Source organism: Klebsiella sp. MISC125, from assembly GCF_051131775.1.
GTDB lineage: Bacteria > Pseudomonadota > Gammaproteobacteria > Enterobacterales > Enterobacteriaceae > Klebsiella.
The window spans coordinates 4,758,575-4,815,429 of the sequence record NZ_CP180448.1 but is presented as its reverse complement, the minus strand read 5'-3'; the positions used below and the strand labels follow the sequence as shown (position 1 = coordinate 4,815,429).

General features: G+C 53.9%; 56 protein-coding genes (2 of these 56 running past the window's edge). 30 read left to right on the top strand and 26 right to left on the bottom strand.

Going from position 1 to position 56,855, the window contains the following annotated elements:
- The 4 genes from aroL to ppnP form a co-directional block, all read left to right on the top strand.
- Positions 1–223: the end of a shikimate kinase AroL gene (aroL, locus tag ACMYSL_RS22625; RefSeq protein WP_182236664.1), read on the top strand. Its footprint begins 305 nt before the window's first position; only the last 223 of its 528 coding nucleotides appear in the window; the start codon falls outside the window, past its left edge; it ends in the stop codon at positions 221–223.
- 71 nt (positions 224–294) lie between these two features.
- Positions 295–486: a YaiA family protein gene (locus tag ACMYSL_RS22620; RefSeq protein ID WP_110273805.1), complete on the top strand. Its 192-nt coding sequence runs from the start codon at positions 295–297 to the stop codon at positions 484–486.
- Positions 487–741: 255 nt separating this feature from the next.
- A complete protein-coding gene (locus ACMYSL_RS22615) occupies positions 742–1,422 on the top strand; it encodes an AroM family protein (protein WP_434659995.1) in 681 nt (226 codons plus the stop codon).
- 87 nt (positions 1,423–1,509) lie between these two features.
- Complete coding sequence (gene ppnP / locus ACMYSL_RS22610) at positions 1,510–1,794, top strand: pyrimidine/purine nucleoside phosphorylase (protein WP_004099395.1); 285 nt, start codon at positions 1,510–1,512, stop codon at positions 1,792–1,794.
- A 42-nt stretch (positions 1,795–1,836) separates the two neighbouring features.
- Here the strand turns inward: ppnP and rdgC are convergent, their stop codons facing one another.
- Positions 1,837–2,748, bottom strand: a complete 912-nt coding sequence (rdgC, locus tag ACMYSL_RS22605) for a recombination-associated protein RdgC (protein WP_434659994.1) — start codon at positions 2,746–2,748, stop codon at positions 1,837–1,839.
- Positions 2,749–2,839: 91 nt separating this feature from the next.
- Here rdgC and mak point away from each other — a divergent pair, with 91 nt between their 5' ends.
- Complete coding sequence (gene mak, locus ACMYSL_RS22600; protein WP_434659993.1) at positions 2,840–3,745, top strand: fructokinase; 906 nt, start codon at positions 2,840–2,842, stop codon at positions 3,743–3,745.
- A gap of 48 nt (positions 3,746–3,793) precedes the next feature.
- Here mak and ACMYSL_RS22595 read toward each other — a convergent pair whose 3' ends face one another.
- From ACMYSL_RS22595 to sbcD, 3 genes are all read right to left on the bottom strand, one after another.
- Positions 3,794–4,156: an NUDIX hydrolase gene (locus ACMYSL_RS22595; RefSeq protein WP_182236670.1), complete on the bottom strand. Its 363-nt coding sequence runs from the start codon at positions 4,154–4,156 to the stop codon at positions 3,794–3,796.
- A gap of 269 nt (positions 4,157–4,425) precedes the next feature.
- Complete coding sequence (gene sbcC / locus ACMYSL_RS22590; RefSeq protein ID WP_434659992.1) at positions 4,426–7,560, bottom strand: exonuclease subunit SbcC; 3,135 nt, start codon at positions 7,558–7,560, stop codon at positions 4,426–4,428.
- Complete coding sequence (sbcD, locus tag ACMYSL_RS22585) at positions 7,557–8,759, bottom strand: exonuclease subunit SbcD (protein ID WP_434659991.1); 1,203 nt, start codon at positions 8,757–8,759, stop codon at positions 7,557–7,559. Before sbcD ends, sbcC begins: the two co-directional genes overlap by 4 nt.
- Before the next feature lie 184 nt (positions 8,760–8,943).
- Here sbcD and phoB point away from each other — a divergent pair, with 184 nt between their 5' ends.
- The 5 genes from phoB to malZ all read left to right on the top strand — a co-directional run bounded on the left by phoB (position 8,944) and on the right by malZ (position 16,273).
- Positions 8,944–9,633, top strand: a complete 690-nt coding sequence (gene phoB / locus ACMYSL_RS22580; protein WP_181483373.1) for a phosphate response regulator transcription factor PhoB — start codon at positions 8,944–8,946, stop codon at positions 9,631–9,633.
- A gap of 21 nt (positions 9,634–9,654) precedes the next feature.
- Positions 9,655–10,950: a phosphate regulon sensor histidine kinase PhoR gene (gene phoR, locus ACMYSL_RS22575; protein ID WP_182236677.1), complete on the top strand. Its 1,296-nt coding sequence runs from the start codon at positions 9,655–9,657 to the stop codon at positions 10,948–10,950.
- Positions 10,951–11,362: 412 nt separating this feature from the next.
- On the top strand, positions 11,363–12,682 hold the full coding sequence (gene brnQ / locus ACMYSL_RS22570) for a branched-chain amino acid transporter carrier protein BrnQ (protein WP_182236679.1): 1,320 nt from the start codon (positions 11,363–11,365) through the stop codon (positions 12,680–12,682).
- A gap of 250 nt (positions 12,683–12,932) precedes the next feature.
- Complete coding sequence (gene proY, locus ACMYSL_RS22565) at positions 12,933–14,303, top strand: proline-specific permease ProY (RefSeq protein WP_182236681.1); 1,371 nt, start codon at positions 12,933–12,935, stop codon at positions 14,301–14,303.
- Between the two features lie 152 nt (positions 14,304–14,455).
- On the top strand, positions 14,456–16,273 hold the full coding sequence (gene malZ, locus ACMYSL_RS22560) for a maltodextrin glucosidase (protein WP_304256532.1): 1,818 nt from the start codon (positions 14,456–14,458) through the stop codon (positions 16,271–16,273).
- On the opposite strand, the gene ACMYSL_RS22555 is transcribed toward malZ, so the two are convergent.
- Positions 16,270–17,172, bottom strand: coding sequence for a LysR family transcriptional regulator (locus tag ACMYSL_RS22555; protein ID WP_182236685.1), 903 nt, complete (start codon positions 17,170–17,172; stop codon positions 16,270–16,272). The two genes, malZ and ACMYSL_RS22555, sit on opposite strands and share 4 nt — an antisense overlap.
- A 415-nt stretch (positions 17,173–17,587) precedes the next feature.
- On the opposite strand from ACMYSL_RS22555, the gene ACMYSL_RS22550 reads away from it, so the two are divergent.
- From ACMYSL_RS22550 to ACMYSL_RS22540, 3 genes are all read left to right on the top strand, one after another.
- Positions 17,588–18,229 carry a hydrolase gene (locus ACMYSL_RS22550; RefSeq protein ID WP_112214107.1) on the top strand — a complete coding sequence of 214 codons (642 nt, stop codon included), beginning with the start codon at positions 17,588–17,590 and terminating at the stop codon, positions 18,227–18,229.
- Between the two features lie 185 nt (positions 18,230–18,414).
- The gene (locus ACMYSL_RS22545) at positions 18,415–18,960 is read left to right on the top strand and encodes an antibiotic biosynthesis monooxygenase (protein WP_182236687.1); all 546 of its coding nucleotides are present in this window, start codon (positions 18,415–18,417) and stop codon (positions 18,958–18,960) included.
- A gap of 24 nt (positions 18,961–18,984) precedes the next feature.
- Positions 18,985–20,853 carry an amidohydrolase gene (locus ACMYSL_RS22540; RefSeq protein WP_434659990.1) on the top strand — a complete coding sequence of 623 codons (1,869 nt, stop codon included), beginning with the start codon at positions 18,985–18,987 and terminating at the stop codon, positions 20,851–20,853.
- Between the two features lie 79 nt (positions 20,854–20,932).
- Here ACMYSL_RS22540 and fba read toward each other — a convergent pair whose 3' ends face one another.
- The 7 genes from fba to acpH form a co-directional block, all read right to left on the bottom strand.
- Positions 20,933–21,793 carry a class II fructose-1,6-bisphosphate aldolase gene (gene fba, locus ACMYSL_RS22535; protein WP_142512209.1) on the bottom strand — a complete coding sequence of 287 codons (861 nt, stop codon included), beginning with the start codon at positions 21,791–21,793 and terminating at the stop codon, positions 20,933–20,935.
- Between the two features lie 29 nt (positions 21,794–21,822).
- The gene (locus ACMYSL_RS22530; RefSeq protein WP_434659989.1) at positions 21,823–22,785 is read right to left on the bottom strand and encodes a carbohydrate kinase family protein; all 963 of its coding nucleotides are present in this window, start codon (positions 22,783–22,785) and stop codon (positions 21,823–21,825) included.
- Between the two features lie 66 nt (positions 22,786–22,851).
- Complete coding sequence (locus ACMYSL_RS22525; protein WP_139541289.1) at positions 22,852–24,243, bottom strand: PTS ascorbate transporter subunit IIC; 1,392 nt, start codon at positions 24,241–24,243, stop codon at positions 22,852–22,854.
- A 20-nt stretch (positions 24,244–24,263) separates the two neighbouring features.
- Positions 24,264–24,551, bottom strand: a complete 288-nt coding sequence (locus ACMYSL_RS22520) for a PTS sugar transporter subunit IIB (RefSeq protein WP_110273789.1) — start codon at positions 24,549–24,551, stop codon at positions 24,264–24,266.
- Positions 24,552–24,556: 5 nt separating this feature from the next.
- On the bottom strand, positions 24,557–25,000 hold the full coding sequence (locus ACMYSL_RS22515; protein WP_434664206.1) for a PTS sugar transporter subunit IIA: 444 nt from the start codon (positions 24,998–25,000) through the stop codon (positions 24,557–24,559).
- A 440-nt stretch (positions 25,001–25,440) separates the two neighbouring features.
- Positions 25,441–26,043, bottom strand: a complete 603-nt coding sequence (locus ACMYSL_RS22510) for a peroxiredoxin (RefSeq protein ID WP_004099418.1) — start codon at positions 26,041–26,043, stop codon at positions 25,441–25,443.
- 170 nt (positions 26,044–26,213) lie between these two features.
- Positions 26,214–26,795 carry an ACP phosphodiesterase gene (acpH, locus tag ACMYSL_RS22505; RefSeq protein WP_304256545.1) on the bottom strand — a complete coding sequence of 194 codons (582 nt, stop codon included), beginning with the start codon at positions 26,793–26,795 and terminating at the stop codon, positions 26,214–26,216.
- A 91-nt stretch (positions 26,796–26,886) separates the two neighbouring features.
- On the opposite strand from acpH, the gene queA reads away from it, so the two are divergent.
- The 8 genes from queA to ACMYSL_RS22465 all read left to right on the top strand — a co-directional run bounded on the left by queA (position 26,887) and on the right by ACMYSL_RS22465 (position 34,991).
- Entirely contained in the window at positions 26,887–27,957 is a 1,071-nt protein-coding gene (queA, locus tag ACMYSL_RS22500; protein ID WP_304256546.1) for a tRNA preQ1(34) S-adenosylmethionine ribosyltransferase-isomerase QueA, read from the top strand.
- A 53-nt stretch (positions 27,958–28,010) separates the two neighbouring features.
- The gene (tgt, locus tag ACMYSL_RS22495) at positions 28,011–29,138 is read left to right on the top strand and encodes a tRNA guanosine(34) transglycosylase Tgt (RefSeq protein ID WP_434659988.1); all 1,128 of its coding nucleotides are present in this window, start codon (positions 28,011–28,013) and stop codon (positions 29,136–29,138) included.
- 22 nt (positions 29,139–29,160) lie between these two features.
- A complete protein-coding gene (gene yajC / locus ACMYSL_RS22490) occupies positions 29,161–29,493 on the top strand; it encodes a preprotein translocase subunit YajC (protein ID WP_110273784.1) in 333 nt (110 codons plus the stop codon).
- Between the two features lie 27 nt (positions 29,494–29,520).
- Positions 29,521–31,368 carry a protein translocase subunit SecD gene (gene secD / locus ACMYSL_RS22485; protein ID WP_110273783.1) on the top strand — a complete coding sequence of 616 codons (1,848 nt, stop codon included), beginning with the start codon at positions 29,521–29,523 and terminating at the stop codon, positions 31,366–31,368.
- Positions 31,369–31,378: 10 nt separating this feature from the next.
- Positions 31,379–32,350 (top strand): protein translocase subunit SecF, encoded by a 972-nt coding sequence (gene secF, locus ACMYSL_RS22480; RefSeq protein WP_110273782.1) that lies wholly within the window; start codon positions 31,379–31,381, stop codon positions 32,348–32,350.
- A gap of 115 nt (positions 32,351–32,465) precedes the next feature.
- Positions 32,466–33,857: a M24 family metallopeptidase gene (locus ACMYSL_RS22475; protein ID WP_434659987.1), complete on the top strand. Its 1,392-nt coding sequence runs from the start codon at positions 32,466–32,468 to the stop codon at positions 33,855–33,857.
- A 64-nt stretch (positions 33,858–33,921) separates the two neighbouring features.
- Entirely contained in the window at positions 33,922–34,287 is a 366-nt protein-coding gene (locus ACMYSL_RS22470; RefSeq protein ID WP_112214118.1) for a VOC family protein, read from the top strand.
- 14 nt (positions 34,288–34,301) lie between these two features.
- Complete coding sequence (locus ACMYSL_RS22465; RefSeq protein WP_182236700.1) at positions 34,302–34,991, top strand: helix-turn-helix transcriptional regulator; 690 nt, start codon at positions 34,302–34,304, stop codon at positions 34,989–34,991.
- A 44-nt stretch (positions 34,992–35,035) separates the two neighbouring features.
- On the opposite strand, the gene ACMYSL_RS22460 is transcribed toward ACMYSL_RS22465, so the two are convergent.
- Positions 35,036–35,920 carry a nucleoside-specific channel-forming protein Tsx gene (locus ACMYSL_RS22460; RefSeq protein WP_182236702.1) on the bottom strand — a complete coding sequence of 295 codons (885 nt, stop codon included), beginning with the start codon at positions 35,918–35,920 and terminating at the stop codon, positions 35,036–35,038.
- Positions 35,921–36,215: 295 nt separating this feature from the next.
- Positions 36,216–36,758 carry a DUF3251 domain-containing protein gene (locus ACMYSL_RS22455; RefSeq protein WP_304256555.1) on the bottom strand — a complete coding sequence of 181 codons (543 nt, stop codon included), beginning with the start codon at positions 36,756–36,758 and terminating at the stop codon, positions 36,216–36,218.
- Between the two features lie 147 nt (positions 36,759–36,905).
- On the opposite strand from ACMYSL_RS22455, the gene nrdR reads away from it, so the two are divergent.
- From nrdR to pgpA, 6 genes are all read left to right on the top strand, one after another.
- On the top strand, positions 36,906–37,355 hold the full coding sequence (nrdR, locus tag ACMYSL_RS22450) for a transcriptional regulator NrdR (protein WP_110273776.1): 450 nt from the start codon (positions 36,906–36,908) through the stop codon (positions 37,353–37,355).
- A 3-nt stretch (positions 37,356–37,358) separates the two neighbouring features.
- Positions 37,359–38,462 carry a bifunctional diaminohydroxyphosphoribosylaminopyrimidine deaminase/5-amino-6-(5-phosphoribosylamino)uracil reductase RibD gene (gene ribD, locus ACMYSL_RS22445; RefSeq protein WP_182236706.1) on the top strand — a complete coding sequence of 368 codons (1,104 nt, stop codon included), beginning with the start codon at positions 37,359–37,361 and terminating at the stop codon, positions 38,460–38,462.
- A gap of 88 nt (positions 38,463–38,550) precedes the next feature.
- Complete coding sequence (gene ribH, locus ACMYSL_RS22440) at positions 38,551–39,021, top strand: 6,7-dimethyl-8-ribityllumazine synthase (protein ID WP_110273774.1); 471 nt, start codon at positions 38,551–38,553, stop codon at positions 39,019–39,021.
- A 19-nt stretch (positions 39,022–39,040) separates the two neighbouring features.
- The gene (gene nusB, locus ACMYSL_RS22435; RefSeq protein ID WP_110273773.1) at positions 39,041–39,460 is read left to right on the top strand and encodes a transcription antitermination factor NusB; all 420 of its coding nucleotides are present in this window, start codon (positions 39,041–39,043) and stop codon (positions 39,458–39,460) included.
- A 74-nt stretch (positions 39,461–39,534) separates the two neighbouring features.
- Positions 39,535–40,509: a thiamine-phosphate kinase gene (gene thiL / locus ACMYSL_RS22430; protein ID WP_182236708.1), complete on the top strand. Its 975-nt coding sequence runs from the start codon at positions 39,535–39,537 to the stop codon at positions 40,507–40,509.
- Positions 40,490–41,005, top strand: coding sequence for a phosphatidylglycerophosphatase A (gene pgpA / locus ACMYSL_RS22425; RefSeq protein ID WP_304256564.1), 516 nt, complete (start codon positions 40,490–40,492; stop codon positions 41,003–41,005). Before thiL ends, pgpA begins: the two co-directional genes overlap by 20 nt.
- Before the next feature lie 136 nt (positions 41,006–41,141).
- Here pgpA and ACMYSL_RS22420 read toward each other — a convergent pair whose 3' ends face one another.
- Genes ACMYSL_RS22420 through xseB form a run of 4 tightly spaced genes read right to left on the bottom strand, consistent with a single transcriptional unit; the run spans position 41,142 to position 45,199 of the window.
- Positions 41,142–42,116 carry an aldo/keto reductase gene (locus tag ACMYSL_RS22420; RefSeq protein WP_304256566.1) on the bottom strand — a complete coding sequence of 325 codons (975 nt, stop codon included), beginning with the start codon at positions 42,114–42,116 and terminating at the stop codon, positions 41,142–41,144.
- Positions 42,117–42,175: 59 nt separating this feature from the next.
- Complete coding sequence (dxs, locus tag ACMYSL_RS22415; RefSeq protein ID WP_182236714.1) at positions 42,176–44,038, bottom strand: 1-deoxy-D-xylulose-5-phosphate synthase; 1,863 nt, start codon at positions 44,036–44,038, stop codon at positions 42,176–42,178.
- 18 nt (positions 44,039–44,056) lie between these two features.
- Positions 44,057–44,956 carry a (2E,6E)-farnesyl diphosphate synthase gene (gene ispA / locus ACMYSL_RS22410; RefSeq protein WP_434659986.1) on the bottom strand — a complete coding sequence of 300 codons (900 nt, stop codon included), beginning with the start codon at positions 44,954–44,956 and terminating at the stop codon, positions 44,057–44,059.
- A complete protein-coding gene (xseB, locus tag ACMYSL_RS22405; protein ID WP_110273767.1) occupies positions 44,957–45,199 on the bottom strand; it encodes an exodeoxyribonuclease VII small subunit in 243 nt (80 codons plus the stop codon).
- 199 nt (positions 45,200–45,398) lie between these two features.
- Here xseB and thiI point away from each other — a divergent pair, with 199 nt between their 5' ends.
- A complete protein-coding gene (gene thiI / locus ACMYSL_RS22400; RefSeq protein ID WP_434659985.1) occupies positions 45,399–46,847 on the top strand; it encodes a tRNA uracil 4-sulfurtransferase ThiI in 1,449 nt (482 codons plus the stop codon).
- A 23-nt stretch (positions 46,848–46,870) separates the two neighbouring features.
- Positions 46,871–47,506 carry a hypothetical protein gene (locus ACMYSL_RS22395; protein WP_434659984.1) on the top strand — a complete coding sequence of 212 codons (636 nt, stop codon included), beginning with the start codon at positions 46,871–46,873 and terminating at the stop codon, positions 47,504–47,506.
- Positions 47,507–47,532: 26 nt separating this feature from the next.
- On the opposite strand, the gene yajL is transcribed toward ACMYSL_RS22395, so the two are convergent.
- Positions 47,533–48,126 carry a protein deglycase YajL gene (gene yajL / locus ACMYSL_RS22390; RefSeq protein WP_304256576.1) on the bottom strand — a complete coding sequence of 198 codons (594 nt, stop codon included), beginning with the start codon at positions 48,124–48,126 and terminating at the stop codon, positions 47,533–47,535.
- Positions 48,089–49,000, bottom strand: a complete 912-nt coding sequence (panE, locus tag ACMYSL_RS22385; RefSeq protein ID WP_434659983.1) for a 2-dehydropantoate 2-reductase — start codon at positions 48,998–49,000, stop codon at positions 48,089–48,091. Before panE ends, yajL begins: the two co-directional genes overlap by 38 nt.
- Positions 49,001–49,142: 142 nt before the next feature.
- Between panE and ACMYSL_RS22380 the strand changes: the two genes are divergently transcribed.
- Positions 49,143–49,634, top strand: a complete 492-nt coding sequence (locus ACMYSL_RS22380; protein WP_110273763.1) for a YajQ family cyclic di-GMP-binding protein — start codon at positions 49,143–49,145, stop codon at positions 49,632–49,634.
- A gap of 96 nt (positions 49,635–49,730) precedes the next feature.
- Here the strand turns inward: ACMYSL_RS22380 and ACMYSL_RS22375 are convergent, their stop codons facing one another.
- The 6 genes from ACMYSL_RS22375 to ACMYSL_RS22350 form a co-directional block, all read right to left on the bottom strand.
- Positions 49,731–51,095: an MFS transporter gene (locus tag ACMYSL_RS22375; protein ID WP_434659982.1), complete on the bottom strand. Its 1,365-nt coding sequence runs from the start codon at positions 51,093–51,095 to the stop codon at positions 49,731–49,733.
- Between the two features lie 158 nt (positions 51,096–51,253).
- Positions 51,254–52,432 carry a Gfo/Idh/MocA family protein gene (locus ACMYSL_RS22370; RefSeq protein WP_434659981.1) on the bottom strand — a complete coding sequence of 393 codons (1,179 nt, stop codon included), beginning with the start codon at positions 52,430–52,432 and terminating at the stop codon, positions 51,254–51,256.
- A 98-nt stretch (positions 52,433–52,530) separates the two neighbouring features.
- Positions 52,531–53,931 carry an MFS transporter gene (locus tag ACMYSL_RS22365; RefSeq protein WP_434659980.1) on the bottom strand — a complete coding sequence of 467 codons (1,401 nt, stop codon included), beginning with the start codon at positions 53,929–53,931 and terminating at the stop codon, positions 52,531–52,533.
- A gap of 409 nt (positions 53,932–54,340) precedes the next feature.
- Positions 54,341–55,705: an MFS transporter gene (locus ACMYSL_RS22360; protein WP_434659979.1), complete on the bottom strand. Its 1,365-nt coding sequence runs from the start codon at positions 55,703–55,705 to the stop codon at positions 54,341–54,343.
- A gap of 10 nt (positions 55,706–55,715) precedes the next feature.
- Positions 55,716–56,534 carry a sugar phosphate isomerase/epimerase family protein gene (locus tag ACMYSL_RS22355; protein ID WP_434659978.1) on the bottom strand — a complete coding sequence of 273 codons (819 nt, stop codon included), beginning with the start codon at positions 56,532–56,534 and terminating at the stop codon, positions 55,716–55,718.
- Positions 56,535–56,603: 69 nt separating this feature from the next.
- Positions 56,604–56,855, bottom strand: the end of a protein-coding gene (locus ACMYSL_RS22350; RefSeq protein ID WP_434659977.1) for an FAD-dependent oxidoreductase. Its footprint extends 1,449 nt past the window's final position; the window shows 252 of its 1,701 coding nt (coding positions 1,450–1,701); its start codon lies off the right edge, out of view; the stop codon is at positions 56,604–56,606.

Genomic DNA, 56,855 nt, shown 5'->3' with positions numbered 1-56,855 from the left:
CTCGGTTTCTGCGCTGATTGACCGCCTGGAAGCCTATCCGAAAGCTGAGCAGCGTCCGACGCTGACCGGGAAACCCATCCGCGATGAAGTGGGTGAGGTGTTGGCGCAGAGAGAAGCGCTGTATCGTGCTGCCGCGCATCATATTATTAATGCGACCGTATCGCCGGATGAAGTGGTTGAGCAGATTATGGCGACGGTTTGCGGGGCGACCTACAGCAGTTAAGATTTTGCTTACGGTAAACGGATCGGCAGCGCCTATACTTTAAAATTCTTAAAGTAGAAAAAGGAAGCGTTATGCCGACCAGACCTCCATATCCAAGAGAAGCGCGTATCGTTGCTGTTGAAAAAGGGCCGGAAGGTCAATCGGTGACATGGTATGAACTACGCGCTGATCATCCCACGCCCAATTCGCTTATCAGCGAGCATCCCTCAGAACAAGAAGCGCGAGATGCAAAACAGCGCTACGAAGATCCTGACAAATCATAATTTCCCTATTAATGTCCGGGACTCACTCTGAAAAGGACCGTTACCGGGCATCTATCACATTTTTAATCTATTAACAGTACTAATGATTACCTAAGTTACGGATTTTCAGGAGCGTTTTTAACGCTTCTGGAATCTTTACATTCCATAGCGGCATTAACCTGCTACGCTTCTCGACGGTTGATTTTTAGTCACCATGGGGCAGATGTTGTTAATAGAAGCCTGTTTTTAAACAGCGGTACTGAAAAGGTACATGATATGAGTAGTGCATCGATGGCTATTTTGACCATTGGGGTAGTACCGGTGGCGGAGATGTTGCCGCTTTTAACCGAGCATATCAGGGAAGATCAAATCACCCACATTAGCCTGCTTGGCAAAATGGCGCGTGAAGAGGTTATGCAGGAGTATGCCGTGGAATCCGGCGAAGAGACGTTACTGACCTTGCTGAGCGATAATCAAATTGCGCAGGTCTCTCGGCAAAAGGTAGAGCGGGATTTGCGTAGTGCTATCGCGATGCTCGACAAACAAAATTACGATCTTATTTTACTGATGAGTACCCATCCTTTTCGCGGCTTTGCGGCGAATAATGCGATCCTGCTCGAACCGCAAAGGATCATCCCACTGCTGGTGGCATCCATTGTTGACGGTCACCAGGTTGGGGTGATTGTTCCGGTTGAAGAGATTTTGCCGCTACAGCAGGAGAAATGGCAGGTGTTAGAAAATACACCGCTGTATGCCATCTCCAATCCGGTTAGCGGTAGCAAAGATGATTTACTGGCCGCGGCCAGGGAGTTGATAGCGCAAGGGGCTGATGTACTGATGCTGGATTGTCTGTGCTACCACCAGCAGCATCGTGACGTGTTACAAAAAGCGCTGGATATTCCGGTTCTGTTGTCAAATGTGCTGGTTTCCCGACTGGCGGCAGAACTATTAGTTTAACCTGATGCAACGCGTTAATTTTACGTGACAGGGGCAAGGAGCGCCCCCTATATTGTGCCTTCAACACCAGATCATAAGGGCGAGTTTATGCTTCAAAGCAATGAATACTTTGACGGAAAAGTAAAATCTATTGGCTTCACCAGCAGCAGTACCGGTCGTGCGAGCGTGGGCGTGATGGCGGAAGGGGAATATACCTTTGGTACCGCGCAGCCCGAAGAGATGACCGTGGTTAGCGGCGCGCTGAACGTGCTTCTGCCGGGTGAGACCGAGTGGAAAGTGTATGCCGCCGGTGAAGTATTCAACGTTCCGGGGAATAGCGAGTTTAATTTGCAGGTGGCTGAACCAACTTCCTATCTGTGCCGCTATCTGTAAGACAAATATCCTTCCTGCTCAGGCAGGAAGGAATGAGTGAGGTTAGCGCTGCGCTTCGCCGCCTAATCCTTCCACCAGATTCTGAATGAGCGCGGCCAGTTCGCCGGTCATCAGAATAAAGTCCGCATCAAAGCGCTGAGCGAAATCTTCCCGGTCGATATCTTCATTCTGATCGCGCAACTCATCACAGAACTTCAGGCGTTTAATCGAACCATCATCGCACATCAGGAACTGAATACGCTGCTGCCAGTCGAGAGCCAGCTTGGTGACTACTTTACCGGCTTCAATGTGCACGGCAATTTCGTCGCTGACCAGATCCTGTTTCTTCGCGCGGATCACGCCACCATCTTCCAGCATTGCTTTCAGCTCGGCTTCATCCAGCAACTGGAAGCCCTGAGCCACGGTACCGGAACGAACCCACTCGGTGAGCGTCAGCTCGATCGGGTTTTCCAGCGCCAGCGGGACGACCGGCAGCGAGCCCAGGGTTTTACGCAGCAGCGCCAGCGTATCTTCCGCTTTTTTGGCGCTGGCGCAGTCCACCATGATCAACCCGTTGACGGTATCTATCCACATCATGGTCTGGCTGAAACGGCTGAAAGCGCGCGGCAGCAGAGAGTGCAGCACTTCGTCTTTCAGCGAGTCTTTCTCGGTTTTCTTTAGCTTGCGGCCCTGCTCGGCTTCCAGCTTAAAGATCTTCGCTTCCAGCGCCTGTTTGATCACCGGCGACGGCAGGATCTTTTCTTCTTTACGTGCGCAGATAACTATCTGGCCATTTGCCGTATGCGTCAGCGCATTGCTGTGCGATCCCATCGGCGAAACCCAACCAGTTTTGGCCATATCCTGGCTGCCACACGGGGTAAATGTCAGCTCGGCCAGCTGTTTTTCCATCTCCTCGGCACGCAAGGAAATGTCGCGGCTGAGACGATAAACCATTAAATTTTTGAACCACAGCATGATAATTTCCACGGCTTTGTCGTTAAATCCAGCGGGCATGATAGCGAATTGTCGCTATGCTTGCATTGTTAATCGGGGAGAGGAATTTACAGTGCGCATTGGGATTGATTTAGGCGGGACCAAAACGGAAGTTATCGCGTTGAGCGACCGGGGAGAGCAACTATTTCGCCATCGCCTGCCTACGCCAAGGGATGATTATCATCAGACGATAGAGACAATTGCCTCGCTGGTAGAGATGGCTGAGCGGGCTACGGGGCAGCGCGGCACGGTCGGTATGGGGATCCCCGGCTCGATTTCGCCCTATACCGGCGTGGTCAAAAATGCCAACTCGACCTGGCTCAACGGTCAGCCGTTTGATAAAGATCTCAGTCAGCGCCTGAATCGCGAAGTGCGTCTGGCGAATGATGCCAACTGCCTGGCGGTATCGGAAGCCGTAGACGGCGCGGCGGCCGGGGCGCAAACGGTATTTGCGGTGATTATCGGTACCGGCTGCGGTTCCGGCGTGGCGCTAAATGGGCGTGCCCATATTGGTGGTAACGGTACGGCGGGCGAGTGGGGGCACAATCCGCTGCCGTGGATGGATGAAGACGAATTGCGCTATCGCGCGCAAGTGCCGTGCTACTGCGGCAAGCAGGGCTGTATCGAAACCTTTATTTCCGGTACTGGTTTTGCTACCGATTATCAGCGGCTGAGCGGTAATCCGCTGAAAGGCCGCGAGATTATGCTGCGCGTCGATGAGCAGGATCCGATGGCTGAACTGGCGCTGAGCCGCTATGAAATGCGGCTGGCGAAGTCGTTGGCTCACGTGGTGAATATTCTCGACCCGGACGTCATTGTGCTGGGCGGGGGGATGAGCAATATCGAGCGGTTGTATCAAACGCTGCCGAATCTGCTGAAACTCTGGGTCTTCGGCGGCGAGTGCGAGACGCCGATTCGCCAGGCAATGCACGGTGATTCCAGCGGCGTGCGCGGCGCGGCCTGGTTGTGGCCGCTGTAAATAATGAGCCCGTTGCGCGGTCGGTGCTGCGCAACGGATGTTGGTTGCTTACAGGTCCGGGATCTCTTCCAGAGCATAGTAAATCGTAAGCCCTAGTTTTTCTCCTTCCTGAATATCCAGATCTGCCCCTTTGGATTCGCCCGGCATCCGCAAAATAGCGTTACAACGGCTAATCAAACGGTGCGCGACGGGATAGAGATACTCCTCGCTAATCGCATCGCCAATCTCCTTTGAACCTGCCGCTTTGGCAACAGGTAAAGCTAACCATTCGCCGACCACGGGGATATGACCTTTTTGGTAAACGCTTAGCGCAACCTGCGCCATGTTGTTCAGGTTAGCGTCGATTAATTCCGGACGATTATTGGTGCCGCTGCGTACCGGGCCGGCGATCAAAATAAGAGAGCTTTTCATGTTTAAGACCTTCTTGATGCGTGAAAGGGAGTGCTGTTGAAGGTTTCCTTTCCTGTGGCACTTTCCGTCAGTCAAAACTGTTTATGCACGAATTTGCGCGAAATACATAATTAACAGTCATAATTGAGCTTTAAGATAAACTATCATGCAGATTCGTGCAATATCAAGATTAGTCGTGAATGGAATGGTTGTATGTAATGCGCCGAACGGCAAAATGCGGCCTCTCCCCGAAGGAAGGGGCCTTTTATGAGGATATTGATGGGGGAGAACTAGTCGACGGCGAAGGTTTTATCCAGGCGGCTATAACCCAGCCCATTGATTTTTTTAACTTTAATTTGTACCGGGATGCGCTCTTTCATCGCCTCGACGTGGCTAATCACGCCGATGACCTTGCCGCTGGCGTTAAGCGCATCCAGCGCATCCAGCGCGGTATCAAGGGTTTCGCTATCCAGAGTACCGAATCCCTCATCAAGAAATAGCGAATCAATCCGCGTTTTGTGACTCACCAGGTCGGACAGCGCCAGCGCCAGCGCGAGGCTAACGAGGAAGCTCTCGCCACCGGAAAGGGTTCGCGTGTCGCGCACCGCGTCTGCCTGCCAGGTATCGACCACTTCCAGCTCCAGCGCCTCACTGGCTTTACGTTGCAACAGATAGCGACCATGCAGGCGGTTGAGCTGATGGTTGGCCAGCCACACCAGATTATCCAGCGTCAGCCCCTGGGCGAATTTACGGAATTTATCGCCCTCTTTGGAGCCGATAAGCGAGTTCAGCCACGCCCAGTCCTCCACTTCCTGAGCCGCGCGTTCCATCTCCTGACGCAGCGCCTGCTGACGCTGCTGGTTTTCGCTATTCTGCTTCAGCTGTTGGCGAATCTCGCCCTGACGGGCACTGTTCTCGCGCAGTCGCGACGCCAGTTGCTGGAGTTTTTCCTGTACTTGCTCAAGCGGCTGGCTGATGTCCGTTTCTGCTGGCGGTTGCTGACTGTGGCTATCCAGCGTTTCGCGGGCCCGCAGCGCCAGCGCCTGGTTCTGCTGTAGCGTGCTCTCCAGCATCTGCTTCAGCCGTTCGAGGCGCTGGCGCGTCTCTTCATCCAGCAGTGCGGCAAGGAATGCCTGCTGGTCGGCGAACGGACTGGCGGCCAGCGCGGCGCTGAACTGTTTTTCGGTCTCAGTTAGCTGAGTTTGCTGCTGATTTTCCTGCTGCCCCAGCGTTTGCCACTGGCTCTGAAGCGCCAGGCAGTCGTCGTGCACCTGACGCCAGCCTTCCATCGGCGCGGGCTCGGCCTGTTGCTCGGTTTCCGGTAGCGCTTCCAGTAGCGGCGTCAACTGCTGGAGCTGCTCCTGAAGAGCCGTGGCTTCGTTCTGTTTGTTTTGCCAGCTGCGGGTCTCTTCTTCCCGCAGCGCTAACCAGTTCGTAGCCTGGTCCGGGGCGGGTAAGCTCAGAGCAAACGCGCTCAGCTCAGCCGCCAGTGCGACGCTGCGCTGCTCTTGTTCTTGCTGAAGCTGTTGCAGCTGCTGCTGGCACTCCTGCTGCTGGGCCTGCCAGTTCAAGCGTTGTTGGTGTTGATATAGCCGCTGTTCATGCTCTTGCTGCGCATTCAGCCAGCCGGGAATATCATCCTTTGGCTTCAGGTCGATATTTAATCCGGCGATCGTCTCCTGCCATTGTGATGTGAGCGCTTGCTCCTGTTGAAGAAGGGATGCTTTCTCGGCGGTCTCTTTTTGCTGCTGTTTAAGCAGCGCATCCAGCTCGCCGCGAAGCTGTGCCCCGGCCTCTGCTAGCTGTTTAACTTCATGCTCTAGCGCATCACGACGCGCCTGGTTTACGCCGGGAACCAGCGCCTGATACTCGGCGATAGCCGGATGCTGTTCGGAACCGCAGAGCGGGCACGGCGAGCCGGGCTGGAGACGGGCGCGATCGGCCTCAAGTCCGGCAATCCGCGCCTCCATTTCACACAGGGCTTTCACATCGCTGAACTGCTGATTCTTCTCTTTATAGGCCTGTCGGCGCTGGGCCAGAGTCGCTTCCAGCTTTTCCTGTTCCTGTTTGCTGGCCTGTTCGGCGGCATTTAGCTGTAATAACCGTTGGCTGAGCGGTTGTAGCTGGCTATAGAGAGAAGAAAGCTGCTGACGCAGAGGCCGGGCCTTTGCGTGCTGCGCCAACTCGAGGCCCACTTGTTCGGCATCCAGCGTTAGCGTGGTACAAGGGAGTTCAGCCAGCCTGCCGGTCGTTTCCGTCAGGCGCTGTTGCAGGGTGGATTGCTGCTGCGCATCGCGGGCCTGCTGTTGAAACGCTGCCCGCCAGCCCGCCAGCGCATTTCCCCACTGCTGATAGCGGTCGTGCTCTTTTAGCCATGCGGATAGCGTGTGCTGGTGGGCGCGCAGGCGTTCGGACTGCTGCTTGGCGGCGAGACGAATGCCTGCCCGCAGCCGTAGCCGTTCATGTAAGCGAGTATTTACTTCTTCTCTCTGGTGGCGGGTTTGCGCCAGCGCGGCGGCTTGTTCCTGCTGGCGCGTCCAATGCGGGCGCAAGTGTTCGGCGGGCTGCGCATTGAGCAGTGCGATCAGCTGCGGCTGCGCCTGTTCGAGCGCAGACTGCGCCTCGCGCAGCGTGGCCTGGGCCTTCAGATTTTCTGCCGTCAGCTCTTCACGACGCATCAGCCATTGGCGGGCGTTTTGCAGGCAGGTTTGCTCGCTAACCTGCTGTTTTTCTTCATCAGTAAGTACTTGCAAACTTTGCTGGAGAACCAGCTGCTGCTCGTCACTCAGCAGCAGGACGCCGGAAGCCTGGGCCTGAAGTTTTTCCAGCTCGATGCGGGCAAGCTTATGCTTTTCAAAGACCTGTGCTGAAATCTGGCCGTAAATTTCGGTACCGGTTAGCTCTTCCAACAGCTCGGCGCGCTCTTTGGGTTTGGCGTTGAGGAAGGCGGCGAACTGCCCCTGCGACAGCAGCATTGAGCGGGTGAAGCGACCATAATCCAGCCCGGTGAGGGTGGCGGTCATTTCCAGTTTATCTTTGACTTTATCGGCGAGGATTTTGCCGTCGTCGCAGCGCGCCAGTTCGACGCGCGGGGCCTGTAGATTACCATCCGGCTGGTTTCTTGCCCGGTTCTGGCTCCAGAAGGCGCGGTAGGCGATACCTTTGACCTCGAACTCCACTTCTGCCAGACATTCTGCGGTGTCGCGGGTCATTAGATCGTTTTGTGATTGTGACACGCTGCTCAGACGCGGGGTTTCGTGGTACAGCGCGAGACAGATGGCGTCGAGCAGGGTGGTTTTTCCGGCACCGGTCGGCCCGGTAATGGCAAACAGCCCGTTGCTGGCGAACGGCTCGGCGGTGAAATCGATTTTCCACTCGCCTTTTAGCGAGTTGAGGTTTTTCAGACGTAAGCTCAGGATTTTCACAGACGATCCTCATCGTTCAGGCTATGCAGCGTCTCGTTAAACAGCTGCTCCAGGCGCTGTTGCTGCGACTCTTCCAGGGTTTCCAGCGCCAGGCGACGGGCAAACACATCTTCGACCTGCAGTTCGCTGAGCGTTTCCCGGCGCTCGCCCGCCAGAATGCGCTCGCGCTGGGCGCGGCTGCGGCGCACCAGCAGCACTTCTACCGGTAGCGTTTCGGTCTGTGCCTGAATTTTGCGTTGAATATCATGCAAATATTCGTCGCTGGTGATCTCAATATCCAGCCAGACGGCGGGTTGCTGGCTATTATCTTGCCACTGATTCAACTGCTCGCTGATGCTGGCGAAATCGCCCTTTAATACCGCCAGCGGCTGGGTAATGGGGACGATGAGCGGCGTGACGTCTGTTAGACATCCGTTGGTGAAGGTCACCAGGTTGACGCTTTTGTTTTTCCCGGTTTCGTCAAAGCTCAGCGGGATGGGCGATCCGCTGTAGCGAATATGCTCGCAGCCGCCCACCACTTGCGCCCGGTGAATATGGCCAAGCGCGATGTAATCGGCAGGGGGAAAGTGGCTTGCCGGAAAGGCATCGAGGGTGCCGATATAGATTTCGCGAACCGCGTCGCTTTTGCTGGCGCCGACGGTGGTCAAATGACCGCTGGCGATAATCGGCAGCGGTCGGTCGCCGCGCAGTTCGCAGGCCTGCTGATACTGCTGCTGGTAGTAGTCGCTGATGGCGGTGAGGAGCTGCTTCTGCTTTTCACCGCTGGAGTGACCGGCCTGGCTGGTCACTAGCTCGCGCGGGCGCAGGAACGGCACAGGGCAAAAAATCGCCCCCGCTGAACCATCACGCAAGGGCAGAATAAAAGGAGCGTGACCGGCATTGGCGACTACCGTGGTTTTCAGGAAGGCGAGAATATCCCGCGATTCATTGAGGGTCGCCACCGAATCGTGGTTTCCCGCCAGTACCACCAGTTGGCAGCCGGTCTGCTGTAGCTGAACGACAAACCGGTTATACAGCTCACGCGCGTAGCTCGGCGGGGAGCCAGTATCAAAAATATCGCCCGCGACAATAATGGCATCAACCTCATGCTCCTGGGCGCTGGTCAGCAGCCAGTCGAGAAACGCCTGATGCTCAGCGGCGCGGCTTTTGCTATAAAAATTTTGCCCAAGGTGCCAGTCAGAAGTGTGAAGGATGCGCATAGTGGTCCCGTAGCGAAAAAAGCGTAAGCGGCATTATAACACTGGTCTTCAGTGAGATAAGTCCGTGTCACAATTCAAAATCCCTTGTTCATCTGCCCGTCATTTTTTTCATAAATCTGTCATAAATCTGACGCATAATGGCCGCGCACTTCTATACTGATGGCTAAAAAATACAGGGTAAATAATGGCGAGAAGAATTCTGGTCGTTGAAGATGAAGCTCCAATCCGCGAAATGGTCTGCTTTGTTCTGGAGCAAAACGGCTTTCAGCCCATCGAGGCGGAAGATTTTGACAGCGCGGTCAATCAACTCAATGAACCCTGGCCTGATTTGATCCTGCTCGACTGGATGCTACCGGGTGGCTCAGGTTTACAGTTTATTAAACAGCTCAAGCGCGAAGCGATGACCCGCGAGATTCCGGTGGTGATGTTGACCGCCCGTGGTGAAGAGGAAGATCGCGTTCGCGGCCTGGAAACCGGCGCGGATGATTACATCACCAAGCCATTCTCTCCGAAAGAGCTGGTGGCGCGAATTAAAGCCGTGATGCGACGCATTTCGCCGATGGCGGTGGAAGAGGTGATTGAAATGCAGGGACTGAGCCTCGACCCTTCTTCTCATCGCGTCATGACTGGTGAAAACCCGCTGGATATGGGGCCGACCGAGTTTAAATTATTACACTTCTTTATGACCCACCCGGAGCGTGTTTATAGCCGCGAACAGCTGCTCAACCACGTTTGGGGAACTAACGTATATGTAGAAGACAGAACGGTGGATGTACATATTCGCCGCCTGCGTAAAGCGCTGGAACATAGCGGCCATGACCGGATGGTACAAACGGTTCGCGGCACGGGATATCGTTTCTCCGCCCGTTTCTGAATCTCGACAGGAGTGTGAACCGTGCTGGAACGGCTGTCATGGAAAAGGCTGGCGCTTGAGCTTTTCTTGTGTTGTATCCCGGCCCTGATCCTCGGGGCGATTTTTGGTCACCTGCCGTGGTTTTTGCTGGCGGCGGTGACGGGTCTTCTTATTTGGCATTTCTGGAATCTTATGCGTCTGTCGTGGTGGCTGTGGGTTGACCGCAGCATGACGCCACCGCCGGGCAGCGGCAGTTGGGAACCGCTGTTGTACGGCCTGCATCAGATGCAGATGCGTAATAAAAAGCGCCGTCGCGAGCTGGGTAGTCTTATAAAGCGTTTTCGCAGCGGTGCAGAATCTCTCCCTGATGCGGTGGTTTTAACTACCGAAGAGGGCGTGATGTTCTGGTGTAATGGCCTGGCCCAGCAGACGCTTAATCTGCGCTGGCCGGACGATAACGGACAGAACATCCTTAACCTGCTGCGCTACCCGGAATTTGCCAACTACCTGAAATATCGTGATTTCTCGAAGCCGTTGAATCTGGTGTTGAATAATGCCAGGCATCTGGAAATTCGCGTGATGCCCTACAGCGACAAACAGCTGCTGATGGTGGCGCGTGATGTTACGCAGATGCATCAGCTCGAAGGGGCGCGACGTAACTTCTTTGCCAACGTCAGCCACGAGCTGCGAACCCCGCTGACGGTGTTGCAGGGGTATCTGGAGATGATGCAGGAGCAGATACTGGAAGGGGGCACGCGCGAGAAAGCGTTACACACCATGCGTGAGCAAACCCAGCGTATGGAAGGCCTGGTTAAACAACTGCTGACGCTGTCACGAATAGAGGCCGCGCCGGTACTGGCGATGAACGATAGAATCGATGTGCCGATGATGCTGCGGGTGGTGGAGCGCGAGGCGCAAACCCTGAGTCAGCAGAAGCATGTTCTGCATTTTTCCGTCGATGAGTCGCTGAAAGTGTTGGGGAATGAAGAACAACTGCGTAGCGCGATTTCCAACCTGGTGTATAACGCGGTCAATCATACTCCGGCGGGAACGGAAATCACCGTGAGCTGGAAGCGGGCATCTCACGGCGCGTTGTTTAGCGTCGAGGATAACGGGCCGGGAATTTCTCCGGAGCATATTCCGCGCCTGACCGAACGTTTCTACCGTGTTGATAAGGCACGATCGCGGCAAACCGGCGGCAGCGGTTTGGGGCTGGCGATTGTTAAACACGCGATCAGTCATCACGACAGTCGTCTTGAAATTGAAAGCACGCTGGGCAAAGGGACGCGTTTTAGCTTCTTGCTGCCGGAACGTTTAATTGCCAAAAATGAGCCCTAGTTCCTGTCCTGTCAGCATTAGTTGCCAATGACCAGCTTCGGCTGGTCATTTTCATTTGCAGTCAATTTCGTTTTGCGTAATTAACGAACGTTCGCTGCTTTTTTGTTCGCATGATAAGCCACATGTTTTCCATCAGTCAGGTCAATCATTCTGGCTATGAAAATAGAGTTAGCATAATCATCTGCTTTTACGATCCCTCCTTGCTTTAAAACGTTATAAGCGTTTAAATTGCCCCCCTACGGTCGCAGACAGACTGTTTTTGCGTGGTAATTCAAAAAACAATTCTTTTCCACGCCGCTTTGGGAGCATATCCCGCTGAGTTTACTGACAATGGCCGCTGTATCATCCCCTAAGGGAAGGCGCGGTATTTATCCGTTTTTACAACACCACATCCACAGGCAGTAATGAATTTATGACCCATCAGTTAAAATCTCGCGACATCGTTGCGTTGGGCTTTATGACCTTCGCGCTGTTCGTCGGCGCAGGCAATATTATCTTCCCTCCGATGGTTGGCTTACAGGCTGGTGAACACGTCTGGACCGCGGCTATTGGCTTTCTGATTACCGCCGTGGGTTTACCGGTGCTAACGGTCGTGGCATTGGCGAAAGTCGGCGGCGGCGTAGAAAGCCTGAGCACGCCGATTGGTAAAGTCGCCGGTATCCTGCTGGCCGTGGTCTGCTATCTGGCTGTGGGGCCGCTGTTCGCCACTCCGCGTACCGCCACCGTCTCCTTTGAAGTGGGGATTGCTCCGCTGACCGGTGATGGCCCGCTGCCGCTGCTGATTTACAGCGTTATCTATTTTGCACTGGTGATCCTCGTTTCGCTCTACCCGGGCAAACTGCTGGATACGGTGGGGAATTTCCTCGCGCCGCTGAAAATCATTGCGCTGGTTATTCTCTCCGTTGCGGCGATTGTCTGGCCTGCCGGCCCGCTGAGTCACGCGATGGAAGCCTATCGCACCGCACCGTTTTCTAACGGCTTCGTTAACGGTTACCTGACCATGGATACCCTCGGGGCGATGGTCTTTGGTATCGTGATTGTCAACGCCGCGCGTTCCCGTGGCGTGACAGAAGCCCGTCTGTTGACCCGCTACACCGTCTGGGCTGGCCTGATGGCTGGTGTTGGCCTGACGCTGTTGTATCTGGCGCTGTTCCGCCTCGGTTCCGATAGCGGCACGCTGGTCGAGCAATCCGCCAACGGCGCGGCGATTCTGCACGCTTACGTACAGCACACCTTCGGCGGCGCGGGAAGTTTCCTGCTGGCGGCGCTGATCTTTATCGCCTGTCTGGTTACGGCGGTGGGCTTGACCTGCGCCTGCGCGGAGTTTTTCGCCCAGTACCTGCCGTTCTCTTATCGCACGCTGGTGTTTATCCTCGGCCTGTTCTCGATGGCAGTCTCCAATCTGGGGCTGAGCCACCTGATTCAGATTTCAATTCCGGTGCTGACGGCAATCTACCCGCCGTGTATCGCACTGGTTGTATTAAGCTTTACCCGCGGTTGGTGGCATAATTCGTCCCGCGTTATTGCCCCGGCCATGTTTATCAGCCTGATGTTTGGTATTATTGATGGCGTGAAAGCGTCACCGTTTGCCGACTTTATGCCATCCTGGACCGCGCGTCTGCCGCTGGCAGAACAGGGGCTGGCCTGGCTGATGCCGACCGCAGTAATGCTGATTCTGGCGGTTGTTTGGGATCGTGCCGTAGGACGTCAGGTGACATCCGGCGCACACTAAACGACGTCGAAAATTTAAGTGCTTAACCACGGGATTTAACTTCCCGTGGTTTTTTGTTTTTTGGTTCTACCTGTCATACTTCAAGTTGCTTGTGCGTTGGCTACGCTCGCTCCCCCAGTCACATAGTCATCTATGCTCCTGGGGATTCGCTCCCTTGCCGCCTTCAAGCAACTCGAATTATTTAGGGTATATGCTCCTTTTGAACTTTGCCCCCGCAAAGGCCAGAGGGAGACAAACGGCATGGAACACGATGGAAAGTAGTAACAAGCTTAAGCGTGGGCTAAGTACCCGGCATATTCGTTTTATGGCTCTTGGTTCGGCAATCGGTACCGGGCTTTTCTATGGCTCGGCTGACGCGATTAAAATGGCGGGGCCGAGCGTCCTGCTGGCTTATATTATCGGCGGCGTCGCGGCGTACATTATTATGCGCGCGTTGGGCGAGATGTCGGTGCATAACCCTGCCGCCAGCTCGTTCTCACGCTACGCGCAGGACTACCTTGGCCCGCTGGCGGGTTACATCACCGGCTGGACCTACTGTTTTGAAATCCTGATCGTCGCCATCGCCGATGTAACAGCCTTCGGCATCTATATGGGCGTCTGGTTCCCGGCGGTGCCGCACTGGATTTGGGTGCTCAGCGTGGTGTTGATCATCTGCGCCGTCAACCTGATGAGCGTGAAGGTCTTCGGCGAGCTGGAGTTCTGGTTCTCCTTCTTCAAAGTCGCCACTATTATCATCATGATTCTGGCCGGTTTCGGCATCATTATCTGGGGTATTGGTAACGGCGGCCAGCCGACCGGCATCCATAATCTATGGAGCAACGGCGGTTTCTTCAGCAACGGCTGGCTGGGGATGGTGATGTCGTTGCAGATGGTGATGTTCGCCTACGGCGGGATTGAAATCATCGGTATTACCGCCGGTGAAGCGGAAGACCCGGAGAAATCTATTCCTCGGGCCATTAACTCGGTCCCGATGCGTATCCTGGTGTTTTACGTCGGCACGCTGTTCGTGATTATGTCTATCTACCCGTGGAATCAGGTTGGAACGAACGGTAGCCCGTTTGTCTTAACCTTCCAGCATTTGGGTATCACCTTTGCCGCCAGCATCCTGAACTTTGTGGTGCTGACCGCTTCGCTGTCGGCGATTAACTCTGACGTCTTTGGCGTGGGGCGGATGCTGCACGGTATGGCGGAGCAGGGCAGCGCGCCGAAAATGTTCGCCAAAACGTCGCGCCGTGGGGTGCCGTGGGTGACGGTAATGGTGATGACCATTGCGCTGCTGTTTGCGGTCTATCTTAACTACATCATGCCAGAGAACGTCTTCCTGGTGATTGCCTCGTTGGCCACCTTCGCCACGGTGTGGGTGTGGATTATGATCCTACTGTCGCAGATTGCCTTCCGCCGCCGTCTGCCGCCGCAAGAGGCGCAGGCGCTGAAGTTTAAGGTGCCGGGCGGGGTAACGACGACGGTTATTGGGCTGATATTCCTCGTCTTTATTATTGGTCTGATTGGTTATCATCCGGATACCCGCATCTCGCTGTACGTCGGTTTTGCGTGGATTATCCTGCTGCTGGTGGGCTGGCAGTTTAAAACTCGTCGCGACCGTAAGCTGGCGAAGGCGTAGCCATTTTGTTCTCTCCTTGCCGGATACGCTCAGGCTATCCGGCAAGAGATCCCTCCACCCCCGCCATCCTCCCCCAATAATTCTGCCGATGATGAGTCATACGCCTGTACGCTGTGGCAAGGTGTGCCCATTCTGCAAAGAGAGGAATAACGATGTTGAAGGCATGGCACCTCCCGGTTGCTCCGTTTATTAAGGAACAGCAGGAACGACTGTTTATTACATTATGGCTAAGCGGCGACGATCTGCCGCCGCGGGTGACGTTGCGTGCGGAGGAGGACAACGAAGAGCTTTCGCTGCCGATGCACCGTCTGCGGCAGGAGCCGCATCCAGGCGTGGTAGCGTGGCGCGGGGAAATCAACCTCGTCAACGGGCAGCCGCGTCGGCGCTATAGCTTCAAGCTGCTGTGGGCCGACCGTCAGCTTTGGTTCACGCCGCAGGGTTTTAATCGATTCCCACCAGCGCGGCTGGAGCAGTTTGCCGTCGATGTTCCGGACAGCGGACCGCAGTGGGTGGCCGACCAGGTGTTTTACCAGATTTTCCCCGACCGTTTTGCCCGCAGCCAGTCGCGCGAGGCTGAACAGGACAAGGTTTACTATCATCACGCAGCCGGTCACGACATCGTGCGTAAAGAGTGGGATGAACCGCTCACCGGCGAGGCGGGCGGCTCCACCTTTTATGGCGGCGATCTGGATGGTATCAGCGAAAAGCTGCCGTACCTGAAGCAGCTTGGCGTCACGGCTCTGTATTTGAACCCGGTCTTTGTTGCCCCCAGCGTGCATAAATACGACACCGAAGATTACCGGCGCGTTGACCCGCAGTTTGGCGGCGATGCGGCGCTGCTGCGCCTGCGCCACAATACGCAAAAAGAGGGAATGCGTCTGATCCTTGATGGCGTATTCAACCACAGCGGTGATTCGCACGCCTGGTTTGATCGCCATCAGCGCGGTAGCGGTGGTGCCTGCCATAATGCCGATTCGCCGTGGCGCGACTGGTATAACTTCTCTCCGGAGGGCGTGGCCCATGATTGGCTGGGATATTCCAGCCTGCCGAAGCTGGATTACCGCTCAGAGACCCTGGTCAATGAAATCTATGCCGGAGAAGATAGCGTAGTGCGCCACTGGCTGAAAGCGCCGTGGAGCATGGACGGCTGGCGGCTGGACGTGGTGCATATGCTGGGGGAAGGCGGCGGGGCGCGTAATAACCTGCGCCATATTGCCGGCATCACCCATGCGGCGAAGCAAGAGCAGCCGGAATCCTTTGTGTTTGGTGAGCATTTCGGCGATGCGCGCCAGTGGCTACAGGCCGACGTTGAAGATTCGGCGATGAACTACCGCGGGTTTACCTTCCCGCTGTGGGGCTTCCTTGCCAATACCGACATTTCCTACGATCCGCAGAAAATCGATGCGCAAACCTGCATGTCGTGGATGGATAACTATCGCGCCGGGCTGTCGCATCAGCAGCAGTTGCGGATGTTCAACCAGCTTGATAGCCATGATACCGCCCGCTTTAAGTCACTTTTGGGCAAGGATGTGGCGCGTCTGCCGCTGGCGGTGGTATGGCTGTTTAGCTGGCCGGGCGTACCGTGCATTTATTACGGTGATGAAGTCGGCGTGGATGGCAATAACGATCCGTTCTGCCGTAAGCCGTTCCCGTGGGATCCGGCATTGCAGGATGGCTGTCTGCTCGGCTTGTATAAGCGTATGAGCAAGCTGCGTAAGGCTAATCAGGCGCTGCGCTACGGCGGCTGCCAGGTGATTTATGCCGAAGAGAACGTGGTAGTGTTCGCGCGTGTCTATAAGCAGCAGCGGGTGCTGGTGGCGATTAACCGCGGCGAAGCCTGCGAGGTTGTTATTGAGGATTCACCGCTGCTTGATGTTAACGGCTGGCAGTTGAAAGAGGGAGTCGGGGCGCTGCACGACGGTGTGCTGACGCTACCCGCTATCTCGGCCAACGTGTGGTTTAGCCGTTAATGATAGAGCTGGCTCAGTCTTTCGTCCTGGAGAATGGCCTCACGCCACCAGCGCTGGGCCAGCCCGTCATTCCCGCTACGCCAGGCCATATAGGTAATATCTTTCTCACGAAACGACGTGACAGGCTTTTCCACCAGCTCGCCGCTTTCCAGCCACTGACGGGCGATATGGCGCGGTAAAAAGCCGCAGCCCAGCCCGGCGCGTAATAATTCCACTTTGCTGGCGAAGCTATCGACGCGAATTTGCGGCTGTTCATCAAGCAGATTGCTGTTAAGTGGATGGCAGTTGCGTGCGCTGTCGCTGATCACCACCGCGCGATGCAGGCTCAGCTGTTTGTTGGTCAGCGGTTGGGTGGTTTGCGCCAGTGGATGCTCCGGCGCAACGACGAAAATATTGTCCATTGTGCCGAGCATTTTCCACGACCATTCGGCAGACGTTGGCGGTTCATTAATCGCCCCGAGAATAATATCCGCCCCGTTGTGGGTGAGTTCTTCCCATGAACCGGCGAGAGTATGATGGGTAAAGTTAAGCCGGGTTTGCGGATGCAGCGAGTAGAACTCGTCGATCAGCGGTAACAGCGCATTAAAAGGGAAAGAGTCATCCAACGCGATGGCCAGATCCCGCTCCCAACCGGCGCTGAGCTGAACCGCCTGCTTTTCCAGATCTTTGGCAGCATTCAGCAACAATCGCCCCTTCTCCAGCATCATTCTGCCAGTATCGGTAAATTTAGCCCGATGTCCGGAGCGATCCAGCAAGGTAATGTTCAGATCGTTCTCCAGTTTTTGGATCATGTAGCTCAGCGCGGCGGGGGTCTTAAAGAGCGACTCGGCGGCGGTGGCAAAAGAGCCATGTCTGTCCAGCGCGTCGAGAATCAGCAGGACATCAAGGTTTAAACGCATGAGTCAAATTCCAACAAAAAATAGTCTCTACGTTTTACCGAAGGCTGATATTCAATTCCAGTGAATAATTTAGAACAGTTAAGCGTAAAATTTTGATATACCCAAAATAATTCGAGTTGCTTAAAGGCGGCAAGGGAGTGAGTCCCCGGGAGCATAGATGACTATGTGACCGGGGTGAGCGAGCGCAGCCAACACATAAGCAGCTTGAAGTATGACGGGTATAAACATAAATTCATTAATATTGTGATGGATAATTTAATAGCCATAACTTTTTCTTCAGAAATAAATTAGAAAAAAAACTTTAATAACTCGTTAGAAATTACTGACTATACTCACCATGCTTTATCAGTCAGGATCCAGACAGCACAACGGCTACGGTAGTATCTTTTTAACTCATTGATTAACAGGATATGTTATGTCTATTCGTGAACTGATCGATCCCTCTAACTCTGCCCTCATTTTTATTGACCACCAGCCGCAAATGTCTTTTGGCGTGGCTAATATTGATCGCCAGACGCTGAAAAATAATACGGTGGCTCTAGCCAAAGCTGGGAAAATTTTTAATGTTCCGGTGATTTATACTTCAGTAGAAACTAAAAGTTTCAGCGGCTATATCTGGCCAGAACTGCTGGCGGTACATCCTGATGTGAAACCCATTGAACGCACGTCGATGAACTCCTGGGAAGATGCGGCCTTTGTGGCGGCGGTAAAAGCGACCGGGCGTAAAAAATTGATTATCTCCGCTTTGTGGACCGAAGTGTGCCTGACCTTCCCGGCGCTGATGGCGCTGGATGAAGGATATGAAGTTTATGTGGTGACCGATACGTCCGGCGGCACCTCGGTTGACGCCCACGAACGCTCAATTGATCGTATGGTTCAGGCCGGTGCGGTGCCGGTGACCTGGCAGCAGGTGCTGCTTGAGTATCAGCGCGACTGGTCACGTAAAGAGACCTATGACGCAGTGATGGACCTGGTGCGTGAGCACAGCGGCGCTTACGGAATGGGCGTGGATTACGCGTATACCATGGTGCATGGCGCGCCGGAGCGTCAAGCTTAAATACACTTCATCCTTCAAGCTGCCTCTTTGTTGGCTTCGTTTGCCCGCCCCGGTCACTGACTTATGTCAGCTCCCGGGGACGTACAACCTTGCTGCCTCGATGCAGCATGAATGATTTTGTGTATTGTCATTTATGGCTGATGGCGGGGTAAATCCCGTCATTACCCTGAAGCAAGGAACTCTTAATGGCGCAGCAGAAATCGGTGACCCTGGTTATCAGTCATGTACTCGACCCCGAACATGGCCAACGTTATGAAGAGTGGCTGGGTAAAATTATGCCGATTGCGGCGGAGTTTCCCGGACATCTTGGCGCCAACGTGATTCGCCCGGCCGCCGGGCAGAATTTATGGAGCGTTATCATTCGCTTTGACACCATTGAGCATCTTTACGCCTGGACGCAGTCAGAAACGCGTCGCGAGCTGGTGGCGGAAATCGCACCACTGCTGAGCGAAGGCGACCGGACCGAAGTTCGCACCGAACCGGCCTTTTGGTTTACGCCACCGACTGCCAACGTGCGCCAGCCGCTGCGCTGGAAGCAATTTTTAATCACCCTGCTGGTGATTTTCCCCAGTACCAATCTGGTGCCCACGGTAACCGGAATGCTATTGCCCTCGCTGAAGGGAAGTCTGTTACTGCATTTGATCAATGATGCCTGTGTGGTCGCGCTGGTGGTCTGGTTCTGGATGCCCATCGTGACCCGTCTGTTTGCTGGCTGGTTAAAGAAAAACTGAGTCAGCCTCCTGAAGGAGAGCGTTATGTCGCAAACTGCCACACTGATCCTGACCCACGGTCGGGTTCATACTCTCGATCGCCAAAACCCGCTTGCCGATGCGGTGGCGATCGCCAACGGTAAAATTCTCGCCGCCGGTAGTCACGATCGGATCATGAGCTTTGCCGCGGAAGGAACGCAAATTATCGATCTCAAAGGCCATACGGTGATCCCCGGCCTGAACGACTCCCACCTGCACCTGATCCGCGGCGGTCTGAACTACAATCTTGAACTGCGCTGGGAAGGCGTACCTTCGCTGGCGGACGCGCTGCGGATGCTTAAAGATCAGGCCGACCGTACGCCGTCGCCGCAGTGGGTGCGGGTGGTGGGTGGCTGGAGCGAATTCCAGTTTGCCGAACGGCGGATGCCAACCCTCGAAGAGCTGAACGACGCCGCGCCGGATACCCCGGTATTCGTTCTGCATCTCTACGATCGCGCGCTGCTTAATCGCGCAGCATTAAAGGCGGTGGGCTATACCAAAGAGACCCCGGATCCTGCTGGCGGCGAGATCGTTCGCGACGCTAAGGGTAACCCGACCGGGATGCTGATCGCCAAACCCAATGCGATGATCCTCTATTCGACGCTGGCGAAAGGGCCGAAGCTGCCGCTGGAGCTGCAGATCAACTCAACGCGTCAGTTTATGCGTGAACTGAATCGCCTGGGGCTGACCAGCGCTATCGACGCCGGAGGCGGTTTTCAGAACTACCCGGAAGATTATGAAATTATTGAGCAGTTACACGCCAAAGAGCAGATGACCGTGCGTATCGCCTATAACCTGTTTACCCAGCGACCAAAGCAGGAGCTGGAAGACTTTGAGCGCTGGACCGACATGCTCAAGCCGGGGCAGGGGACTGATTTTTACCGTGCTAACGGTGCCGGGGAGATGCTGGTCTTCTCGGCGGCGGATTTTGAAGACTTCCTCCAGCCGCGACCGGATCTGCCGCAAGGGATGGAAGACGAGCTGGAAAGGGTGGTGCGCCATCTTGTCGAACACCGCTGGCCCTTCCGCCTGCACGCGACCTATGATGAGTCTATCAGCCGGATGCTCGACGTCTTCGAGAAGGTCAACCGCGATATTCCGTTCAACGGCCTGCACTGGTTCTTTGATCACGCGGAAACCATTACCGAGCGCAATATCGAACGCGTGAAAGCGCTGGGTGGCGGTATTGCGGTGCAGCACCGGATGGCTTTCCAGGGCGAATATTTTGTCGACCGCTACGGCAAAGATGCGGTCAAACATACCCCGCCGGTAGCGAAGATGCTTGAGCTGGACGTGTCGGTAGGATTGGGCACAGATGCCACCCGCGTGGCGAGCTACAACCCGTGGACCGCGCTGTACTGGCTGGTTTCTGGGCGGACGGTTGGCGGGATGGCGATGTATGACGAAGGCAACCGCTTGTCGCGCGATGTAGCGCTGGAGTTATGGACCGCGGGAAGCGCGTGGTTCTCCAGCGAACAGGGTAAGAAAGGGCGTATCGAGTCAGATCAGCTTGCCGACCTGGTGGTGCTGTCCAAAGACTACTTCAGCGTCGCGGAAGAGGAAATTAAGGGAATTGAGTCGGTCCTGACGGTCGTTGACGGCAAAGTCGTTTACGCCGCCGGGCACTTCTCGCCGCTGGCTCCGCCGTCAATCCCCGTGCTGCCTGAGTGGTCGCCGGTAGTGAAGGTGCCGGGACATTACCGTTCAGCGCCGCCGACGGCGTCGAAAATTGGCGCGATAGTCCAGATGCACCAGTGCTGCGGCAGCTGTGGAGTACATGGGCATCAGCATGATATTGCGCGCAAATCGTCTATTCCGGTTGCTGATGAGCAGGCATTCTGGGGCGTGCTGGGCTGCTCTTGCTTTGCATTTTAGTTCACGATTAACCCGCCCCGGTGTTGTCCGGCGGCGGGTTTCTCCCTGGGATGACGTCAGTCTATAAAGCCAAAATTTTTTAATAGCGGTTTTGCGAGCCAAAAAGCTCGATACGGCGTGCAATCATTTCTCGTACCGGTTTTAGCCCCTGATTGATCACTTTGCGCGGGTCGTTGACATCGTGGCCGGTATCGGCGGCAAAAATTGCTTTTACTTCCTGACACCAGGCGTACATATTTTCGGTATTGACGTTAATCTTGGCCGTACCGCAGGCGATTGCCTTACGCATGTCTTCATCGGCAATACCCGTACCTCCGTGCAGAACCAGCGGAACATTCACCAGCTCGGAAATGGCCTTCATCTCCGTAAACCCCAGTTTGGCTTTGCCTTTGTACAGCCCGTGGGTTGACCCCAGCGCCGCTGCCAGGCAATCAACCTGGGTCTCTTTGACCAGGGTATAGCACTCCTGCGGGTCAGCATATATTACTTCGGAATTGACGATCCCGTCTTCGCTGCCGGCGATGGTCCCCAACTCTGCCTCAACTGAAACGCCTTTACTGTGCGCCAGTTCGACCAGGTGGCGGGTGATAGCCAGGTTTTCGTTAAACGGCAGGTGCGAACCATCAAACATAATGGAGCTGAATCCTGCTTCGATAGCCGCCTCGCAGGCTTCCCGAGTGGTCCCATGATCCAGGTGCAGCGCTACCGGAGTATCAATATGTAAATAATCCATCGCGTTAACCACGATGTCATGGATACATTTTAATCCCAGCATATGTTTAACCGTACCGCCGGAAACGCCCAAAATAACGGGAGAGCGTAGCTGTTGCCCGGTGCTTAATACAGCACCGACCCATTCCAGATTATTGATATTGAATTGCCCTACGGCATAACCGTCCCGTAGGGCATGCTGAAGCATGTCCTTCATCGAAACTAACATAATCACCTCTGAAGTTTAATTAACAGCAATTATTCGCCAAAATATTGCTTTAAGTTTCTTTCGTAACTATTTAACGAGTTATGAACTACCGCAAGATCCGGCATGGATTCACGTACACCTTTCTTCTCAATAGAGATAGCCGCAGTCAGACTGGCAAATAAAATAATATTATCGATATGCCACGAATAATGGACGCCGTAGGTAAATGCACCGTGAAATACATCCCCTGCGCCAGTGGTATCCACGGCATTACACAGCCAGGTGGGGACAATTTGCAGCATCCCGTTCTTTAAGAACGCACATCCTTTTTCTCCGAGGGTAATAAATGCTTCGCCACGGCAAATTTTATTTAACTCGATAAGCGCTGTTTTAATTTCAACCTCGGTGCTGAGGGCGCGATATCCCATATAGTCTCGGGCAAAGTGTTCACTGACGACAAAATAATCGGTCCAGGCCGCTAATTTAATATTGCTGGCGCGTAATGAACCACCGTCCATAACCACTTTGGCCGCGGGCAGTTTTTTGATTAAATACTCGCTAATTTCTGCTTCATGACCATCAACTAATAGCGTTACCGGTTCTTCTGATGCAATAAGCCGTTCAGCCAAATCATCGAGCTTGAGCTTCTGGTCATAAGTTAGTGAAGGTGGCGTCTGCATTTTACGGGTAATAATCGTCCGCGAGCCCGTCAAGCGATTGACCAGTACTGATGCCAGCGGGGTGATCATTTCATCGGAGAAGACCACATGGCTGGTATCGACGCCCGCTTCGGCAAACTCATCGATAATGCGCTGACCGTAAAGATCTTTATTCAAATGACCGATGTAATAAACATCTTCACCCCATAGTCCCAGCAGCCACGCCGCATTTGCAGCCGGGCCGCCACCGCTCTCGATAAAGTCATGGCAGAAATTTTTGGTATTCTCCTGCGGCCACTCGTTAAGAAAAAAGAACTGATCAAAACATGAAAATCCAATGGACAAGATAGCCATAACAACTCCTGATTATTTTGTCAGCTGCGGGAAGAAATCCCTTCCCGCAGGGAAAAATGAAACCACTTATTCATTTTTCTTATCCGCAGTGAGCTCCTCATAGCTGAGCGTGTCACCGACTACACGAACTGAACGGAAGCAGAATGGCACCAGCAGCGCAACAATAAGCGCCAGGCAAATCAGATAGATAGTTATCTGACCAAACTGGGTGAAAGCATTCCCGATGATGATGCCCCAAACGGCGAAATCGAAGTCGGCAAATGTGCTGTTTTCAAAGCCCAGGTTGCCCAGCGCCGGGAGTAGCATTGCCGGGAGGAAAGCGAGGAATATTCCGCCGATGAACGAGGCAATCACGCAGCCGCGCTTGCCGCCAAGTTTGTCGGCAAAGACACCGGAAGTCCCGCCGCAGAAGAAGTGCGGTACCATGCCAGGAATAATCAGCGCCATACCAAATGCGCCCAGGAACAGCATACCGACCAGACCGCCAATGAACGAGCTGATGAAGCCCACGACCACGGCGGTTGGACTAAAGGTGAAGAACACCGCGCAATCAACGGCCGGGATAGAGTTCGGTATCAGCTTCTGACTGATCCCCTGGAAGGCCGGGACCAGATCGCCGAGGATCAGCCGCACGCCGTTGTAGACGATGGCGACGCCGACGGCAAATTGCAGACCGGTCAGGATGGAGAAGATCAGCATGTTCTGATCCGTTATCGTACGCAGGTACTCTGTGCCTGCGACGGCGCTACACACAAAGTAGATGATGAACATCACGATGCCTGTGGTGACCGTAGTATCGCGCAGAAAGCCCCATTTCTCTGATATTTCGGTATCGGCGAAAGAATTGGCCGGGTTGCCGGTTTTGGTCGCAATCCAGGCTGAGATGTAATAGCCGAGTGAACCGAAGTGCCCCATCGCAATGCCGCCGTCTTCGGTGACCTGCTTGGTATAGCGTTGACCAATGGCTGGAGAAATGGCTGACCATGAGCCCAGCAGGAATCCCCCGATCAGAACCAGCATCCAGCCGCGGAATTCTGCCGCTTGTAGCACCGCCGAGAACAGACAGGCCAGGAAGAAAGAGTGGTGGCCGGTCAGAAAGATATATTTGTACTTGGTGAAACGGGCAATCACCAGGTTGAAAATAAACCCGAGCAGCAAAATACTCATGGTTTCCACACCCAGCACTTTCTGCGCGACGGAAACAATGGCCTCGTTGTTAGGGATAACGCCGCGAATATTAAAACCGGCTTCGATAATGCCGCCAAGCGGGTTCAGGTTGGCAACGATAACCCCTGCACCCGCGCTTAACATCAAATAGCCTAAAATAGGCTTCAAGGTACCGGTGAGTAATTTATTTCCGGGGGATCGCAGCGCCACTAAACCGACAAATGCGATAATCCCCATCAGAAATGCGGGTTGACTAAATATTTCCGATAAGAAACTAAGAATAGCCTGCATGATCGTTCCCTCAATAATGATTAAGAGTGAGTCGCAGCAACTTTGGTGAGTGCTTCAGTAATATCTTCAGCGATTTTCGCTTTATGCACATAGCTGCGAATAATGGCAACGTTACAGTGCGCAGGAAATTGGTTTGCCAGTTCTTTTATCGTGACATAAAGATCGGCTTTTTCACCTACGGCATTGGCAAAGTCAACGGAGGCGACGTCAGCTTTGATACCTAATTCATCACATATTTTTTTGACATTATTAGCAGCCATTAATGAACTGCCAATACCGTTACCACAAACTGTTCTGATAACTAACATAATGACTACTCCATTTGCTTTTGGATGAAATGTAATACTGAATTGATGTCATTCTCCTGTTGGAGAAAACTGGCAATATCTGACTCAATCAGTGAGGCTATAAGTTGGATCATTTTTATATGACTATCGGCATCCGCCCCAGCGATGGCGATGATGACGTTAACCGGATCAAACTCCTCATGACCAAAGGCGATTGGTTGTTGGGTGGTAACTAATGAAAACCCTGTTCGTAATGCGCCTTTTTCTGGTCGTGCATGCGGCATCGCCAGGCCGTAGTCGATAACAATGGCTGGACCAAAATCGCGATAGACTTCGAGCATTTCGCCGATATATTCCACCCGACAAATATTTTTCCGGACAAGCAGCGATCCAGCGAATTCGATAGCCTGCTCGGCGGTTGAAATATTCTGCTTAAGCGCAATCAATGTAGGGTCAAAAATAATTTCCATCATCCGATCCTTAATGCGTTCATATTCCTGAACTAGATCATGGACAAATATATCAACAAAAATGATGGTTCAGATCACATATGGATTTTTAAATATTGAAGTTGATCACACTGGAGTAATGTTTGAATTATTTTTTATGTAAAAAATAGATTTATTATTTTGTTTAATATCAGTTAGTTACAATTATTCTCTTTGTGCGGAAGAAAAAGACAGGACGAATGATTGGTCGAACATCTGAATTTTAAATGAAGAAGTGAGGTGTTTATCACAAATATAGGGGTGTTTTTTTTACAAAGTTTGAACGGAGTATCAAAAAACGTGCAGAGGGACGATTTTAATCATTTGCGATATCAATGTTTGTATTGCGATGAGTTGAAAAGGCGAAATCGGGGCACAAAAAAGGCCCGCATCTGCGAGCCTTTTTCTGAAACGTCTGCCGATTACAGGCTGGAAACGTTCTCGGTCAGGTATTTAGCAACGCCTTCCGGAGAAGCGGCCATACCTTCTTTTCCTTTTTCCCACTGTGCCGGGCAAACTTCGCCGTGCTCTTCGTGGAACTGCAGCGCGTCAACCATGCGCAGCATTTCGTCGATGTTACGGCCCAGCGGCAGGTCGTTAACCACCTGGTGGCGAACAACGCCGTTAGCGTCAATCAGGAAAGAGCCGCGCAGGGCAACGCCTTCGTCCGGATGCTCGATACCGTACGCTTTCTGGATTTCGCGTTTGATGTCAGCAACCATCGCGTATTTAACCGGACCGATACCACCCTGGTCTACCGGGGTGTTACGCCATGCGTTGTGCACGAACTCGGAGTCGAAAGAAACGCCAACCACTTCTACGCCGCGTTTCTGGAATTCTTCATAACGCTTATCAAAAGCGATCAGTTCAGACGGGCAAACGAAGGTGAAGTCCATCGGCCAGAAGAACAGGACGGTAGCTTTACCGCTGGTGTGCTGTTTGAAATTGAATTTCTCAACGATTTCGCCGTTACCTAATACTGCTGCCGCGGTAAAATCCGGAGCCTGACGAGTAACCAGAACCATATGATTCTCCTGTTAATACTAAGGTTAATTGGAACGCAACGCGGGCAAGTATAGGGAGAGGGGCGAATGAACTCAATGGTAAGCTGACAATCGATGAGATAGGTTTTGTCTATCAATCATTATTTAAAAGCGCTTTTCAGAATAGTCTTTTCCAGAAAAAGCGCAATCATTTATAGCTCGCGTTTTTTGGCCTGGGCCATCATCTGCGGATAGAAGCGCCAGAACTGCTGCTCAAGCTGATCATAATGCGTATCCAAATCTTGCCAGGAGTCGCGCAGAGCATCAAGACGCGGGCGACGGCTGGCCATACCGTTGAGTACGTTCTGGATAAAATCCATATCCTTATATCGCTCAAGCCAGCGCTCCGACCAGAGATACTCGTTGAGATTAACAAAGCGCGGCGGAGAATCGGGCAGGATCTGCGCTACCTGAGTATGCGCATAGCGAACGAACTCGGTCAGCGGCATCTCAGGAGAAATGCGTTCCCAGTGGTGCGACAGGAAGTGATCCCACATTACGTCGAGAGTAATCGGCGCGACGCGGCGGGTCTGCGGGCGGAACCACTCGCGGGCTTCTTTCACTTCTGCCAGGTTGTCGGTCATCACATCGATACGCCGATGCATAAAAATGCCGTCAACGATATCGGCGGGGTAATCCTGTTGCGGATTGCCGCGAACAAAGTCGGCAAGCAGGTTGCCGGGTAGCGAACTGTCGGCGAGATGGGCTAAGTGCAGGTGTGCAAGAAAATTCATCGTTTAATCTTTGTCCTGAGGTGGTAACGGTTGCAGGGAGAACGCCCCGGCACTAGACTACCCGCCTCTTTATTAAGTCTGAGTTACCGTCATGCGCGTTGCCGATTTTTCCTTTGAATTACCCGAATCCCTGATTGCCCACTATCCCATGCCTGAGCGCAGTAGCTGCCGCTTGCTGTCATTAGACGGGCCGACGGGCGCGCTGACGCACGGTACTTTCACCGATTTACTCGATAAGCTCAACCCTGGAGATCTGCTGGTCTTTAACAATACCCGCGTGATCCCGGCCCGTCTGTTTGGCCGTAAAGCCAGCGGCGGCAAGATTGAAGTGCTGGTCGAGCGTATGCTCGATGATAAACGTATTCTGGCACATATTCGCGCATCTAAAGCGCCGAAACCCGGTGCCGAGCTGCTGCTCGGTGATGATGAAAGCATTAACGCCACCATGCTGGCGCGTCACGGCGCGCTGTTCGAAGTTGAATTCAATGACGCGCGCCCGGTGCTGGATATCCTCAACGCCATCGGCCATATGCCGCTGCCGCCATATATTGACCGCCCGGATGAAGAGGCAGACCGCGAGCTGTATCAAACGGTCTATAGCACTAAGCCTGGCGCCGTTGCCGCGCCGACCGCGGGTCTGCACTTTGACGACCCACTGCTGGCGGCACTGCGCGAAAAAGGTATCGAAACGGCGTTCGTTACGCTACATGTGGGAGCCGGGACGTTCCAGCCAGTGCGAGTAGATTCAATCGAAGACCACATTATGCATTCCGAATATGCGGAAGTACCGCAGGATGTGGTCGACGCGGTGCTAGCGGCAAAAGCGCGCGGCAACCGGGTGATTGCCGTTGGAACGACGTCGGTTCGTTCGCTGGAAAGCGCGGCCCAGGCGGCAAAAAACGACCTGATTGAGCCTTTCTTCGACGATACGCAGATTTTTATCTATCCTGGTTATCAGTACAAAGTGATAGATGCGTTAGTGACCAACTTCCATCTGCCTGAATCGACACTGATTATGCTGGTTTCTGCCTTTGCTGGTTATCAGCACACCATGAACGCCTATAAGGCTGCGGTAGAACAAAATTATCGCTTTTTTAGCTACGGGGACGCGATGTTTATCACGTACAATCCGCAGGCTATTTTTGAGCGTGTTGGGGAATAAGTCCGCGACACGAGTGTTTAACGTCAGACTGTTTTTCTGACGCAGGAGTAATAATGAAATTTGAGTTAGATACCACCGATGGTCGCGCTCGTCGCGGCCGTCTTGTGTTTGAGCGCGGCGTTGTTGAAACGCCAGCATTTATGCCCGTTGGCACTTACGGCACCGTAAAAGGGATGACGCCGGAGGAAGTGGAAGCGACCGGCGCGCAAATCATCCTCGGCAATACCTTCCACCTGTGGCTGCGCCCAGGCCAGGAGATTATGAAGCTGCACGGCGACCTGCACGACTTCATGCAGTGGAAAGGGCCGATTCTCACCGATTCCGGCGGTTTCCAGGTATTCAGCCTGGGCGATATTCGTAAGATCACCGAGCAGGGCGTGCACTTCCGCAACCCGATCAACGGCGATCCCATTTTCCTCGATCCAGAAAAATCGATGGAGATTCAATACGATCTCGGTTCCGACATTGTGATGATCTTCGACGAATGTACGCCTTACCCGGCGGACTGGGATTACGCTAAGCGCTCGATGGAAATGTCTCTGCGCTGGGCGAAGCGCAGCCGCGATCGTTTCGACGGTCTGGGCAACAAAAACGCGCTATTTGGCATCATTCAGGGAAGCGTTTACGAAGATTTACGTGATATCTCTGTTAAAGGTCTGGTAGATATTGGCTTTGATGGCTACGCTGTCGGCGGTTTGGCTGTTGGCGAGCCGAAGGAAGATATGCACCGTATTCTGGAGCACGTCTGTCCGCAGATCCCGGCTGATAAGCCGCGATACCTGATGGGCGTCGGTAAGCCGGAAGATCTGGTTGAAGGGGTGCGCCGCGGGATCGACATGTTCGACTGCGTCATGCCGACGCGCAACGCGCGCAACGGCCACCTGTTCGTTACCGATGGCGTGGTGAAAATCCGCAACGCGAAGTACAAGAGCGACACTGCGACGCTGGATGCGGAGTGTGATTGCTACACTTGTCGCAATTATTCACGCGCTTACTTGCATCATCTCGACCGTTGCAACGAAATATTGGGTGCGCGCCTCAATACCATTCATAACCTGCGTTATTATCAGCGTTTAATGGCTGGTTTACGCAAGGCTATCGAAGAGGGTAAATTAGAGAGCTTCGTGACCGATTTTTACCAACGTCAAGGTCGAACCGTTCCACCTTTGAACGTTGACTAATTTTAATAATGAGGGAATTTCAATGAGCTTTTTTATTTCTGATGCGGTAGCAGCAACCGGTGGCGCAGCGCAGGGCAGCCCGATGTCTCTGATTCTGATGCTGGTGGTGTTTGGTCTGATTTTTTACTTCATGATCCTGCGTCCACAGCAGAAACGTAGTAAAGAACACAAAAACCTGATGAGCTCCATCGCCAAAGGTGATGAAGTGCTGACGAACGGTGGTCTGGTCGGGCGTGTCACTAAAGTCGCTGAAAGCGGATACATTGCTATCGCGCTGAACGATACCACTGAAGTGGTTATCAAACGTGACTTCGTAGCTGCCGTTCTGCCGAAAGGCACTATGAAGGCGCTGTAATTACCCATTTTCCCTAAGGGAACTGCCGTGTTAAACCGTTATCCTTTGTGGAAGTACGTCATGCTGGTCGTCGTTATTGTCGTCGGCTTAGTGTATGCGCTTCCCAACCTGTATGGTGAGGATCCGGCTGTTCAAATCACTGGCGCGCGCGGAGTCGCCGCCAGTGAGCAAACGCTGATCCAGGTCCAGAAAACACTACAAGAAGAAAAAATTACCGCGAAGTCTGTGGCACTGGAAGAGGGCGCAATTCTTGCGCGCTTCGACACCACCGATATCCAGCTGCGCGCGCGCGAAGTGCTGATGGGCGTGCTGGGTGACAAATACGTCGTGGCGCTTAACCTTGCTCCGGCAACCCCGCGCTGGCTGGCTGCCATGTATGCCGAACCGATGAAGCTGGGCCTCGACCTGCGCGGCGGCGTGCACTTCCTGATGGAAGTCGACATGGACACCGCGTTGGGCAAACTGCAGGAACAGAATATTGACAGCCTGCGCGGTGAGCTGCGTGATAAAGGCATTCCTTACGCGACCGTGCGCAAGGAAGACAACTATGGTCTGAGCATCGCTTTCCGCGACAGCGCGGCGCGTGACCAGGCTATCTCATATCTTAGCCCTCGTCATCGCGATCTGGTTATCTCTACTCAGGGCAGCACTGGCCTGAAAGCGGTGATGACTGACGACCGTCTGAAAGAAGCCCGCGAATATGCCGTTCAGCAGAACATCAATATCCTGCGTAACCGTGTAAACCAGCTGGGCGTTGCCGAACCTCTGGTTCAGCGTCAGGGTTCCGACCGTATTGTGGTTGAGCTGCCTGGTATCCAGGATACCGCGCGTGCGAAAGAGATTCTGGGCGCGACCGCGACGCTGGAGTTCCGTTTGGTTAACACCAACGTTGATAGCTCTGCTGCTGCCTCTGGCCGCGTACCGGGCGACTCTGAAGTGAAAAACACCCGTGAAGGCCAGCCGGTTGTGCTGTACAAACGTGTGATCCTCACCGGTGATCACATCACCGACTCGACGTCGAGCATGGATGAGTACAACCAGGCGCAGGTGAACATCTCGCTGGATAGCGCAGGTGGTAACATCATGTCTAACTTCACTAAGGACAATATCGGTAAACCGATGGCGACCTTGTTCGTGGAGTATAAAGACAGCGGTAAGAAAGATGCCAACGGTCGCGCGATTCTGGCGAAAGAGGAAGAGGTGATTAACATCGCCAACATCCAGTCTCGTCTGGGTAACAGCTTCCGTATCACCGGTATCAGCAACCCGACCGAAGCGCGTCAGCTCTCTTTGCTGCTGCGTGCCGGTGCGTTGATTGCGCCGATTCAGATTGTTGAAGAACGCACCATTGGTCCAACTCTGGGTATGCAGAACATCAAGCAGGGCCTGGAAGCGTGTCTGGCCGGTCTGGTGGTCTCTATCCTGTTCATGATCTTCTTCTACAAGAAGTTCGGCCTGATTGCGACCTCAGCGCTGATTGCTAACCTGGTGCTGATTGTCGGCATTATGTCCCTGATTCCGGGGGCGACGCTGACCATGCCGGGTATTGCGGGGATCGTCTTAACCCTTGCGGTGGCGGTCGATGCGAACGTTCTTATTAACGAACGTATTAAAGAAGAACTGAGTAACGGGCGCTCTATACAGCAGGCGATCCACGAAGGCTATGCTGGTGCTTTCAGTTCCATCTTTGATGCCAACATTACGACGCTAATCAAAGTTCTTATCCTGTACGCGGTCGGTACCGGTGCCATTAAAGGGTTTGCGATCACCACCGGTATCGGTGTTGCAACCTCAATGTTTACCGCTATCGTCGGCACCCGTGCCATCGTGAACCTGCTGTACGGCGGCAAGCGCGTTAAAAAGCTGTCTATCTGAGGAGTGCGTTGTGGCACAGGAATATACTGTTGAACAATTGAACCATGGCCGTAAAGTCTGGGACTTTATGCGCTGGGACTACTGGGCCTTTGGCATTTCAGGTTTTTTGCTGATTTTGTCCATCGCCATTATTGGCGTGCGCGGGTTTAACTGGGGTCTGGATTTCACCGGCGGTACGGTGATTGAGATTACCCTGGAAAAACCCGTCGATATGGATGAGGTGCGTGTGTCGCTGCAAAAAGCGGGCTTTGAAGAGCCGCAGCTGCAGAACTTCGGCAGCAGCCGCGACATCATGGTCCGTATGCCGCCGGTGCATGACGCCAACGGCAGTCAGGAACTGGGTAGCAAGGTCGTTAACGTGATTAACGAATCAACCAGCCAGAGCGCGACGGTCAAACGAATTGAATTCGTCGGGCCAAGCGTCGGGGCCGACCTTGCTCAGACCGGTGCGCTGGCGCTGATAGCGGCGCTGGTGTGTATCCTGATCTACGTCGGTATCCGTTTTGAATGGCGTCTGGCGGCCGGGGTTGTTATCTCATTGGCGCACGACGTGGTGATCACTATGGGCGTGCTGTCGCTGCTGCATATCGAGATTGACCTGACCATCGTGGCATCGTTGATGTCGGTCATCGGTTACTCGCTAAACGATAGCATCGTGGTATCTGACCGTATTCGTGAAAACTTCCGTAAGATTCGCCGCGGTACGCCGTACGAAATCTTCAACGTGTCGTTGACGCAGACGTTGCACCGTACCTTGATCACATCCGGGACCACCTTAATGGTTATCCTGATGCTGTATCTCTTCGGTGGCCCGATTCTGGAAGGCTTCTCGCTGACCATGTTGATTGGTGTCTCCATCGGTACGGCTTCTTCTATCTACGTGGCGTCCGCACTGGCGCTGAAGCTGGGCATGAAGCGCGAGCACATGCTGCAGCAGAAAGTCGAGAAAGAAGGGGCGGATCAGCCGTCAATTCTGCCGTAAGGTAATTGCACGTTGATAAACGAATCCCGGTCGCAAGGCCGGGATTTTTTTATTACAGTTGTCCGGATTTTGGTTACTCTCCAGTATCAGCGTGAAATGACATGGAGAATTGCCAATGGCTGTCGTAACTCTTTCCCCCGTTGCTCAACCTACCCTCTGGCACGATGTGCCTTCTGTTACTCTTAACGATGAGACTTTGCGTCAACGCAGGGCTAAAGTGCTGGCGAATATGCGTCAGCAGGCGTTAGACACGCTTATCGTGTACGCCGATAAAGAGCATGGCGGCAATTTCGAGTATCTCACCGGGTTTATTCCCCGCTTCGAAGAGGCGCTGCTGGTGCTGCATCAGGACGGTGAGGCGGTGCTGGTGTTGGGTAATGAGAACCTCAAGCTAGCAGGATATGCCCGGCTGGATAATCGGGTCATCCACGCCCCGTGGTTTTCATTGCCCAATCAGCCGATGGAAACCACGAAAACGCTGACGCAGTTGCTGCAGGATGCGGGAGTGATAGCGGAAAAGAGGATAGGACTGGCCGGTTGGAAATTATTCACGGGTGTAGCTGACGACCGTTCGCAGATGTTCGATCTGCCTGCTTTTATCGTTGATGCCATTCGCCAGGCCACCGGGCCGCAGGCGAAATTAACCAACGCCACCGGCATTTTTATCAACCCGGAAAGCGGGGCGAGAATCACCAATAATGCCAATGAGCTGGCGCACTATGAGTATGGCGCCAACCTGGCCTCCACGGCTATTATGACTGCCCTTAATGCCATTGCTCCGGGTAAAACGGAAAAGCAAATTGGCGCGCTGCTGGCGGCGGAAGGCCAACCCAATAACGTGGTGATGATTGCTGCGACCGGCGATCGCTTTGCTCACGCGAATCTTTATCCCGGTGACAAGGTTATTCAGCATGGGGATAAATTCTCGCTGACCACCAGCTTCAAAGGCGGGCTAAGCAGCCGTGCTGCCTATGTGGTGGCGGATGAGAGCGAACTTGCGCCCGAAGTAGCGGATTATCTCGAGGTGGTGGCGAAGCCCTATTTTAATGCGGTGGTGACCTGGCTGGAAAATCTGCGTATCGGCATGCGTGGTGGTGATATGTATGCGCTAATCGAGAAAGTGTTGCCGAAGGCGGAGTATCACTGGCATTTGAACCCAGGACACCTGGTCGCTGATGAAGAGTGGCTGTGCTCGCCTATCGGACCCAATTCAACGGCATGCTTACAGAGTGGAATGATACTGCAAATTGACATCATTCCTTCCCGGGCGGGCTATGGTGGCGCAAGCATTGAAGATACCGTGGCGCTTGCTGATGGCGCGCTGTGTCAGGCGCTGGCGCAGAACTACCCCGAGCTTTGGCAACGTGTGGTCGCCCGCCGGAAGTATATTCGCGAGCAATTGGGTATCTTGCTTCCTGAAGAAGTGCTGCCATTTTCCAACACTGTGGGATACCTGCGTCCGTGGCTGTTAAGCCCCGAGCGTGCGCTGATTTGCACACCCTACTGACATAATGCTGTCAGTAGCCCTGTCATACACTCCTCCTGAACCCAAACAATGGACAGGAGGATGTATGAATAACGTGATTAACTGGTTTGAGATTCCGGTTGCGGATATGGATCGTGCCGTGGCGTTTTACGAGCCAGTGATGCAGGTGACGCTGAAGCGGGAGAATATGGACTGTGCTGAAATGGCGGTATTTCCTTATCAGGATCCTGCTCCCGGCGGCGCGCTGGCAAAGTTCGACGGAGTTAAGCCTTCCGATCAGGGATGCATTATCTATCTGCATACTGACAATCTGGCGGCTACGCTCGATCGTGTAAATTCGGCGGGCGGAAGCTGTGTTTTTGGCCCGCTTGAGCTGGCGGATGATATTGGCACTATTGCCCTGTTTATTGATAGCGAGGGTAATCGGATTGGCCTTCACCAACCAGCGTAAATGAGATAACAGAAATGAGCCGACGCGCCGACCGCCTTTTTCAAATCGTCCAGATCCTGCGCGGTAGAAGGTTAACCACAGCCGGGCTACTGGCCGAGCGGCTTGGTGTGTCGGAGCGCACGATTTACCGTGATATTCGCGATCTGTCGCTCTCTGGCGTGCCGGTGGAAGGGGAGGCAGGAAGCGGCTACCGACTACTGGCGGGCTACGATTTACCTCCGCTGATGCTAACGACCCAGGAGTCCGAAGCGCTGGTGGCGGCGATTCGGATGCTGCAGACCTGGGGCGGCGCGTCGTTGTCTCAAGCGCTGGAGTCGGCGCAGGAAAAAGTGCTGGCGATTTTGCCCGCGGAGAGTCGGCGCAAGGCGGAACAGTCGCGCTTGTTTGCTCCGGACTTTGGCGCTCAGGGCTACACTAAAGACCAGTTTGATTTAGTTCATCGGGCGGTTTCTGGTCAGCAGGCGCTGGCGCTGCACTATCGTGATGAGGCCGGAAACGTGTCGCAGCGCGAAGTGCTGCCGCTGGGGCTTTTTTTCTGGGGAGAACGTTGGCTGCTGGTAACCTGGTGCGAGCTGCGTGAGGATTATCGCTGTTTTCGCCTTGATCGGTGCCTGGATATTGTCATGACCGGGCGTCATTTCAGCGAACGAGCCGATCGTTCATTGAGCGATTTTATGCGTAAGGTGAGATGCGAAGAGCGCTAATGATGAGGTATCCCCGGCGCGGACGCCGGGGAAAACAGAGCAGATTAGAAGTTGTAACCGACTACGAGGTAACCACCCCAGCCGGTAGAACGGACGTTAAAGTCGCCGTTGCCGAAGTTCAGCTTAGCGTCGTCCGCCCATTGGCCACCGTTATGCCAGTAACGCGCCACGACAGAGTAGTGCCAGTGATCGTAGTTCAGGGCCAGGATATGGCTGGAAGCGATGGAGTTGCTGGTGCGCGCATGCTTGCCGTTCATATCATAGAAGTTGTCATCGCCCAGATCGGAACCCCAGTCAAAGTTGGTGAAGCCGATATAGCTCAGTGAACCGCCCCACAGATCGGTCAGCGGCACAAAGTATTTCACTTTGAAGCGGTAGCCGTCCCACTCATTTTCGTTGGACGCTGCGTAGTTCTGCCACTGGTATTTCGCATAGACGTTCAGGGACAGACTCATCGGCAGGCCGGTATCGATATCGGTACCCAGACCCATGTACCAGGTGCTCTGACGACCGGACTTGTTGCGGCCCATATCGTAGATGTAGTTGTTCGCGAAATACCACTCTTTGAACGGACCGAAGCTGAGGTCAGTACCAGTCAGTTTGTCGATAGAGAAGCGTGGCTCAATTTCCATAAACAGCGGCGAACCGTGGTTCCAGATACCTTTTGCGTCGGTGTTACCACCGAAGAAGACCGGCGCATCCATATAGCCATAGAAATCAAACCAGTCTTTCTTGGCGAACGCTTCATATTCCAGATAGGTATCGTTACGGATCTGCGGCCCAAAACGGGTGTGATAGCTACCCACCACGTTTACACTCTGGTGCCACCAATCAGACAGATACTGCGGTTTGTCGTTTTCTGCCGCGCTGACAGAGAAAGATGCGGAGAGCGCAAGAGCGGCGCCCGCTGCCAGTAATGTTTTTTTCATAATGATGCCACTGTTTAAATTAAGCCTGAAGGCGTTAAAAGAATCGCCGAAGCGTTTCTAAATATTTCGTATTTCTGTGGCGTCTATTATAGGAATCATTGCTCACAAAAATATGTGTTGTTTCACATAACGAACATATACGTAATCGATTGCGTTCACGATTTTATGCATTTCTTGACAAAATGCCACTGAAATTCATAAATGCTGTCAATTTTTAGTGAACCGATCGGGAAATCTGTAAATGGATTTTCAGTGCAGGGAAGCGCCGGATGTTTGTGATATCCGGCGGAAGGTGTTACTGCATATTTGCGGGCTGAATATCGTGGATACGGACAAAACCGACTTGTTCCGGCGTGACGCCATTCAGGCGCAGTGGAATATCGACATCGCTGGGTGCCAGCGTGCTTTCCGGGGCGCTAATCAGCTGATCCTGCACGTTCACTTCCTGATAATTCTCAGTCGTACCGCTGATTTGTCCTGAAGCCACTGTTGCGCTAAATGCCGGCAGCGGATCGTTGGATTCGCCCTGAATGCGCAGCGTCAACCTGGTTCCGTCACCATCTGGCGTGATATTGAGCAGCGACATGCGCAGAGTACCGATCTGGCTGTTCAATCGCGCTGGCGTTTTTGCGTCCGGCAGCAGATAAACACCGCGGGTCGATTTTGCATTCAGGACGTTTTGCTGAGTAATTTTTACCGTTTGCTGATTGAGCTGGGTCATCTCTTTGCTCAACGTACTCACGCTCTGGTTCATCTGGCGGACTTCGCTTTGCTGTGCACAGGCGCTGAGGGTGAAAAGGCTACCCATAATGGCCAGTTTTAAATAACGTCTTGTCATGGTTGGGATTCCGTTAACAGAGGATGCTTAATGGTAGACTGTTCGAGTAAGCGCACTATAGATCCTTTATCTCAAAAGCTCTTCCTTTGTTGTCGCGTCACTTCGCGGTAAACTACCTGTTAGTTTAATTACATGTCAGGACGCGCTATGCATTGCCCTTTCTGTTTCGCCGTAGATACCAAAGTTATCGACTCTCGTCTGGTGGGCGAGGGCTCTTCTGTGCGCCGCCGTCGCCAGTGTCTGGTCTGTAATGAACGTTTTACGACGTTTGAAGTGGCGGAGCTGGTGATGCCGCGGGTCGTAAAAAGCAACGATGTGCGTGAACCCTTCAATGAAGAAAAACTGCGTAGCGGAATGTTGAAAGCCCTGGAGAAACGTCCAGTCAGCTCTGACGACGTGGAAATGGCTGTTAACCACATTAAAACGCATCTGCGTGGGACCGGCGAGCGCGAAGTACCGAGCAAAATGATTGGCAACCTGGTGATGGAGCAGCTGAAAAAGCTCGATAAAGTGGCCTATATCCGCTTTGCTTCCGTCTATCGCAGCTTTGAAGATATCAAAGAGTTTGGCGAAGAGATCGCCCGCCTACAGGACTAAGCTATGCTGGACGAAATGTACATGGCGCGGGCGCTCAAGCTGGCCGCGCGCGGACGCTTTACCACTCATCCCAACCCGAATGTCGGCTGCGTTATCGTCAAAGATGGCGAGATCGTCGGTGAAGGTTTTCACTACCGTGCTGGCGAACCTCACGCTGAAGTCCACGCGCTGCGTATGGCCGGTGAAAAAGCCAAAGGCGCGACGGCTTACGTCACGCTGGAACCCTGCAGCCATCATGGGCGTACGCCGCCGTGCTGCGAAGCGCTGATTGCCGCGGGCGTTTCTCGTGTGGTTGCTGCGATGCAGGACCCGAATCCGCAGGTGGCGGGGCGCGGTCTGTACCGTCTGCAGCAGGAAGGCATCGACGTCAGTCACGGGCTGATGATGAACGAAGCTGAAGCGCTGAATAAAGGTTTTCTCAAGCGGATGCGTACCGGATTTCCTTATATCCAGCTTAAAATGGGCGCATCGCTGGATGGCCGTACGGCGATGGCTAGCGGTGAAAGCCAGTGGATCACCTCGCCTCAGGCGCGTCGCGACGTGCAGCGTCTGCGTGCGCAAAGCCACGCCATCCTTACCAGCAGCGCAACCGTGCTGGCGGATGACCCGGCGCTGACCGTTCGCTGGGACGAGCTCAACGCCGAAACCCAGGCCTTGTACCCACAGGAAAATCTGCGCCAGCCTTTACGGGTTGTTATCGATAGCCAGAATCGTGTGACCCCACAGCATCGCATTGTGCAGCAGGCGGGCGAGACGCTGTTTGCTCGCACTCACGAAGATGCTCGTCAGTGGCCGGAAAACGTGCGCAATCTGCTGGTTCCTGAGCATAACGACCATCTCGATCTGGTGGTGCTGATGATGCAACTGGGTAAACAGCAAATTAATAGTATTTGGGTTGAAGCGGGGCCAACGCTTGCCGGTGCGCTGTTGCAGGCCGGGCTGGTGGACGAGCTTATCGTCTACATTGCGCCTAAACTGTTAGGCACCGACGCACGCGGATTATGCGCGCTACCGGGGCTTGAGAAACTTAACCAGGCACCCCATTTCAAATTCAACGAGATACGTCATGTAGGCCCGGATATTTGCCTGCATTTAGTGAACGCTTGATTTCCCCGGACAAAAGGGAAAGCAGTGCGCCGATTAATATGATAGAATCCGCCCCCCTTGCGGGGCCAAGTGAACCCGAAGGAAGAGTATGAACATTATTGAAGCTAACGTTGCTACCCCGGACGCCCGCGTCGCCATCACCATTGCGCGTTTCAACAACTTTATCAATGACAGCCTGCTGGAAGGTGCGATTGACGCCCTGAAACGCATTGGCCAGGTCAAAGATGAAAACATTACCGTTGTTTGGGTTCCAGGTGCGTATGAGCTGCCGCTGGCGACTGACGCACTGGCGAAAACCGGTAAATATGATGCGGTGATCGCGCTGGGTACCGTTATCCGTGGCGGCACTGCGCACTTTGAATATGTGGCTGGCGGAGCAAGCAATGGCCTGGCGCATGTCGCTCAGGACAGCGGGATCCCGGTAGCCTTCGGTGTTCTGACCACTGAAAGTATTGAACAAGCCATCGAGCGTGCTGGCACCAAAGCCGGTAACAAAGGCGCTGAAGCAGCGCTGACTGCGCTGGAAATGATTAACGTATTGAAAGCCATCAAGGCCTGATTTTTGTAAGGGGAATTCCGTGAAACCTGCTGCTCGTCGCCGCGCCCGTGAGTGTGCTGTCCAGGCGCTTTACTCCTGGCAGTTGTCCAAAAACGACATCGCTGATGTCGAATACCAGTTCCTGGCGGAACAGGATGTGAAAGATGTTGACGTTCTGTATTTCCGTGAACTGCTGACCGGAGTGGCGACTAACAGCGCGTACCTCGACGGCCTGATGAAGCCGTACCTGTCCCGTCTGCTGGAAGAGCTGGGTCAGGTGGAAAAAGCGGTACTGCGAATTGCGCTGTTTGAGCTGTCAAAGCGTAGCGATGTCCCGTACAAAGTTGCGATTAACGAAGCCATTGAACTGGCGAAAACCTTTGGCGCTGAAGATAGCCACAAGTTTGTCAACGGCGTGCTGGATAAAGCAGCCCCGGTAATTCGTCCCAACAAAAAGTAAACTCCAGGGCCGGATTTGCAGATTTTCTTTCCTGCAAATCTGGCCTTATTCTTTCTTTTGCTGAGGCATAACGTATGGCATGCGGCGAATTTTCCCTGATTGCCCGTTATTTTGATCGTGTTAAAAGCGCTCGTCTTGATGTTGAAACCGGCATTGGCGACGACTGCGCGCTCCTGAATATCCCCGAGAAAAAAACGCTGGCAATCAGCACCGACACCCTGGTGGCGGGAAACCATTTTTTACCTGACATCGACCCTGCCGACCTCGCTTATAAAGCGCTGGCGGTGAATCTGAGCGACCTCGCCGCGATGGGCGCGGAACCAGCATGGTTAACGCTGGCCCTGACCCTGCCGGAAGCAGACGAAGCCTGGCTTGAAGCCTTTAGCGACAGCCTGTTTGTCCAGCTCAACTATTACGATATGCAGTTGATTGGCGGCGATACCACTCGTGGGCCGTTGTCGATGACGCTGGGTATCCACGGCTTTGTGCCGACAGGGCGCGGGCTGAAGCGCTCCGGAGCGAAGCCTGGCGACTGGATTTACGTCACCGGAACGCCGGGTGACAGCGCTGCGGGACTGGCGATTTTGCAGGACAGGCTTCAGGTTGAAGATGCGCCCGATGCTGATTACCTGCTGGCGCGCCACCTGCGTCCGCTGCCGCGCGTTCTGCAGGGGCAGGCGCTGCGCGATCTGGCAACCTCGGCTATCGATCTCTCCGATGGCTTGATTTCCGACCTGGGTCATATTCTTAACGCCAGCAGTTGCGGCGCGCGCGTCGATCTCGATGCGATGCCGTTCTCCGAGGCTTTGCAGCGTCAGGTTGAAACGGAACAGGCGTTGCGTTGGGCACTCTCCGGCGGCGAAGATTATGAGCTGTGCTTTACCGTTCCTGAACTGAACCGTGGGGCGCTGGACGTCGCCCTCGCCAATCTCGGCGCGCGTTTCACCTGCATTGGCCAGATTCTCCCGGAATCGGAAGGCCTGCAATTTATCCGCGAAGGCAAGCCTGTCACGCTCGATTTTAAGGGATATGACCATTTTGGCGCGTAGTAAAGATGTGGCGAAAAGCCGCCTGAATATGCTTAACCCCTGGCACCTGCTGGCGACGGGGTTTGGTAGCGGTCTGAGCCCAGTGGTGCCCGGAACAATGGGGTCGCTGGCGTCGATTCCGTTCTGGTATCTGATGACCTTTCTTCCCTGGCAGCTGTACTCGCTGGTGGTGATGATGAGCATTTGCATCGGCGTCTATATCTGCCATCGTACGGCGAAAGATATGGGTACCCACGATCACGGCAGTATCGTCTGGGACGAGTTTGTCGGGATGTGGATAACCCTGATGGCTTTACCGACGTTGGACTGGCAGTGGGTCGCCGCCGGGTTTGTGATTTTCCGTATTTTTGATATGTGGAAACCATGGCCGATCCGTTGGTTTGATCGCAACATTCATGGCGGGATGGGGATCATGGTAGACGATATCGTCGCCGGGGTGATTTCCGCCGGGGTGTTGTACGTGATTGGTCACCACTGGCCGATTGGTCTTTTCTAAGCACAGTAAACTCCAGGTCAGCAGCTTCCCGGAGGCGGTGCTGCGCACCTGTCCGGGCTACCTAATCCGCAGATCGCGCAGGACCCGTAGCCCGGCTTAGCGTAGCGCGAGCCGGGAATCTTGTGGGAACAGAGCGCTACTTGAACCCGACAATCGGGTGCGGTTTATACGGCGTCTCCAGCTTTTCAATCTGCTCCGGGGTGAGCGTTAAATCGACTGCATGTAGCAGCTCGTCCATTTGCTCCTGCCTTGATGCGCCGATAATTGGCGCGGCCACGCCGGGTTTGCTCAATAGCCAGGCCAGCGCGACCTGGGCGCGATTGGCGTCAAGCTCCTCCGCTACCTCGGCCAGGTTGTTGGCAATCAATTCATCGTTTTCATCCGTTGCGTTGTAGAGCGCCTTACCGACTTCATCCGATACCAGTCGGGCGGTCGTTTCTCCCCAGGGACGAGTCAGGCGACCGCGCGCCAGTGGGCTCCACGGCATCACCGCGACGCCTTCGCGGCTGCACAGCGGCAACATCTCATTTTCTTCTTCGCGGTAAATCAGGTTGTAGTGATCCTGCATGGTCACGAAGCGCGCCCAGTTGTTTTGCTCCTGCAACATCAGAGCCTGAGCGAACTGCCGGGCATGCATCGACGACGCGCCGATATAGCGAGCCTTACCCGCCTTAACCACATCGTTTAGCGCCTCCAGGGTCTCTTCAATGGGCGTGCTGTAATCCCAGCGATGGATTTGCAGTAGATCGACATACTCCATGCCGAGGCGGCGCAGGCTATCGTCAATGGAACGCAGAATCTGCGCCCGCGACAGGCCCTGCGGTAGATCACCCACCTGATGATAAACCTTGGTAGCAACGATAACCGAGTCGCGGCGGGCATACTCACGCAGCGCGCGGCCGAGGATCTCCTCACTGCTGCCGTCAGAATAGTTGTTTGAGGTGTCGAAAAAATTAATGCCGCCTTCCAGAGCGTGCTTTATCAGCAGGCGGCTGCTCTCTTCCGGTAAGGTCCAGGCATGGTTACCGCGATCCGGTTCGCCAAAGGTCATGCAGCCGAGGCAAAGCCGGGAAACGCGCAGATCGGTATCGCCAAGGGGAATGTAATGCATAATGCGCTCCTGCTACTTTAAAGGGTATCCTTTAAGCATAGCAGGAGCACCAGGAGGGATTATGCTAGCCAGGTATTGATTTTGGCTTCTATACCAGCGGCATCCAGGCCGAGCTCGGCGTGAACTTCTTCCTGAGTCCCTTGTGGGATAAAGAAATCAGGCAGGCCCAGATTCAGCACCGGCACCACACGGCGACGGGCCATCAGCAGTTCATTCACGCCGCTACCCGCGCCACCCATAATGGCGTTCTCTTCCAGGGTCACCAGCACGTCATGTTCTGCGGCAAGCTGTAGGACCAGCGACTCGTCCAGCGGTTTGGCAAAGCGCATATCCACCAGCGTGGCGTTAAGATTTTCCGCCGCTTTTGCCGCTTGCGGCAGCAACGTGCCGAAGTTCAGAATTGCGATTTTCTCGCCTTCACGTTTCACCACGCCTTTACCGATAGGCAGTGAGGTCAGCGGCTCAAACGTAGCTCCGGTGCCGGAGCCACGCGGGTAGCGCACCGCGCTCGGACCCTCGTTATAGTGATAACCGGTGTAGAGCATCTGGCGGCATTCATTCTCATCACTCGGGGTCATAATGACCATATCCGGAATGCAGCGCAGGAAGGAGATATCAAACGCGCCCTGATGGGTCTGACCATCTGCGCCGACAATCCCCGCGCGGTCGATAGCGAACAGTACCGGCAGCTTCTGGATGGCGACATCGTGAATCACCTGATCATAGGCGCGCTGCAGGAAGGTAGAGTAAATTGCGACCACTGGCTTGTAGCCGCCAATCGCCAGCCCGGCGGCAAAGGTCACCGCGTGCTGCTCAGCAATCGCTACGTCGAAATACTGGTCGGGATATTTTTTGGAAAACTCGACCATCCCGGACCCTTCGCGCATCGCTGGCGTAACGGCCATCAGTTTGTCGTCCTTGGCCGCGGTTTCGCACAGCCAGTCGCCGAAGATTTTTGAGTAAGAGGGGAGGCCGCCGCTGCTTTTTGGCAGCACGCCGCTGGTGTGGTCGAATTTAGGCACCGCATGGAAGGTTATCGGGTCTTTTTCGGCTGGCTCATAGCCGCGACCTTTTTTGGTCATAATATGCAGGAACTGCGGCCCCTTGAGGTCGCGCATGTTCTTCAGCGTATTGACCAGACCGATAACATCATGACCGTCCACCGGTCCAATGTAGTTAAAGCCCAGCTCTTCAAACAGCGTCCCTGGAACCACCATCCCTTTGATGTGTTCCTCGGTGCGTTTGAGCAGCTCTTTAATCGGCGGTACGCCAGAGAAAACCTTTTTGCCGCCTTCGCGCAGCGTGGAGTAGAGTTTTCCAGAAAGCAGTTGCGCCAGATGGTTGTTTAGCGCGCCCACATTTTCGGAAATCGACATTTCATTGTCGTTGAGCACCACCAGCAGATCGGGTTTGATATCGCCCGCGTGGTTCATTGCTTCAAATGCCATCCCGGCGGTGATTGCCCCGTCGCCGATCACGCAGACCGCACGGCGCTGCTTATCTTCTTTCGCGGCGGCGATAGCGATGCCGATCCCGGCAGAGATAGAGGTAGAAGAGTGGCCGACGCTCAGGACGTCATACTCACTTTCTCCGCGCCACGGGAAGGGATGCAGGCCGCCTTTCTGGCGAATAGTGCCGATTTTGTCACGGCGACCGGTCAGAATTTTATGCGGGTAGGCCTGGTGGCCGACGTCCCAGATAAGACGGTCGAACGGCGTGTTATAGACGTAGTGCAGCGCCACGGTTAGCTCTACCGTGCCGAGACCAGAAGCAAAATGCCCGCTGGAACGGCTGACGCTGTCCAGCAGATAACGGCGCAGTTCATCGCACAGTTTCGGTAGGCTATCTTTCGGCAACAAACGCAACTCCTGGGTGGAATCCACCAGCGCCAGGGTCGGGTATTTGGCAATATCAAAACTCATCAGAGACTCATTTATTGTTTATTTATCACGCTGAATTATGTAATTCGCGAGCGCTTCCAGTGCCGTAGTATCCAGAGATTGCGCGGCCAGCTCATTTAGCGACTGGCGGGCGTCGGTAATCAGGTCATGGGCCTTTTTCCGGGCTTGCTCAAGTCCCAGGAGAGCGGGGTAGGTACTTTTTCCCAACTGCTGGTCGGCTCCCTGACGTTTGCCAAGGGTCGCAGTATCCCCTACCACGTCGAGAATGTCATCCTGGACCTGGAAGGCGAGGCCGATATTTTCTGCGTAACGATCAAGAGCTGGCAGCGCCCTGCGACCGGGTTCACCCGCGCTTAGCGCGCCCATTCTCACCGCCGCGCGAATGAGCGCTCCGGTTTTGTGGCGATGGATGCGTTCCAGTGCCTGCAGGTCAACCTGATGCCCTTCCGCTTCCAGATCCAGCGCCTGACCGCCGCACATTCCGGCGATGCCGCTAGCCTGCGCCAGTTCAGAAATCATTGCCAGACGATTGCGGTCCGCGACTTCTGGCATCGGCGCATCACTCAGTATAGAAAACGCCAGCGTTTGTAGCGCGTCCCCGGCAAGAATTGCGTTCGCTTCGCCGAATTTAATATGGCAGGTCGGCTGGCCGCGGCGTAAATCGTCATCATCCATGGCCGGCAGGTCGTCGTGTATCAGCGAGTAAGCATGAATACATTCGACGGCAGCGGCGGGGGCGTCCAGCGTGGTACGGCTAACGCTAAACATGTCGCCAGTAGCGTAAACCAGAAATGGACGCAGGCGTTTGCCGCCTAATAATGCACCGTACTGCATCGCTTCGACCAGCGGAGTGTTCTGAAAGGGCTGCGGGGCGATAAAGCGGCGCAGCGCTTCATTGGCCTGCTCAACGCATGCCTGTAGCTGTTGCGGGAAGTTCATTTATTCAGCGTCCGGCGTAAAAGGCGTGAGCGGCGCGTCTTCGCTATCCGCCAGCAAAATTTGTACGCGCTGTTCGGCCTGCTGCAGTTTTGCCTGCCCCTGGCGGGCCAGCTGTATTCCGCGCTCAAATTCGCCGAGTGCGTCTTCTAACGGTAGTGAGCCGCTTTCCAGACGAGTGACTATTTGCTCCAGCTCGCCCAGGGCGGTTTCAAAGCTGGCCGGGGCTTCATTTTTCTTTGGCATAGTGAATATAGACTCTTGTTATGTCTCGATGGCTATCAATATGGTAACGAAGTCGAGCGGTTAATCAAATAACGCGCAATGCCAGGTGAAAAGCGTCCAATAGTGGTATACTCCGCGCCCTGGATGCAGACGCCGGTTGCGCCTGTACAACTTTTTATGCTCAAAGCCCAGTCGGGCTTGCCAACGAACTATTGTCGCCATGAAGTTTATCATTAAATTGTTCCCGGAAATCACCATCAAAAGCCAATCTGTGCGATTGCGCTTCATTAAAATCTTAACCGGGAACATTCGTAACGTTCTCAAAAACTATGATGAGACGCTTGCCGTCGTTCGTCATTGGGATCATATCGAAGTCCGGGCAAAAGATGAAAATCAGCGCCTGGCTATTCGCGATGCGCTGACGCGTATTCCGGGTATTCACCATATTCTGGAAGTCGAAGACGTTCCTTTCACCTCGCTGCACGATATTTTCGAGCAGACGCTGCCGCTGTGGCGTGAAACGCTGGAAGGGAAGACCTTCTGTGTGCGCGTCAAACGTCGCGGTAAGCATGAGTTTACCTCTATCGAAGTGGAACGCTACGTTGGCGGCGGTCTTAACCAGCACATTGAAACGGCGCGCGTAAAGCTGACTGATCCCGATATCACGGTGAACCTGGAGATCGAAAACGATCGTCTGCTGCTGGTAAAAGGGCGTTATGAAGGTATCGGTGGTTATCCCATCGGTACTCAGGAAGACGTGCTGTCGCTGATTTCCGGCGGTTTTGACTCCGGCGTTTCCAGCTATATGCTGATGCGTCGTGGCTGCCGTGTGCACTACTGCTTCTTTAATCTCGGCGGCGCTGCGCATGAAATCGGCGTACGTCAGGTGGCGCATTATCTGTGGAACCGCTTCGGCAGCTCCCACCGTGTGCGTTTTGTGGCGATTAATTTCGAGCCGGTGGTAGGCGAAATTCTTGAGAAAGTCGACGACGGCCAGATGGGCGTCGTGCTCAAACGTATGATGGTCCGTGCGGCGTCGAAAGTTGCTGAGCGCTACGGCGTGCAGGCGCTGGTAACCGGCGAAGCGCTGGGGCAGGTTTCCAGCCAGACGCTGACTAATCTGCGCTTAATCGACAACGTCTCTGATACGCTGATCCTGCGTCCGCTGATCTCACACGATAAAGAGCACATCATTAATCTGGCGCGTGAAATCGGCACCGAAGATTTTGCCCGCACGATGCCGGAATACTGCGGCGTTATCTCGAAGAGCCCGACTGTGAAAGCGGTGAAGGCGAAGATCGAAGCGGAAGAAGAAAACTTCGATTTCAGCATCCTTGAGAAAGTGGTGGCGGAAGCGAATAACATTGATATTCGCGATATTGCCCAGCAGACCGAACAGGACGTGGTGGAAGTGGAAACCGTCAGCGGTTTCGGCCCTAACGACGTTATCCTCGATATTCGTTCTGTTGATGAGCAGGATGAAAGGCCGCTGAAGGTAGAGGGTATCGATGTGGTTTCCCTGCCGTTCTACAAGTTGAGCACTAAATTCGGCGATCTCGACCAGAGTAAAACTTGGCTGCTGTGGTGCGAACGTGGCGTCATGAGCCGCCTGCAGGCGCTGTATTTGCGTGAGCAGGGCTTTGAGAATGTTAAGGTGTATCGCCCGTAAATCAATGATAACAAGGATGTTGCATGATTCCTGAACAACCCGCAGGCCAGGATGGCGTGCTGTTTAGTATGAATATTCCGGGGCAGTCTTTGTCGTTCTCCCAATACTTGTGGGGAGCGAGGCTGGTCCGGTCGTTATTGCCAGAACGTCGCCGCCGTTTAGGTCGCATACCGGCATTTCTTATTACGACGCTCGCTATGTGGCTGATTTTTGCCCTTGCCGCATCATTGAGCGATGGCCATTATCAGTTCAGATTATCTGCCTGGTCCAGAAGCGATGAGGTCGGCGACTATCTTTTCAGGTTGCGCAATTCTGCGGTGATATCCGTTTTTCTGGGATGCTACATTGTCGGCATTTTGACAATCCGGTTACTTTATCGGCGAGCTCAGAGGCGTTGGTACCGTAGCTTTTATGTGGCGAATGATGCTATTCGCAGCGGATATTGCCTGCAACTGACGGAACAGGGTATACGCTGGATGGACCACCCTAACCAAAATTTTCGGGCTTTTATTGCATGGAATAAAGTTAAAGGGATCGAAAGTCATGGGAATATGGATTATTTAGATTTGGGTATACTGGGTTTTTTGTGGATCCCTACTGATTTAGATGATTATCCGCGAGCGCAGGTGTTTGCATGCATTGAGCAACACCTGCAATAGTAACGGCGGAGGTATCCGCCGTTTTCTCAAGCTTCGTAGTAATTATAAATTCCCGCCGCCATCACCAACTGTGATGCGACTTCATGGGCTTTTTCACGCCCAACCAGCAAATCAATGATCTTCAGTGCGAAATCAATTGATGTTCCCGGCCCCTGACTGGTGAGCAGGTTAACCCGCGGGTCCCAGACGACGCGTTTGTCTTGCCATTGTTCGGTGGGGATTTGCTCTTTCAGCGTGGGAAAACCGGTCATATTGCCGATTGGGAAGAGGTTATGCGGTACCAGCACGGTGGCCGCCGCGGCGCAGATCGCCGCGACAATACGCCCGGAAAGATGAAACTGGCGTACCGTTTCTACCAGCAGCGGGCTATCGCGGAAGCACTCTGCACCTTTAATCCCGCCAGGCAGAACGATGATGTCAAAATCGCCGTCGGCAACTTCGACCAGCGGCGCATCTGCCAGCAGTTTGACGCCGCGCGAACAAACGATCGTCAGGTTACCATCGCTGGCGACGCTTGCTGTAGTGACTTTTACGCCGCCGCGAACGAGTAAATCGATGGTGGTGACCGCTTCGGTCTCTTCGCTACCAGGGGCGAGGCAAATCAGTGCCGACGCGCTCATATTCATTCTCCTTACGCTTAACCTGTTCAAATAGGCGGGCATTTTCCGGTACGGCTATGCCGTGGGCACGGGCGCGTTTGAGTAAAAAACCGGTGATATAATCGATTTCCGTATGACGCTGAGCGAGAATATCCTGCAGCATTGAGGATGTATTTTCTGCCGTACTTTCAATGACCTGATGAATATAGAATAACAGGTTTTCCGGCGAGGTATGCATCCCTTCACGTTCCATGACCGCGGCGACTTCATAACAGATATCGGCAACCTCTTGCGGATATTTACGTAATTCACCGTTCTGGCAATTTTTTAACGCCGTTAGCGGGTTAATGACGCAATTTACCGCCAGCTTACTCCAGGTTGCGGGATAAATATTGTTATGCCAGGCGACGTCGGGCAGCACGCCCTGTAAGACATCGGCAAGGTGACTGTAGTCCTGCGGATAAACTTTTGCCGGGCCAATATGGCTGGTACCGTTGGCAACGTGGACGATAACGTTGCCATCGCGTCGGGCTGCCTGGGTGGTCGAGGCCATCAGCAGCGGCTGTTTGACGCTCTTAAGCTCATCAACGGTACCCATGCCGTTATGCATTAATAAGATAGGTGATGAAACAGGTAGGATTTCGCTGAGATTTTTCACCGCATTGGAGACCTGCCAGGCCTTGAGCGTCACCAGCAGCAGGTCGCTGCTGGCGAGAAAATCAGGATCGTTAGCGGTGAATGATTCATTAAACACGCTACCGTCGGTTTCAATCACATTAACACTACAGAATGGCTGTGGGACGCGTAACCAGCCCTGGACTTCATGTCCGTGTTTGTACAGCGCAGTTAGCCATAACTGTCCCAGTGCACCGCATCCGAGTACGGTTACTTTCATTATTCCTCCTCACCTGTAAGTGCAGCATCAGGTGCTCATGGCTAAAGTATAGCGTTATCAGTTATCCTTTCGGGATAACAAGTTGAGTTATGTCGCGTTGTGGGTATTATGCAACGCAAAAGAAACGGAAGGAGAGGAAAAGATGCCATCTTTCGATATTGTCTCTGAAGTCGATCTTCAGGAAGTTCGAAACGCTGTAGAGAACGCAACCCGTGAAGTTGAGTCGCGTTTCGATTTTCGTAACGTTGAAGCGAGCTTTGAGCTGAACGAAAAAAACGAGACCATCAAGGTCCTCAGCGAATCTGATTTCCAGATTAATCAGCTGCTGGATATTCTGCGCGCCAAGCTGCTAAAACGCGGAATTGAAGGCAGTTCTATCGAGGTGCCGGATGAGTTCGTGCACAGCGGTAAAACCTGGTTTGTTGATGCGAAGCTGAAGCAGGGCATTGAGAGCTCGATGCAGAAGAAAATCGTTAAACTGATTAAAGACAGCAAGCTGAAGGTGCAGGCGCAGATCCAGGGCGAAGAAATTCGCGTGACAGGTAAAGCGCGTGACGATCTGCAGGCGGTCATGGCGCTGGTGCGCGGCGGTGATTTAGGCCAGCCGTTCCAGTTCAAAAACTTCCGCGATTAATATATTGATATTGCTGTGTTTTGTAGGCCGGGCAAAGCGTTAATCGCTGCCCGGCTAAACACGAGCATCAGCCAGAAGCGGGTTACCCCGCTTTTTTTACGCCCCTTTGATGGCCTGCTCAACCTCAAAGCGGTTAGTCAATTTACTGTCGATTTTGATGTATACCGAACGCTCTTCTGCAACCACCAGAGCCTCTTTTACACCTTCTTTAGCTTGCAAGCGCGCCTGCAACATTGCATCGGCCACAACATCGTCTGGAATTTCTACTCGTAAACTGCTGACATATGGCGGCTCGCTCATGGTGCTGGCTACCAGTAACCACAGCATAGACAGCAATGCTCCGAGCAGGAATACGGTTTGCGAGTCAAAGAAGCCATCCACCCAACCGCCGAGAGCCCCACCAATTGCCACGCCGAGGAATTGGCTAGTAGAGTAAATTCCCATTGCGGTGCCTTTATATCCGGCAGGTGATTCTTTACTGATTAACGAGGGCAGTAGCGCTTCCAGCAGGTTAAACGCAAGGAAGAACAGTTGAACGCCGGCCACCAACTCCCAGAAGTATCCCCCAGCTCCCCAAAGGACAATTTCAGCTATCAGCAAAATAGCCACGCACAGCATGAATACGCGCTTCATTTTGCGCTTCACTTCGGCGTAGATAATAAACGGTACCACGGCGACAAATGAGACCAGCATGGTGACCAGATAGATTTTCCAGTGCTCAGCGGCAGGGAAACCGGCGGCCTCCAGCTGACCCGGAAGGGCGACGAAGGTGGACATCAGCATGATGTGCAGGCACATAATGCCGAAATTAAGCTTCAGCAGCTTTGGCTCCGCAAGCACTTTGCGAAAGCAGCCTTTTACCATCCCGGACTCGCGATTCAGCACGTGATTGTGGCTGTTAGGCACCACCCACAGAGTGAGCAAAATACCGAGCGTCGCCAGGACGGCAATCATCCAGAACAGGGCATGCAGGCCAAGCTGATGAGTAACAATAGGCCCGAGAACCATAGCGATAGCAAAGGTGACGCCGAAGCTGACGCCAATAAAAGCCATGGCTTTGGTACGATTCTGCTCGCGGGTTAAATCAGAAAGCAGCGCCATCACCGCTGCGGCAATCGCGCCGGAGCCTTGTAGTGCGCGGCCAAGAATGATGCCCCAGATGGAGTCAGATAGAGCGGCGATAATACTGCCGATAACGAAGATTAACAGGCCGCCGACGATCAGCGGTTTACGACCAATTCGGTCAGAAAGCAGGCCGAAAGGCACCTGAAATATTGCTTGAGCCAGCCCATAGATACCAATAGCCAGACCAATGAGTGCTTCATTTGCGCCCTGTAACGCCATGCCATAGGTGGTCAGAACCGGGAGGACCATAAACATGCCAAGCATGCGCAGAGAGAATACGGTCCCCAAACCCCAGGTCGCGCGCAGCTCGCCTGGCGTCATTTTGTTATCGTTCATTACCACCTCAATATAAAAACTGCGACTAGTGTAGTGGGGGGAACCTAAAGCGTAAATAAATGTTTGTTTAACAGATATTACGGCAGTGTTGCATGATGAGGTAGGTGGGGTAGAGAGAGAAAGAAACCAGTGGAGGAGCCTCCACTGGCGTGCAGAGATTATTGGCAGTTGAAGTCAACCCACTGACCGCCTGCATCGGCGGATTTAACGCACTGTTCAACCCAGTAAACGCCGTGGAGTCCGGATTCGACGTTCGGATACCAGAAAGTCTCCAGGAACTCACGATCGCCGCGATCCATTGCGTCCATGGCGATAGCGTAGCGGCGGTAGAGGTTAGCCCAGGCCTCGAACAATCCTTCCGGATGGCCTCCGCCGATACGATCGTCCGCCAACGCTTGCTGACTCAGATAGGGCATCCCGCGCTCAAGAACGCGTGCCGGTTCGCCCTGTACCTCATAGCTGAGCTGATTCGGGCGCTCATCCCACCATTCGATACTGGCTTTTTCCCCGATAACGCGCACTTTCTGTGAGTGCATTGCGCCGCTGTTGACTGCGCTGGTCCACAGAGAACCGACTGCGCCATTGTTATATTCCATCAGTACAAAGGCGTTATCTTCCAGCGGGGCGCGGGATTTGACAAAGCTCTGACGTGAGCACATCAGCCGGGTGATGTTGAGATTTGGCACCATCGTTTCCGCAATAAACAGCGGGTGAGTTGCCAAATCCCCCAGCACATAGCTTGGCCCCGCATATTTTGGCGTCACGCGCCAGCGGGTAGATTCAGCCTGCAGTTCGACGGCTTCATTATGAAAACCGTGGGCAAACTGCATGTTAATAATGCGGATCTCACCGAGCATCCCTTCGGCGATCATCTGACGTGCCTGCTGGATCATCTGGTGTCCGGCATAGCCGTAGGTCACACCGATGATTTTATTCTGCTTTTTACTCAGCGCCAGCAGTTCGCGAGCTTCATCGGCGGTAAAGCACAGCGGTTTTTCACAGACAACGTGCAGCCCGGCTTCCAGCGCCGCTTTGGTGATGGCGAAGTGGGTATTATTTGGCGTGGTCACCGAAACGGCCTCAATACCGTCAGGACGTTTGGCCTCTTCTGCAAACAATGTTTGATAATCGGCGTAGCAACGCTCTGGAGCGATTCCGAGCTGCTCGCCAAATTGACGCCCGCGCTCGGCATCTATATCGAGCGCACCGGCCAGCAGGGTAAAGACATTGTCGCGTAGCGCCGCGCAGCGGTGGCTATAGCCAATTTGGCTGGTACCGCCGCCGCCGACCATTCCCCAGCGCAGGGAGCGAGATAAGGGTTTCATGCCGTTTAACATGATGGTGCTCTCCTTTATAGATACTACGGATTTCAGAGGTTCGTGTACCCGCACTCTTAGAGCGCAGGTGTGGTTTCTGGGCAATTCCAGAACAGGTTTTACATTTCTCCACGGGCTTCGCGTTCTTTCAGCTCCTGCATAATCTGCGGGTACTGCTTATCCAGCCGGTAAAACAGCAGCGTAATAATGACCAGGATCCACAGGAAGAAAGAGCCGTAGAGGTAAACGTTGTTAATCATGTCGATAGCGCTTTGCGGCTGAACGCCGGAGCCGCTACTGGAGCTGACGTAGCCCGCCATACTCAACAGGCCGGAGATAACCGCAGCGGCAACACCCGCGCCGAGCTTCGTTCCGACGGAACCGGCGGAAAAAATCATTCCTTCTTGCCTGACGCGAGTTTTCCACTGGCCGAACTCAACGGCATCGCCGCAGAAGCCGAATAGCACGGCGTTCAGCGGCGCGAAGCCAATACCGCGAATAATCGCGTTCGCCAGCGCCCAGTGATAATCATCGGAGTTAAACATAAACAGCACCTGCCCGATGGTCGCCAGCACAATGCCGCATAATGCAACATTGCGCTTACCGTATTTGCGGATGGGGACGGAACTGAGGAAGGTGAAAATGATGATACAGGCCGTTTCGGAAACGAAAATGGAGCTATAGAAGGTATCGTCGCCCAGTACGTAGCGGCAGTAGTAAGGCAACGCGATCCCAACCACGGTGTAGTAAACGCTCTGTGCTGTCCACAGGATTGCGCTGGCCCAGAAGTACTGGTTACGAAAGAGCGCGGAGAGCTGTTTTTTAACAGGGATATTCCCCTGTTTTTCTCGCGCTTTGATAACGACTTTCTCTTCACATTTGTAGAAGCAGAACAGCAGCAACAGCAGCGCCAGAAAAGCCCAGATAGACATGGTTTTGATCCATGCGGCCTGATCGTCGCCGAAATATTTCACCAGTGGCAATGTACAAGCTACAGCGAGAATACGACCGAATGGCGACATCGACATTCTGGTGATGCTGAGCATATCCCTTTCCCATGAGTCGCGAGTCATCATGGCGGAAAGGCTGCCGTAAGGAAGGTTGATGGCGGTGTAGCACACGGTGGTACAGAAGTTATAAGCCACCAGCAAATAAAGAAACTGTAGCGTGCTGGTGGTTTGCGGAACGGTAAATAACAGGATCGCGGAAACGGCATAGGGAACGCTCATCCAGAGCAGCCAGGGACGCGATTTACCCCAGCGGGAGTTGGTGCGTTCGACCATCAAACCCATTATTACATCGGAAACGCCGTCAAACAGACGGGAGATCAGCATCACCAGACCGACGGTGGCGATGCTGATTCCTACGTAGTCGGTATAGAACAGGGTTAATACGGTGCCAATCATGCCGAAAACGACGTTGCAGGCGGTATCGCCGCCGCCGTAAGCAATGCGGGTGGTCCAGGTTAGCTTATCGCCGCGCGCCGCAGCGGGGGAGAGAAGGATCTGCTGTTCACTCATGGTCTATTCCTTTGTCGGGGGACAAGTAAGTACCTCAGTGCCAGTTCCGCCGGCACAACCTTATCCTGAATGTCAGCCAGAACATATGGAAATATTTATTTCATTTCAATGGTTATTTGAAATTTAATTTCTGTATATGCGAGGGGGATCGAAAAATGAAAATATTGCGTCAGTGATTTTACATTCATAACCATTAAATTAAGTTGATTGATAAGGTTATTAATCAGGTTTTTGATGAGTTATTTATTTGTTTGCTGTATTGAATTGGCGCTTTTAGAGCGGAAAAATGAGAGGTGAATCGATAATTCTAGTGGCTATATTTTTTCATTTAATAAATAAATGAAATTTATTTTTCTTTAATTGATGAGGCAAGCACGATGCCAGGCCGTGCCTGCCTGAGCTTAACGTTTTATTGCGTGCTCCTGATAGCCGTTGCGGATGTAGTGGATTTTGTCGTTGAGTCGGCGGCAAAAATGCCTTTGGCAGTGAGTCCGACCACAGTAATCGCGGCGGGGATCCCCAGAATTAAAAATACGCTCTCGAAACTGAGATCCAGCGCCAGCATTTCAGCCCCGGCAAAGGCGCTAAGGATCGCGCCCATACGGCCAACGCCGTGCATCCAACTGGAGCCGGTGGCTCGTGCCTCAGTCGGATAATAGCGGGCGGAGAGCGCGTTCATACCGGTATTCGCGCCGTTCAGGCAGGCTCCGCTGATAAACGCCAGCAGGCAGATGAGCGCAAAGCTTGCCGCCGCATAGCCCATTGCCATTGTGAACAGTCCGCCGACCGCGTAAATCAGCCCGAGCGCCCGATGCGGGTTGATCCGGTCCATCAGCCAGCCTGCAAACAGCGAACCAATGGTTCCGCCCGCCTGATACATCGCCGTCATGACCGCCGCCTGGCTGACCGTCAGGCCGACCTCTTTGACCAGCGTCGGCAGCCAGCTGCCGAGGAGATAGACCAGAAACAGCCCCATAAAGTAGACCAGCCACAGCATCAGCGATCCGAATCGGTACTGGCGGGAGAGCACGATACGCATCGCGTTACCATTCACGGGCTGTGTCGGGAAGGTAAACTGGGCATCATCGGCGATTTGCCCGGGGTAGAGACGCTGCAAAACTGTCCGAATACGTTCGGCCGGTGCGCGCTTAACCACCAGAAAGCGCACCGATTCAGGTAAAAGCCAAATAAGTACCGGAGCGAATAGTACCGGAAGAATGCCGCCAAGCATCATCAGCGAATGCCAGCCAAACTGTGGGATCAGCCATGATGCGGAGAAACCGCCTGCCGCCGCGCCAAAAGTGAAACCACAAAAAATGACTGTGATAAGAAACGAGCGCTGGCGTTCCGGGGCGTATTCCGACACGAGAGTACCGATATTCGGCATCGCGGCACCCAATCCCAGTCCGGTCATAAAACGAAAGAACATCATCTGCTCAATGTTTTGTGAAAAGGCGGTGGCAATGGTCCAGAAACCGAAGAAAAAGACGCTATTGATGATGATTTTTTTCCGCCCCAGCCAGTCGGCAAGCGGGCCGGAGAAGATAGCGCCAAGCGCCAGGCCGATCAGCGCGGCACTAATCACAAAGCCGAGTTCGTGATTGCTCACTCCCCACTCTTGTTTGAGCATCGGGGCAATAAACCCCATGATGGCGATATCAAAACCGTCCAGAGCAATCACGCAGAAGCCTAAAAACACCACCAGTTTCTGGAAGCGGCTGAGCGGGTTAGTGTTAATTAACTCCCTGACGTCCAAGCGTTGAGTCTGTGTCATGGGATCCTCCTTATGCGCAAGGGCGCAGATAAGACTGCGCGGCATTGAACAGCAACTGGGCACGAGTAAGCGCAGGCAGCGCACCCTGGTCACCACTTAAGGGAACCTCCAGGGAGACCGGCAGCGTGTCTGGAAGCGCCGCCATCAGACCTCGCAGATCAAGCCCGCCTTCGCCGGGGACTTTACGTGCTGCACGGGCCTGGTAAATAAGCTCTTGTTCATCAACGGGCGCCTGCGGCGAGGCATCGCAAAGCTGCATATAGTTGAGGCAATTTTGCGGCAGCGTGGCAAGCGTGGAGAGTGACTCGCCCGCTCGCCAGAAATGGATAGCATCGATCAGTATGCCGATATCTGAGCGACCGCTGGCGTTGATCAACGACTGGGCCTGGGCGATGGTGCGTAAATGGGTCCAGGGCATCGGTTCCAGATTCATGGTTAAACCATACTCCTGGCCGGACTCGGCGAGTCTGGCCAGGTTGTCTGCGCTGCGTGCCTGATTTTCATCATTTCCGGCGACCAGTACCTGCCTGGCCCCCAGGCGTGCGGCGGTATCGAGGAATAATCGCAAACGGGCATTGAGTGAAAAATCTGGCGTCAGGCGAACAATTTCGACGTCCGAGACGCGAATGCCTGTTTCCATCAGCGCCGACAGAGTGTCGCGCACGGCAGGGGTATTACCGAGCATGTCGTAATCCGGGTCGGTGGGCGTGGCAGGAAGCAGGCGCAGACCGACGTGGGTAAATCCGGTTTGTGCTGCGATCCGCACCTGTTCCGGTGGCGGGACGTCGAGTAGGGTAAGCGCGGCGAGTGACAGGGTTCGCATGTTCATAAAGGACTCCAGTACAGTTGCAGGTGGTTGTTGTTATGTGTATTGCCGTCCCTGGTAAGATGTCGTTTACTACATTGTTTTTGTTATGTTTACTGCCAGTTTTTTACCGACCAGATAGCCAAAGGTCATGGCCGGTCCGAGCGTGATACCGCCGCTAGGATAGAATCCCTGCATCACGCTCGACATATCGTTGCCGATAGCGTAAAGGCCAGCAATCGGTTGCTGTTGTGCATTCAGTACCTGTGCGTTTTCATCAGTTTGCAGTCCGCTGAAGGAGCCCAGAGAACCTGGGAGAATACGCACGGCATAAAAAGGTGCATG

Excerpts from the sequence above, each read along its gene's own strand:
- ACMYSL_RS22620 (WP_110273805.1), top strand. The coding sequence starts at position 295 with ATGCCGACCAGACCTCCATATCCAAGAGAAGCGCGTATCGTTGCTGTT.
- ACMYSL_RS22615 (WP_434659995.1), top strand. The coding sequence starts at position 742 with ATGAGTAGTGCATCGATGGCTATTTTGACCATTGGGGTAGTACCGGTG.
- ppnP (WP_004099395.1), top strand. The coding sequence starts at position 1,510 with ATGCTTCAAAGCAATGAATACTTTGACGGAAAAGTAAAATCTATTGGC.
- rdgC (WP_434659994.1), bottom strand. The coding sequence starts at position 2,748 with ATGCTGTGGTTCAAAAATTTAATGGTTTATCGTCTCAGCCGCGACATT.
- ACMYSL_RS22595 (WP_182236670.1), bottom strand. The coding sequence starts at position 4,156 with ATGAAAAGCTCTCTTATTTTGATCGCCGGCCCGGTACGCAGCGGCACC.
- sbcD (WP_434659991.1), bottom strand. The coding sequence starts at position 8,759 with ATGCGCATCCTTCACACTTCTGACTGGCACCTTGGGCAAAATTTTTAT.
- phoB (WP_181483373.1), top strand. The coding sequence starts at position 8,944 with ATGGCGAGAAGAATTCTGGTCGTTGAAGATGAAGCTCCAATCCGCGAA.
- brnQ (WP_182236679.1), top strand. The coding sequence starts at position 11,363 with ATGACCCATCAGTTAAAATCTCGCGACATCGTTGCGTTGGGCTTTATG.
- proY (WP_182236681.1), top strand. The coding sequence starts at position 12,933 with ATGGAAAGTAGTAACAAGCTTAAGCGTGGGCTAAGTACCCGGCATATT.
- malZ (WP_304256532.1), top strand. The coding sequence starts at position 14,456 with ATGTTGAAGGCATGGCACCTCCCGGTTGCTCCGTTTATTAAGGAACAG.
- ACMYSL_RS22555 (WP_182236685.1), bottom strand. The coding sequence starts at position 17,172 with ATGCGTTTAAACCTTGATGTCCTGCTGATTCTCGACGCGCTGGACAGA.
- ACMYSL_RS22550 (WP_112214107.1), top strand. The coding sequence starts at position 17,588 with ATGTCTATTCGTGAACTGATCGATCCCTCTAACTCTGCCCTCATTTTT.
- ACMYSL_RS22545 (WP_182236687.1), top strand. The coding sequence starts at position 18,415 with ATGGCGCAGCAGAAATCGGTGACCCTGGTTATCAGTCATGTACTCGAC.
- ACMYSL_RS22540 (WP_434659990.1), top strand. The coding sequence starts at position 18,985 with ATGTCGCAAACTGCCACACTGATCCTGACCCACGGTCGGGTTCATACT.
- fba (WP_142512209.1), bottom strand. The coding sequence starts at position 21,793 with ATGTTAGTTTCGATGAAGGACATGCTTCAGCATGCCCTACGGGACGGT.
- ACMYSL_RS22530 (WP_434659989.1), bottom strand. The coding sequence starts at position 22,785 with ATGGCTATCTTGTCCATTGGATTTTCATGTTTTGATCAGTTCTTTTTT.
- ACMYSL_RS22525 (WP_139541289.1), bottom strand. The coding sequence starts at position 24,243 with ATGCAGGCTATTCTTAGTTTCTTATCGGAAATATTTAGTCAACCCGCA.
- ACMYSL_RS22520 (WP_110273789.1), bottom strand. The coding sequence starts at position 24,551 with ATGTTAGTTATCAGAACAGTTTGTGGTAACGGTATTGGCAGTTCATTA.
- ACMYSL_RS22515 (WP_434664206.1), bottom strand. The coding sequence starts at position 25,000 with ATGGAAATTATTTTTGACCCTACATTGATTGCGCTTAAGCAGAATATT.
- ACMYSL_RS22510 (WP_004099418.1), bottom strand. The coding sequence starts at position 26,043 with ATGGTTCTGGTTACTCGTCAGGCTCCGGATTTTACCGCGGCAGCAGTA.
- acpH (WP_304256545.1), bottom strand. The coding sequence starts at position 26,795 with ATGAATTTTCTTGCACACCTGCACTTAGCCCATCTCGCCGACAGTTCG.
- queA (WP_304256546.1), top strand. The coding sequence starts at position 26,887 with ATGCGCGTTGCCGATTTTTCCTTTGAATTACCCGAATCCCTGATTGCC.
- tgt (WP_434659988.1), top strand. The coding sequence starts at position 28,011 with ATGAAATTTGAGTTAGATACCACCGATGGTCGCGCTCGTCGCGGCCGT.
- yajC (WP_110273784.1), top strand. The coding sequence starts at position 29,161 with ATGAGCTTTTTTATTTCTGATGCGGTAGCAGCAACCGGTGGCGCAGCG.
- ACMYSL_RS22475 (WP_434659987.1), top strand. The coding sequence starts at position 32,466 with ATGGCTGTCGTAACTCTTTCCCCCGTTGCTCAACCTACCCTCTGGCAC.
- ACMYSL_RS22470 (WP_112214118.1), top strand. The coding sequence starts at position 33,922 with ATGAATAACGTGATTAACTGGTTTGAGATTCCGGTTGCGGATATGGAT.
- ACMYSL_RS22465 (WP_182236700.1), top strand. The coding sequence starts at position 34,302 with ATGAGCCGACGCGCCGACCGCCTTTTTCAAATCGTCCAGATCCTGCGC.
- ACMYSL_RS22460 (WP_182236702.1), bottom strand. The coding sequence starts at position 35,920 with ATGAAAAAAACATTACTGGCAGCGGGCGCCGCTCTTGCGCTCTCCGCA.
- ACMYSL_RS22455 (WP_304256555.1), bottom strand. The coding sequence starts at position 36,758 with ATGACAAGACGTTATTTAAAACTGGCCATTATGGGTAGCCTTTTCACC.
- nrdR (WP_110273776.1), top strand. The coding sequence starts at position 36,906 with ATGCATTGCCCTTTCTGTTTCGCCGTAGATACCAAAGTTATCGACTCT.
- ribD (WP_182236706.1), top strand. The coding sequence starts at position 37,359 with ATGCTGGACGAAATGTACATGGCGCGGGCGCTCAAGCTGGCCGCGCGC.
- ribH (WP_110273774.1), top strand. The coding sequence starts at position 38,551 with ATGAACATTATTGAAGCTAACGTTGCTACCCCGGACGCCCGCGTCGCC.
- thiL (WP_182236708.1), top strand. The coding sequence starts at position 39,535 with ATGGCATGCGGCGAATTTTCCCTGATTGCCCGTTATTTTGATCGTGTT.
- pgpA (WP_304256564.1), top strand. The coding sequence starts at position 40,490 with ATGACCATTTTGGCGCGTAGTAAAGATGTGGCGAAAAGCCGCCTGAAT.
- ACMYSL_RS22420 (WP_304256566.1), bottom strand. The coding sequence starts at position 42,116 with ATGCATTACATTCCCCTTGGCGATACCGATCTGCGCGTTTCCCGGCTT.
- dxs (WP_182236714.1), bottom strand. The coding sequence starts at position 44,038 with ATGAGTTTTGATATTGCCAAATACCCGACCCTGGCGCTGGTGGATTCC.
- ispA (WP_434659986.1), bottom strand. The coding sequence starts at position 44,956 with ATGAACTTCCCGCAACAGCTACAGGCATGCGTTGAGCAGGCCAATGAA.
- xseB (WP_110273767.1), bottom strand. The coding sequence starts at position 45,199 with ATGCCAAAGAAAAATGAAGCCCCGGCCAGCTTTGAAACCGCCCTGGGC.
- thiI (WP_434659985.1), top strand. The coding sequence starts at position 45,399 with ATGAAGTTTATCATTAAATTGTTCCCGGAAATCACCATCAAAAGCCAA.
- ACMYSL_RS22395 (WP_434659984.1), top strand. The coding sequence starts at position 46,871 with ATGATTCCTGAACAACCCGCAGGCCAGGATGGCGTGCTGTTTAGTATG.
- yajL (WP_304256576.1), bottom strand. The coding sequence starts at position 48,126 with ATGAGCGCGTCGGCACTGATTTGCCTCGCCCCTGGTAGCGAAGAGACC.
- panE (WP_434659983.1), bottom strand. The coding sequence starts at position 49,000 with ATGAAAGTAACCGTACTCGGATGCGGTGCACTGGGACAGTTATGGCTA.
- ACMYSL_RS22380 (WP_110273763.1), top strand. The coding sequence starts at position 49,143 with ATGCCATCTTTCGATATTGTCTCTGAAGTCGATCTTCAGGAAGTTCGA.
- ACMYSL_RS22375 (WP_434659982.1), bottom strand. The coding sequence starts at position 51,095 with ATGAACGATAACAAAATGACGCCAGGCGAGCTGCGCGCGACCTGGGGT.
- ACMYSL_RS22370 (WP_434659981.1), bottom strand. The coding sequence starts at position 52,432 with ATGTTAAACGGCATGAAACCCTTATCTCGCTCCCTGCGCTGGGGAATG.
- ACMYSL_RS22365 (WP_434659980.1), bottom strand. The coding sequence starts at position 53,931 with ATGAGTGAACAGCAGATCCTTCTCTCCCCCGCTGCGGCGCGCGGCGAT.
- ACMYSL_RS22360 (WP_434659979.1), bottom strand. The coding sequence starts at position 55,705 with ATGACACAGACTCAACGCTTGGACGTCAGGGAGTTAATTAACACTAAC.
- ACMYSL_RS22355 (WP_434659978.1), bottom strand. The coding sequence starts at position 56,534 with ATGAACATGCGAACCCTGTCACTCGCCGCGCTTACCCTACTCGACGTC.